The 45697-nt window shown below is 73.7% G+C and carries 43 protein-coding genes; 22 read left to right on the forward strand and 21 right to left on the reverse strand.

From position 1 onward, the window contains the following. Nucleotides 1-68: 68 nt before the first annotated feature. Nucleotides 69-1820 carry a protein kinase gene (locus QC029_RS23600; RefSeq protein ID WP_279557777.1) on the reverse strand — a complete coding sequence of 584 codons (1752 nt, stop codon included), beginning with the start codon at nt 1818-1820 and terminating at the stop codon, nt 69-71. Between the two features lie 425 nt (nt 1821-2245). Between QC029_RS23600 and QC029_RS23605 the strand changes: the two genes are divergently transcribed. The 7 genes from QC029_RS23605 to QC029_RS23635 all read left to right on the forward strand — a co-directional run bounded on the left by QC029_RS23605 (nt 2246) and on the right by QC029_RS23635 (nt 11429). Then, nucleotides 2246-4000, forward strand: a complete 1755-nt coding sequence (locus QC029_RS23605) for a protein kinase (protein ID WP_279557778.1) — start codon at nt 2246-2248, stop codon at nt 3998-4000. A gap of 96 nt (nt 4001-4096) precedes the next feature. After that, nucleotides 4097-5125: a phosphotransferase gene (locus tag QC029_RS23610; protein ID WP_279557779.1), complete on the forward strand. Its 1029-nt coding sequence runs from the start codon at nt 4097-4099 to the stop codon at nt 5123-5125. A gap of 429 nt (nt 5126-5554) precedes the next feature. Next, complete coding sequence (gene pdhA, locus QC029_RS23615) at nt 5555-6724, forward strand: pyruvate dehydrogenase (acetyl-transferring) E1 component subunit alpha (protein WP_279557780.1); 1170 nt, start codon at nt 5555-5557, stop codon at nt 6722-6724. 1 nt (nt 6725) lies between these two features. Continuing rightward, nucleotides 6726-7712: an alpha-ketoacid dehydrogenase subunit beta gene (locus QC029_RS23620; RefSeq protein WP_279557781.1), complete on the forward strand. Its 987-nt coding sequence runs from the start codon at nt 6726-6728 to the stop codon at nt 7710-7712. 26 nt (nt 7713-7738) lie between these two features. After that, nucleotides 7739-9229 (forward strand): dihydrolipoamide acetyltransferase family protein, encoded by a 1491-nt coding sequence (locus QC029_RS23625; RefSeq protein WP_279557815.1) that lies wholly within the window; start codon nt 7739-7741, stop codon nt 9227-9229. A 191-nt stretch (nt 9230-9420) separates the two neighbouring features. After that, the gene (locus tag QC029_RS23630; RefSeq protein ID WP_279557782.1) at nt 9421-10098 is read left to right on the forward strand and encodes a GntR family transcriptional regulator; all 678 of its coding nucleotides are present in this window, start codon (nt 9421-9423) and stop codon (nt 10096-10098) included. A gap of 11 nt (nt 10099-10109) precedes the next feature. Then, entirely contained in the window at nt 10110-11429 is a 1320-nt protein-coding gene (locus tag QC029_RS23635) for a nitrate/nitrite transporter (RefSeq protein ID WP_279557816.1), read from the forward strand. Nucleotides 11430-11496: 67 nt separating this feature from the next. Here the strand turns inward: QC029_RS23635 and QC029_RS23640 are convergent, their stop codons facing one another. Next, a complete protein-coding gene (locus tag QC029_RS23640) occupies nt 11497-12321 on the reverse strand; it encodes a maleylpyruvate isomerase family mycothiol-dependent enzyme (RefSeq protein ID WP_279557783.1) in 825 nt (274 codons plus the stop codon). A 177-nt stretch (nt 12322-12498) separates the two neighbouring features. Here QC029_RS23640 and QC029_RS23645 point away from each other — a divergent pair, with 177 nt between their 5' ends. The 5 genes from QC029_RS23645 (at nt 12499) to QC029_RS23665 (ending at nt 17491) form a co-directional block, all read left to right on the forward strand. Then, complete coding sequence (locus tag QC029_RS23645; RefSeq protein ID WP_279557817.1) at nt 12499-13314, forward strand: carbon-nitrogen family hydrolase; 816 nt, start codon at nt 12499-12501, stop codon at nt 13312-13314. Between the two features lie 97 nt (nt 13315-13411). After that, nucleotides 13412-13702, forward strand: coding sequence for a YiaA/YiaB family inner membrane protein (locus tag QC029_RS23650; protein ID WP_279557784.1), 291 nt, complete (start codon nt 13412-13414; stop codon nt 13700-13702). 117 nt (nt 13703-13819) lie between these two features. Further along, nucleotides 13820-14899 carry an endonuclease/exonuclease/phosphatase family protein gene (locus QC029_RS23655; RefSeq protein ID WP_279557785.1) on the forward strand — a complete coding sequence of 360 codons (1080 nt, stop codon included), beginning with the start codon at nt 13820-13822 and terminating at the stop codon, nt 14897-14899. 217 nt (nt 14900-15116) lie between these two features. Further along, nucleotides 15117-15590, forward strand: a complete 474-nt coding sequence (locus QC029_RS23660) for a DoxX family protein (protein WP_279557786.1) — start codon at nt 15117-15119, stop codon at nt 15588-15590. Continuing rightward, entirely contained in the window at nt 15587-17491 is a 1905-nt protein-coding gene (locus tag QC029_RS23665; protein ID WP_279557787.1) for an NHL domain-containing thioredoxin family protein, read from the forward strand. Before QC029_RS23660 ends, QC029_RS23665 begins: the two co-directional genes overlap by 4 nt. 105 nt (nt 17492-17596) lie before the next feature. Here QC029_RS23665 and QC029_RS23670 read toward each other — a convergent pair whose 3' ends face one another. The 3 genes from QC029_RS23670 to QC029_RS23680 form a co-directional block, all read right to left on the reverse strand. Further along, on the reverse strand, nt 17597-17827 hold the full coding sequence (locus QC029_RS23670) for a DUF6458 family protein (RefSeq protein WP_279557788.1): 231 nt from the start codon (nt 17825-17827) through the stop codon (nt 17597-17599). A 166-nt stretch (nt 17828-17993) separates the two neighbouring features. Further along, nucleotides 17994-19283 (reverse strand): M18 family aminopeptidase, encoded by a 1290-nt coding sequence (locus QC029_RS23675; protein WP_279557789.1) that lies wholly within the window; start codon nt 19281-19283, stop codon nt 17994-17996. Between the two features lie 154 nt (nt 19284-19437). Then, complete coding sequence (locus QC029_RS23680) at nt 19438-21264, reverse strand: acyl-CoA dehydrogenase (RefSeq protein ID WP_279557790.1); 1827 nt, start codon at nt 21262-21264, stop codon at nt 19438-19440. 252 nt (nt 21265-21516) lie between these two features. Here QC029_RS23680 and QC029_RS23685 point away from each other — a divergent pair, with 252 nt between their 5' ends. Beyond that, nucleotides 21517-22041: an SseB family protein gene (locus tag QC029_RS23685; RefSeq protein ID WP_279557791.1), complete on the forward strand. Its 525-nt coding sequence runs from the start codon at nt 21517-21519 to the stop codon at nt 22039-22041. A 127-nt stretch (nt 22042-22168) separates the two neighbouring features. Beyond that, a complete protein-coding gene (locus tag QC029_RS23690; protein ID WP_279557792.1) occupies nt 22169-23125 on the forward strand; it encodes a pirin family protein in 957 nt (318 codons plus the stop codon). A gap of 83 nt (nt 23126-23208) precedes the next feature. On the opposite strand, the gene QC029_RS23695 is transcribed toward QC029_RS23690, so the two are convergent. Further along, nucleotides 23209-25467, reverse strand: coding sequence for a SpoIIE family protein phosphatase (locus tag QC029_RS23695; RefSeq protein ID WP_279557793.1), 2259 nt, complete (start codon nt 25465-25467; stop codon nt 23209-23211). 259 nt (nt 25468-25726) lie between these two features. Between QC029_RS23695 and aspS the strand changes: the two genes are divergently transcribed. Beyond that, nucleotides 25727-27511 carry an aspartate--tRNA ligase gene (aspS, locus tag QC029_RS23700; RefSeq protein ID WP_279557818.1) on the forward strand — a complete coding sequence of 595 codons (1785 nt, stop codon included), beginning with the start codon at nt 25727-25729 and terminating at the stop codon, nt 27509-27511. Between the two features lie 147 nt (nt 27512-27658). On the opposite strand, the gene QC029_RS23705 is transcribed toward aspS, so the two are convergent. Then, complete coding sequence (locus QC029_RS23705) at nt 27659-28837, reverse strand: phosphatidylserine/phosphatidylglycerophosphate/cardiolipin synthase family protein (RefSeq protein ID WP_279557794.1); 1179 nt, start codon at nt 28835-28837, stop codon at nt 27659-27661. Between the two features lie 187 nt (nt 28838-29024). Between QC029_RS23705 and QC029_RS23710 the strand changes: the two genes are divergently transcribed. The 3 genes from QC029_RS23710 to QC029_RS23720 all read left to right on the forward strand — a co-directional run bounded on the left by QC029_RS23710 (nt 29025) and on the right by QC029_RS23720 (nt 30711). Continuing rightward, nucleotides 29025-29267 (forward strand): DUF6411 family protein, encoded by a 243-nt coding sequence (locus QC029_RS23710; RefSeq protein WP_279557795.1) that lies wholly within the window; start codon nt 29025-29027, stop codon nt 29265-29267. A 155-nt stretch (nt 29268-29422) separates the two neighbouring features. Next, the gene (locus QC029_RS23715) at nt 29423-29581 is read left to right on the forward strand and encodes a hypothetical protein (RefSeq protein WP_279557796.1); all 159 of its coding nucleotides are present in this window, start codon (nt 29423-29425) and stop codon (nt 29579-29581) included. A gap of 164 nt (nt 29582-29745) precedes the next feature. Then, nucleotides 29746-30711 (forward strand): ADP-ribosylglycohydrolase family protein, encoded by a 966-nt coding sequence (locus QC029_RS23720; RefSeq protein ID WP_279557819.1) that lies wholly within the window; start codon nt 29746-29748, stop codon nt 30709-30711. Nucleotides 30712-30915: 204 nt separating this feature from the next. On the opposite strand, the gene QC029_RS23725 is transcribed toward QC029_RS23720, so the two are convergent. From QC029_RS23725 to QC029_RS23760, 8 genes are all read right to left on the reverse strand, one after another. Further along, a complete protein-coding gene (locus QC029_RS23725; protein WP_279557797.1) occupies nt 30916-33156 on the reverse strand; it encodes an MMPL family transporter in 2241 nt (746 codons plus the stop codon). Nucleotides 33157-33237: 81 nt separating this feature from the next. Beyond that, nucleotides 33238-33840, reverse strand: a complete 603-nt coding sequence (locus QC029_RS23730) for a TetR/AcrR family transcriptional regulator (protein ID WP_279557798.1) — start codon at nt 33838-33840, stop codon at nt 33238-33240. 157 nt (nt 33841-33997) lie between these two features. Continuing rightward, a complete protein-coding gene (locus tag QC029_RS23735) occupies nt 33998-34225 on the reverse strand; it encodes a hypothetical protein (RefSeq protein ID WP_279557799.1) in 228 nt (75 codons plus the stop codon). Next, nucleotides 34222-34374 carry a hypothetical protein gene (locus QC029_RS23740; RefSeq protein ID WP_279557800.1) on the reverse strand — a complete coding sequence of 51 codons (153 nt, stop codon included), beginning with the start codon at nt 34372-34374 and terminating at the stop codon, nt 34222-34224. Before QC029_RS23740 ends, QC029_RS23735 begins: the two co-directional genes overlap by 4 nt. Nucleotides 34375-34536: 162 nt before the next feature. Further along, nucleotides 34537-35427 carry a TIGR02452 family protein gene (locus QC029_RS23745; protein WP_279557801.1) on the reverse strand — a complete coding sequence of 297 codons (891 nt, stop codon included), beginning with the start codon at nt 35425-35427 and terminating at the stop codon, nt 34537-34539. Between the two features lie 112 nt (nt 35428-35539). After that, the gene (locus QC029_RS23750; protein ID WP_279557802.1) at nt 35540-36181 is read right to left on the reverse strand and encodes a GNAT family N-acetyltransferase; all 642 of its coding nucleotides are present in this window, start codon (nt 36179-36181) and stop codon (nt 35540-35542) included. A 121-nt stretch (nt 36182-36302) separates the two neighbouring features. Continuing rightward, nucleotides 36303-37685, reverse strand: coding sequence for an oxygenase MpaB family protein (locus tag QC029_RS23755; RefSeq protein WP_279557803.1), 1383 nt, complete (start codon nt 37683-37685; stop codon nt 36303-36305). Between the two features lie 433 nt (nt 37686-38118). Then, nucleotides 38119-38316, reverse strand: a complete 198-nt coding sequence (locus tag QC029_RS23760) for a hypothetical protein (protein ID WP_279557804.1) — start codon at nt 38314-38316, stop codon at nt 38119-38121. A 197-nt stretch (nt 38317-38513) separates the two neighbouring features. On the opposite strand from QC029_RS23760, the gene QC029_RS23765 reads away from it, so the two are divergent. Beyond that, a complete protein-coding gene (locus QC029_RS23765) occupies nt 38514-39011 on the forward strand; it encodes an N-acetyltransferase (RefSeq protein WP_279557805.1) in 498 nt (165 codons plus the stop codon). 125 nt (nt 39012-39136) lie between these two features. Beyond that, a complete protein-coding gene (locus tag QC029_RS23770; RefSeq protein WP_279557806.1) occupies nt 39137-39604 on the forward strand; it encodes an NUDIX domain-containing protein in 468 nt (155 codons plus the stop codon). A gap of 110 nt (nt 39605-39714) precedes the next feature. Here QC029_RS23770 and QC029_RS23775 read toward each other — a convergent pair whose 3' ends face one another. Together QC029_RS23775 and QC029_RS23780 are read right to left on the reverse strand one after the other, a co-directional pair. Next, complete coding sequence (locus QC029_RS23775) at nt 39715-40179, reverse strand: macro domain-containing protein (RefSeq protein ID WP_279557807.1); 465 nt, start codon at nt 40177-40179, stop codon at nt 39715-39717. Between the two features lie 106 nt (nt 40180-40285). Next, nucleotides 40286-40693 carry a RidA family protein gene (locus QC029_RS23780; RefSeq protein ID WP_279557808.1) on the reverse strand — a complete coding sequence of 136 codons (408 nt, stop codon included), beginning with the start codon at nt 40691-40693 and terminating at the stop codon, nt 40286-40288. 122 nt (nt 40694-40815) lie between these two features. On the opposite strand from QC029_RS23780, the gene QC029_RS23785 reads away from it, so the two are divergent. Continuing rightward, nucleotides 40816-41196 (forward strand): helix-turn-helix domain-containing protein, encoded by a 381-nt coding sequence (locus QC029_RS23785; RefSeq protein WP_279557809.1) that lies wholly within the window; start codon nt 40816-40818, stop codon nt 41194-41196. A 72-nt stretch (nt 41197-41268) separates the two neighbouring features. Here the strand turns inward: QC029_RS23785 and QC029_RS23790 are convergent, their stop codons facing one another. Continuing rightward, nucleotides 41269-41439 (reverse strand): DUF397 domain-containing protein, encoded by a 171-nt coding sequence (locus QC029_RS23790; protein ID WP_279557810.1) that lies wholly within the window; start codon nt 41437-41439, stop codon nt 41269-41271. 327 nt (nt 41440-41766) lie between these two features. Beyond that, the gene (locus QC029_RS23795; protein WP_279557811.1) at nt 41767-42609 is read right to left on the reverse strand and encodes an alpha/beta fold hydrolase; all 843 of its coding nucleotides are present in this window, start codon (nt 42607-42609) and stop codon (nt 41767-41769) included. Between the two features lie 92 nt (nt 42610-42701). Here QC029_RS23795 and QC029_RS23800 point away from each other — a divergent pair, with 92 nt between their 5' ends. After that, nucleotides 42702-43286, forward strand: a complete 585-nt coding sequence (locus QC029_RS23800) for a TetR/AcrR family transcriptional regulator (RefSeq protein ID WP_279557812.1) — start codon at nt 42702-42704, stop codon at nt 43284-43286. Nucleotides 43287-43358: 72 nt separating this feature from the next. On the opposite strand, the gene QC029_RS23805 is transcribed toward QC029_RS23800, so the two are convergent. Continuing rightward, nucleotides 43359-44255, reverse strand: coding sequence for an MBL fold metallo-hydrolase (locus tag QC029_RS23805; protein ID WP_279557813.1), 897 nt, complete (start codon nt 44253-44255; stop codon nt 43359-43361). Beyond that, entirely contained in the window at nt 44161-45552 is a 1392-nt protein-coding gene (locus QC029_RS23810) for a serine hydrolase (RefSeq protein ID WP_279557814.1), read from the reverse strand. Before QC029_RS23810 ends, QC029_RS23805 begins: the two co-directional genes overlap by 95 nt. Between the last annotated feature and the right edge of the window lie 145 nt (nt 45553-45697).

Consider the following 45697-nt stretch of genomic DNA (forward strand, 5'->3'; position numbering starts at 1 on the left):
CCCGGCACGCGGATCGCGTGCCGGGCCCGCCTCGTGCGTCCCGCCGTGGGCCGTCCGCCCCGGACCGGTCAGGAGTCCGCCGGGTTGCCGGTGGAGACGGTCAGCGTGATCTTGTCCTCCTTGGGGTCGAAGCCCTGGTAGGGGGACGGGGACTGCTTGAGGACGGTGTTCTTCCCGTACAGGTTCTCGTCCTCGTACTCGACGTCGTCCAGGATCCAGCCCGCCGCGCGGACGCACTCCTTCACCGAGTCCAGGTGCTTGAACGTCAGGTCGGGCATGCTCGTCTTGCCCTTGTCGAAGATGCTCTCGGACGCCTCCGTGCACTTGGCCGGGTCGATGGTCTTCGAGGTGTCCTCGTCCTTGAAGCCGCCGGTGTCGGTGTCGGTGTCCGTGTCGGTATCGGTGCCCGTGTCCGTGCCGCTGTCCGTGCCGCCGGTCTGCCGGCTGCCCGTGTCGCCGCCGGTGTCTCCCCCGCCGGTGTCGCCGCCGGTGCCGGCGGGCTGCTCCGTCGTCTGGACGGGCGTCGGCGACTCGCCGGCCTGCGGGTCCCCGCCGCCGCCGTTGTTGAGCGCCACCGCGATGATCACGGCGGAGACGACGATGATCGCCGCGATCGCCGACCCGACGACCACCCCGGTGTTCCTCCTGCCGCCACCGCCCCCGCCGGCGCCCGCGGGCGACATGGTGTACGGCGGCGGGGTCGGCGCACCGCCCTGGTGCCCGTACGGGCCCGGCGCCGGCGTGGCGTACCCCTGCTGCGCCGTCCCCGCGGCCCCGAAGCCGGCCGTGGGCGCGTAGTGCGGCTGGTACGGCTGCTGCACGCCCGGCGGCGGCGGGGTGCCGTGGGCGTCCACCGGCGGGAAGACCGACTGCGAGACCGCCGAGCCGCTGTGCGGGGCCGGTCCGCCGCTGACGATCAGCGGGGTGGTGTTCGAGGAGAGCACCGCGTTGCGGACGCGCTCGCACTCCTGGCGCATCGCCTCGGCGGTCGGGAAGCGCTCGTTGGGGTTCTTCCTCAGCGCCCGCGCGATCAGCGCGTCCACCGCCGGCGGCAGCGACCGGTTGATCGACGACGGTACGGGCGGCTCCTCCTGGACGTGCGCGTACGCGATGGCCAGCGGCGAGTCCGCGTCGAAGGGGAGCCGTCCGGTGAGCAGCTCGAAGAGCATGACGCCCACCGAGTACAGGTCGGAGCGGGCGTCCACGCCGCGCCCCAGCGCCTGCTCGGGGGAGAGGTACTGCGGGGTGCCGACGACCATCCCCGTCTGCGTCATCGACGTGACGCCGGACTGCATGGCGCGGGCGATGCCGAAGTCCATGACCTTGACCACGCCGCGCCGGTTGAGCATGACGTTGCCCGGCTTGATGTCCCGGTGCACCAGGCCCATCTCGTGGCTGGCCTCGAGCGCGGCGAGCACATCGGAGGCGATCTTGAGCGCCTTGTCGCTCGGCATCGCCCCGTCCCGGGCCACGTCCGCGTCCAGGGCCGAGCGCAGCGGCTCGCCCTCGACGTACTCCATGACGATGTACGGCACCAGCGCGCCGTCGATCTCGTCCTCGCCGGAGTCGAAGACCGAGACGATGTTGGTGTGCGTCAGCTTGGCGACCGACTGCGCCTCGCGGCGGAAGCGCTCGCGGAAGGACGGCTCGCGGCCGAGCTCGGTGTGGAGGGTCTTGACCGCGACCTGGCGGTCGAGCACGGTGTCGTAGGCCAGGTGCACCGAGGCCATGCCGCCCTGGCCGAGCAGATCGCGTAGCTGGTAGCGCCCGCCGCCGACCGTACGCCCCTGGTACGCGGCCTGCGCGCCGTCGTCGCTCATCTGACTGCTTCCCCCTCGGCGCCGCAGGACTGCCGTCTCGGGCCTGCGCGTGTACGGTTGCTCTGCTGGTGCTCGTGGTGCCGCCGACCGGTCCCGTCCGGTCGCCCCGCGGTACACCGACCGACCCGGGATTCCCCGGCCAAGTCTGCCCCAGCGGCCGGGCACGTCAAGCCGCTTGCCCGTTCCGTGACCCGATGCGCGCATACGCGTCACAGGCGTCCACGGGGCGCCCGACATCGTAACTTGCCAGTTCGCGGCCCGAGCGGGTTGGATGGTCAGTTGCTACCCCAGCGCTCTCGGTACCACGTCCCGCGCCGCTCTCTTCCCCTTCACCGAGGGGCACGGCCCCCGGACCCTGTTAGCGTGCACAAGGAGCAGAGCGTACGGATCCGCGATCCCGCGGACCTGATCTACGGCGAGGACTGATGGCACAGACACAAGCCGCCGGAGGGCCTTCGGAGCCCGACGAGACTGCTGGTGGGGTGTCCGATTCGCCCGAGTCGTGGGGCAGCGGCGGCGTGGTGGGCGACGGACGGTACCGCCTCACGCGGCGACTCGGCCGCGGCGGCATGGCGGAGGTGTTCGCCGCCGAGGACGTGCGCCTGGGCCGGACCGTCGCCGTCAAGCTGCTGCGCGCGGACCTCGCCGAGGACCCGGTCTCCAAGGCGCGCTTCACCCGTGAGGCGCAGTCCGTCGCCGGCCTCAACCACCACGCGGTGGTGGCCGTCTACGACTCCGGCGAGGACGTGGTCGGCGGCAACACCGTGCCGTACATCGTCATGGAGCTGGTCGAGGGCCGCACCATCCGCGACCTCCTCCTCAACGCCGACGCCCCGCCGCCCGAGCAGGCGCTGATCATCATCTCCGGGGTCCTGGAGGCGCTCGCCTACAGCCACCAGCACGGCATCGTGCACCGGGACATCAAGCCCGCCAACGTCATCATCACGACCGCCGGCGCCGTGAAGGTGATGGACTTCGGCATCGCCCGCGCCCTGCACGGCGCGTCCACCACCATGACCCAGACGGGCATGGTCATGGGCACCCCGCAGTACCTCTCCCCCGAGCAGGCGCTGGGCAAGACGGTGGACGCCCGCTCCGACCTGTACGCCACGGGCTGCATGCTCTACGAACTCCTGGCGCTGCGCCCGCCGTTCACCGGCGAGACCCCGCTGTCGGTGGTCTACCAGCACGTCCAGGACGAGCCGGTCCCGCCGTCGCGGGTGACCGACTCGGTGCCGCCGGAGCTGGACGGCCTGGTGATGCGGGCGCTGGCCAAGGACCCGGACGACCGCTTCCAGACCGCCGAGGAGATGCGCGGGCTGGTGCAGTACGCGCTGCGCATGCTCCAGGAGCAGGGCGGCCACACCGGCGGCCTGTGGAACACCGGCGCGGTGGTCTCCACCGGCGCCACGCCCGCCATGGGCACCCCGGGCGTGTACCCCGGCGGCGACACCCCCGCCACCGGCGGTTTCCCCTCGGACGCCGCCACCCGGGTCGGCCCGCCGCTGCTGATGGGCAGCCCCGGCGGCGGCTCGTACGACAGCGGCGGGTACGACACCGGGGGCGGCGGCGACGGGCGCCGGGGCGGCAGCGGCCTGAAGTACGCGCTGGTCGCCTTCTTCTCCGTCCTCGCCATCGCCGCGGGCATCTTCCTGGCCCTCCAGGGCAACGACGGCGGCCAGCAGCAGAAGAAGCCCGACAACACCACCTCCACGCCGTCCGAGCGGGAGAGCTCGTCGGAGCCCTCTCCCGACGACGAGGAGTCGCGGGAGCCCAGCCAGGACGACAACACCGATCCCGGCGGCACCAGCGGCTGGCAGAACGGCGGCACCGGGGGCAACGACTGGCCCAGCGACCCGCAGACCAGCCAGGCGCCCTCGCCCAGCAACGAGCCCAGCCAGCCCGACGGCGGCACCGACGAGGGCGCCACCGACGGGGCCACCACCGACGGCGGTACGGGCACCGGCGGCGCCGACACCGGTGGCACGGACGCCGGCGGTACGGACGCCGGCGGCACCGACGCCGGTGGCACGGACGCCGGCGGCACGGACGCCGGCGGCGCCACCGACGGCGCCAACGGCGACACCACCGCCGGTGCCACCGAGGGCGGCGGCACCACCGAGGGCGGCGGAGCCACGGCCGGGGGCGGTCCCGCGGGCACCGCGGCGAGCGGCGGCTGACCCCTCCCGGAGGGCGGACCCACCCCCATATCACCTCCCGGCCGTCGACGCACAACGCGACCGGGCGGTAGCCGAGGGTCACCTACGATTCCGGGCGTGCAGTCTCCCCACCTCCCCGGCACCACCCTCGCCACGCTGGTGCGGCGCTACGGCGCCGGGGAGCCGATCTCGTGCGAGCCGGTGGCCCAGGGGCTGCTGAACCGCGGCTACCGGCTCTCCACCACCCGCGGCCGGTTCTTCCTCAAGCACCACCTCGACGGCGACCCGCGCGACCCGGCCCGCATCGAGCACCAGCACCGCGTCACGGCCCGCCTGGGCGACCTCGGCGTCCCGGTCGTGCCGCCCGTCGAGGACGCCTCCGGCCGGACCGTCGCCGTGGTGGAGGACCGCTGCTACGCCCTGCACCCCTGGGTGGACGGCCGGCACCGGGACGGCGGCGAGCTGTCCCGGGCGCAGTCCCGCCGCCTGGGCGCGCTGCTGGGCCTGGTGCACGTACGGCTGGGCCAGGTCGTGCCCGTGCCGGCCGCCGGGCACGCCGCCGAACCCAGCGCCGACCCCGAGGTGACCTTCGGGCTCATCGACGAGCTGCTGGCCCGGGTGCGCAACCGCCGCGGCCGCGACTGCTTCGACGAACTGGCCGAGCACCGGCTGCGCGAGCGCCGCGCCCTGCTGGAGCGCCACGCCCACCGCCGTCCGCCCGCCGGGGCCGAGCCGGTCGCCGGGTGGGTGCACGGGGACTTCCACCCCCTCAACCTGCTCTACCGGGACCGGGAGCCCTGGGAGCCCGTCGCGATCGTGGACTGGGACCGGCTGGCCGTCCGGCCGCGCGCCGAGGAGGCCGTACGGGCCGCCGTCATCTTCTTCCTGCGGCCCGACGGGGCCCTGGACCTGGCCAAGATCCGCGCCTACGCCCGCGCCTACCGCGCCGCCACCGGGGCCGGCGCGGACGAGATGGCCGCGGCCGTCCACCGGGTGTGGTGGGAGCGGCTCAACGACTTCTGGATGCTGCGCTGGCGCTACCAGCTGCGCGACCGCCGCACCGACCCGCAGTTCCCGGCGGCCTCCGCGCTGGTGGTGTGGTGGACCGGGCGGTACGAGGCGGTGTGCGACGCCTTCTGCCGGTAGGCGGCGTGTGCGCGGGTGCGCGGCCCCTGTGCGCCCTCGTCCCCCTTCACCCTCCGTGTCCGCCTCCACCACCGACCGCGTACATCCCCGCGTCACTCCTCCACAACTCTTCCCGTCACTTCGGTACCGGGATAACGTGCGCTTGTCCCAGGCGCTTGCGAGGCTGTGACCAGTGACGTTCCAGGCTTTTGCGATTTACTTGGAAACCCAAGCAAAATTGCAGGTCAGGGACCCTTCGCGCATGTGCGGAGGTACTGGGTAACGTGCTGACAGCGGGCCGTCGAACGGGACACCTGTCACCGCTCGGTTCCGTCCGCGCCCCACCAACCCCGTGGGCCGTACGGAATCGGGCGAGCCTCTCCCTGCCACCGGCGGGGAAACCCCAGGCTTCCCGGCGACCCCGGGGGCCGGACAGACGGAGGAGCACACGTGACCGTGGAGAGCACTGCCGCGCGCAGCAAGCCGCGCCGCAGCAGCGGAAAGCGCACCACGACGAGCGGGACCAGGAAACGCCCGCAGTCGGCCGCGCGCCCGGAGCTCGTACAACTGCTGACGCCGGAGGGCGAGCGGGTCGAGCACCCCGACTACTCGCTGGACCTGACCCCCGACGAGCTGCGCGGTCTGTACCGCGACATGGTCCTCACCCGCCGCTTCGACGCCGAGGCCACCGCGCTGCAGCGTCAGGGCGAGCTGGGCCTGTGGGCGTCGCTGCTGGGGCAGGAGGCCGCCCAGATCGGCTCCGGCCGGGCGCTGCGGGACGACGACTACGTCTTCCCGACCTACCGGGAGCACGGCGTCGCCTGGTGCCGCGGGGTGGACCCGACCAACCTGCTGGGCATGTTCCGCGGCGTGAACAACGGCGGCTGGGACCCCAACAGCAACAACTTCCACCTCTACACCATCGTGATCGGCTCCCAGGCGCTGCACGCCACGGGCTACGCGATGGGCGTGGCCAAGGACGGCGCGGACAGCGCGGTGATCGCCTACTTCGGCGACGGCGCGTCCAGCCAGGGCGACGTCGCCGAGGCGTTCACCTTCTCCGCCGTCTACAACGCGCCGGTCGTCTTCTTCTGCCAGAACAACCAGTGGGCCATCTCCGAGCCCACCGAGCGCCAGTCCCGGGTGCCGATCTACCAGCGCGCCGCCGGCTTCGGCTTCCCCGGCGTCCGCGTGGACGGCAACGACGTGCTGGCCGTGCTGGCCGTGACCCGGGCCGCCCTGGAGCGCGCCCGCGCCGGCGAGGGCCCGACGCTGGTCGAGGCGTTCACGTACCGCATGGGCGCCCACACCACCTCCGACGACCCCACCCGCTACCGCAAGGACGCCGAGCGCGAGGCGTGGGAGGCGAAGGACCCGATCCTGCGCGTGCGCACCTACCTGGAGAAGGAGGGCCTGATCGACGCCGACTGGCTCTCCGGGCTCGACCGGGAGAGCGACGCCCTGGCCCAGCGGGTCCGCGAGGCCATCCGGACCATGCCGGACCCGGACACCATGGCCATCTTCGAGAACGTCTACGCCGACGGGCACGCGCTGGTGGACGAGGAGCGCGTCCAGTTCGCCGAGTACATGGCGTCCTTCGCCGACGAGGAGGGCCGCTGAGATGGCTGCCGTCAAGACCACCATGCCCATGGCCAAGGCCCTCAACGAGTCGCTGCGCAAGGCCCTGGAGACCGACCCCAAGGTCCTGATCATGGGTGAGGACGTCGGCAAGCTCGGCGGCGTCTTCCGCATCACCGACGGCCTGCAGAAGGACTTCGGCGAGGACCGGGTCATCGACACCCCGCTGGCCGAGTCCGGCATCGTCGGCACCGCGATCGGCCTGGCCCTGCGCGGCTACCGGCCGGTCGTGGAGATCCAGTTCGACGGCTTCGTCTTCCCGGCCTACGACCAGATCGTCACCCAGCTCGCCAAGATGCACGCCCGCGCGCTGGGCAAGGTCAAGCTGCCGGTCGTCGTCCGCATCCCCTACGGCGGCGGCATCGGCGCGGTGGAGCACCACAGCGAGTCGCCCGAGGCGCTCTTCGCGCACGTGGCGGGCCTGAAGTGCGTCTCGCCCTCCAACGCCTCCGACGCGTACTGGATGCTCCAGCAGGCCATCGAGTCCGACGACCCGGTGATCTTCTTCGAGCCCAAGCGGCGCTACTGGGACAAGGGCGAGGTGGACACCACCGCCATCCCCGGCCCGCTGCACAGGGCGGTCGTCGCCCGCGAGGGCACCGACCTGACCCTGGCGGCCTACGGACCGATGGTGAAGACCTGCCTGGAGGCTGCCGCGGCGGCCGAGGAGGAGGGCAGGTCGCTGGAGGTCCTGGACCTGCGGTCGATGTCCCCGGTCGACTTCGACGCGATCCAGGCGTCGGTGGAGCGCACCCGCCGCCTGGTGGTGGTGCACGAGGCGCCGGTCTTCCTGGGCACGGGATCGGAGATCGCCGCCCGGATCACCGAGCGCTGCTTCTACCACCTGGAGGCGCCGGTGCTGCGCGTCGGCGGGTTCCACGCGCCGTACCCGCCGGCCCGGCTGGAGGACGAGTACCTGCCCAACCTGGACCGGGTGCTCGAAGCCGTCGACCGCGCGCTCGCGTACTGAGAACGGGGCTGAGGAGAGTCGTGACGATGACTGATACGGCTACTGCCGGGGCCGCGGCCCAGCGCATCCGCGAGTTCAGGATGCCGGACGTGGGCGAGGGCCTCACCGAGGCCGAGATCCTCAAGTGGTACGTCAGGCCCGGGGACTCGGTGACCGACGGGCAGGTGGTGTGCGAGGTCGAGACGGCCAAGGCCGCCGTCGAGCTGCCGATCCCGTACACCGGCGTGGTGCACGAGCTGCGCTTCGACGAGGGCGTCACCGTGGACGTCGGCACGCCGATCATCACGGTGGACACCGATCCCTCCGCGGGACCCGTCGGATCCGCCGGTCCCGCCGAGGCGCCGGCCGCCGCGCCGGCCCCCGCCGAGCCGGAGTCCGGGGCGGAGTCCGGGGCGGGGGAGGGCGCCAAGCGCCAGCCGGTGCTGGTGGGCTACGGCGTCGGCACCGCGTCGACCAAGCGGCGCCCGCGCAAGCAGCCGCAGAACCACGTGCGGGACGCGCAGGTCGCCGTCCAGGCGGAGATGGACGCCACCACCACGCCCCCGGCCGTGGCGCCCGCCACCCCGGAGCAGAGGCCCCCGGCGCAGCGCCCGCTGGCCAAGCCGCCGGTGCGCAAGCTCGCCAAGGACCTGGGCGTGGACCTGGCCGTGGTCGTGCCGACCGGCCCGAACGGGGTCATCACCCGCGAGGACGTCCACGCCGCCGCCGCGCCCGCCCCCTCGCACGAGGCCGCCTCCGTCGCCCCGGAGACCGCCTCCCGGGCGGTCCCGGCCCCCGCCCCGGCGGCAGCGGCTCCGCCGGTGTGGAGCACCGGCGAGCGCGAGCGCCGGGTGCCGATCAAGGGCGTGCGCAAGGCGACCGCCCAGGCGATGGTCTCCAGCGCCTTCACCGCGCCGCACGTCACGGAGTTCGTCACCGTCGACGTCACCCGCACGATGAAGCTGGTGCAGGAGCTCAAGCAGGACCCGGACATGGCCGGTCTGCGGGTGAACCCGCTGCTGCTGGTGGCCAAGGCGTTCCTGGTCGCGATCCGCCGCAACCCGGAGGTCAACGCGGCCTGGGACGAGGCGAACCAGGAGATCGTCCACAAGGAGTACGTGAACCTGGGCATCGCCGCGGCCACCCCGCGCGGTCTGATCGTGCCGAACATCAAGGACGCGCACGCCAAGACCCTGCCGGAACTGGCCCGGTCGCTGGGCGACCTGGTCGCCACCGCCCGCGAGGGGAAGACCTCCCCGGCGGACATGCAGGGCGGCACGGTCACCATCACCAACGTCGGCGTCTTCGGCGTCGACACCGGCACCCCGATCCTCAACCCCGGGGAGTCGGCGATCCTGGCCTTCGGCGCGGTCAGGCTCCAGCCGTGGGTCCACAAGGGCAAGGTCAAGCCGCGCCAGGTCACCACCCTGGCGCTCTCCTTCGACCACCGCCTGGTCGACGGGGAGCTGGGCTCCAAGGTGCTGGCCGACGTCGCGGCCGTCCTGGAGCACCCCAAGCGCCTGATCACCTGGGCCTGATCAACCGGGTCTGATCACCTGGGCCTGATCCGGAGGCCGGACCCGGTGTCCGGCCTCCGGCCCGCGACGGGGCCCGGCGCGCGCACCGTGCGCCGGGCCCCGGCCCGTACCGGCCCGCCCGGGCTCCCCGGCCCGTCCCGCATGGCGGACGCGGGATGAGCACGCATACCTGTTGTATCTATGGTGTGTCCATGACCTCCGTACCATCCACCGCTCCGGCCCCCGCCCCCGTCAAACCGCCGCCCGCCGCCGAGCGCGTCTACGCGCACGTCAAGCAGGCCGTCCTGGAACGGCACTACGAGGGCGGCGTCCTGCTCACCGAGGGCGAGCTGGCCGAGGCGGTCGGGGTCTCCCGCACCCCCGTGCGGGAGGCGCTGCTGCGCCTGGAGGTCGAGGGCCTGATCAGGCTCTACCCGAAGAAGGGCGCGCTCGTCCTGCCCGTCTCCGCGCAGGAGATCGGCGACGTCGTCGAGACCCGGCTGCTGGTCGAGGAGCACGCCGTGCGCAAGGCCGTCCCCGCCCCGCCCGAGCTGCTGGACCGGCTCGCCGAGCTCCTGGAGCAGCAGCGGCGCCAGGCCGAGACCGGCGACCTGGCGGCGGTGGCCGCCACCGACCGCTGTTTCCACGCCACCGTGGTCCGGGCGGCCGGCAACCAGATCCTGGAGCGCCTGTACGACCAGCTCCGCGACCGCCAGCTGCGCATGGGCGTCGCGGTGATGCACTCCCACCCCGACCGGATCGCCAAGAACATCACCGAGCACTCCGAGATCCTGCGGACCCTGCGCACGGGCGACGCCGAGGCCGCCGCCGAGGCGGTGCGCCGCCACGTCGGCTCCGTGCGGCACCTGCTGCGCGGTGAGGTCCGGTGAGCGGCGGACCCCTGCCCGGCGCCCCCGGCCCCGGAGCGCGCCTCGGCGGCCCGCGGGCCGCCTTCGTGTGGGGCCTGGGCGTCGCCGTCTACTTCGCCGCCATCACCTACCGCACCAGCCTGGGCGTCGCGGGCATCGACGCCGCCGACCGCTTCCACATCAACGCCTCGGCGCTGTCGACCTTCTCCATCCTCCAGCTCCTGGTCTACGCCGGGATGCAGATACCCGTCGGCCTGCTGGTGGACCGCTGGGGCACCAAGAAGGTCCTGACCCTGGGCATCGTGCTGTTCACCACCGGCCAGTTCGCCTTCGCGCTCTCCGGCTCGTACGCCATGGCGCTCGCCGCCCGCGGACTGCTGGGCTGCGGCGACGCGATGACGTTCATCAGCGTGCTGCGGCTGGGCTCGAACTGGTTCCCGCCCCGCCGCGGGCCGCTGATAGCGCAGGTCGCGGCGTTGTTCGGGATGGCGGGCAATCTGCTGACCACACTGGTGCTGGCACGTCTGCTGGCCGCCTTCGGCTGGACGCCGACCTTCGCGGGCAGCGCCGGGCTCGGCGTGGTGGTGCTGGTGCTCGTCCTGCTCTTCCTCAAGGACCGGCCCGAGGGCGCCGTACCGGCCTCGTCCCTCCCGCCCCTCGAACCGGGGCCGGAGGCGCGGCACGGGGAGGGCTACGTGCGCCGCCAGCTCGCCGCCGCCTGGCGCGAGCCGGGCACCCGGCTGGGCATGTGGGTGCACTTCACCACCCAGTTCCCGGGCATGGTCTTCCTGCTGCTGTGGGGGATGCCGTTCCTCGTCGAGGCGCAGGGCCGCACCCGGGCCGAGGCCAGCACCCTGCTGACCCTGGTGGTGCTCTCCAACATGGCCATCGGCCTGGTCTACGGCCAGGTCATCGCCCGGCACCACAGCGCCCGGGCGCCGATCGCGCTCGGCACGGTGCTGGCCACCGCCGCCGTCTGGGCGATGGTGCTGTGCTGGCCGGGGCGGGCGCCGATGGGGGCGCTGGTGGTGCTGTGCGTGGTGCTCGGCGCCTGCGGTCCGGGCTCGATGATCGGCTTCGACTTCGCCCGCCCCGCCAACCCGCCCGAGCGGCAGGGCACGGCGTCGGGCATCGTCAACATCGGGGGCTTCACCGCCTCCATGACCACCCTGCTGGCGGTGGGCGTCCTGCTGGACGCGACCGGCGGCGACTACCGGATCGCGTTCGCGTCCGTCTTCGTCCTCCAGGCGGTGGGGACCGTCCAGATCCTCCGGCTGCGCGGCCGTGCGCACCGCCGCGAGCGCGAGAGGGTGGTGGCCAGCCGCGTCGAGGCGGTGCACGTACCGGTCTGAGGCCCGCCCGGGTGCCGGTGCCGGGGCTCGGCTCCCGGTCCCGGTGCCGGGGTGTCGGGAGCGGGGGTCAGGGCGTGACGGCGAAGTGCGCGAGGATCGCGTCCGCGAGGGCCTGGTCGCCCTCGGCCTTGAGGTTCTCGCGCACCGCCGCGGGCCGCACCCGCCCGCAGGCCAGCCGTACGTACGTCTCCCAGTCCATCGCCAGGGTGACCGCCGGCCCCAGGGAGACGCTGGCGTCCACCGTGCCCCGGCCCTCGGCGTCGACGCGCACGGTCCGCATGAACTCCAGGGGCCCGCTCACGTCGAGGACGACCGCCGAGTTCGGCGGCGCGGCGGCGTCCTTGGCGACCACCTTGGGCAGCGCGTCCAGCAGCACGTCCCGCGCGACGTGCGCGCCGGGGGAGTCCAGGTTGCCCGGCTGCCCCAGCGCCCGCCGCAGGTCCTGCTCGTGCACCCACACGTCGAACGCCCGGATCCGCAGCGCCTGCTCCAGGGTCGTCTCCCGGCCGAGGGGATCGACCACCTTCGCCGACGGGTCGCGCTTCTCGTTCCGCAGCTGGCGCGACCGGCGGATGATCGTGTACTCCAGCTCGCTGGTCATCTCCGGCGCCGTGTGGCAGCGCCGCACGTCCACCTGGACCTCGACGCGGCGGCTGACCTCGTCCTTCACGTGGAACAGATCACGCGGCAGCGAGTGGATCGGACGGGGGTCGCCCAGCATCTCGCACTCCGACCCGATGACGTGGGAGACGACGTCGCGGACCGACCAACCCGGGCACTCGGTCGCGCGGTTCCACTCGCCCTCGACCAGCGGGGAGACCAGTTCGGATATCGCCTCGATGGAGTGGGCCCAGGCGTCGGCGTAGGGCTGAAGGCTAGGGTGGTCGGTCAACGGGACCCCTCGGATACGTGCTGAATACGTGTGGATGATGTGGGTTCGCGGACTGGGTGCTCTCAAGTTACGCTGCGGGCGGGCAGCCTGACAGGCCTTTCGGGTGACGATCGTAGGCTGCTTTCGACCGGCGTTCGACCTGCGTTTGATCCCCTCGAATCCATGGACGGTGGTACGGTGCGCGCCTCCCTCATTCAGATCGGTGTGGACCCGGACGAAACGGTTGAGGCGCGCCGTGCGCGGGCCGCCGCGCTCGTGAGGGAGCGGACGGCCTCCGACCTCGTCGTCCTGCCCGAGCTGTGGACGGTCGGGGCCTTCTCCTTCGACTCCTTCGAGGCCGGCGCGGAGCCGGTGGACGGCCCCACCGCGCGGGCCCTGTCCGAGGCGGCGCGCGAGGCGCGCGTCTGGCTGCACGCCGGGTCGATCGTCGAACGCGCCGCCGGTCCCGGCGGCCCCGATGGCCCCGACGGCCCCGATGGCACGGCCCTGTACAACACCTCCCTGGTCTTCTCCCCCGACGGCGAACTCGCCGCCTCCTACCGCAAGATCCACCGCTTCGGCTTCGACCGGGGCGAGGCCACCCTGATGTCCGCGGGCGCCGAGCCGGTCACCGTCGCCCTGCCCGGCACCACCCTGGGCCTGGCCACCTGCTACGACCTGCGCTTCCCCGAACTGTTCCGCGCCCTGACCGACGCGGGCGCCCAGGCGCTGGTGATCCCGGCCGGCTGGCCCGCCCGCCGCGCCTCCCACTGGAGCCTGCTGGCCCGTGCCCGCGCCGTGGAGAACCAGGCGTACGTCCTGGCCTGCGGCACCGCGGGCACCCACGCGGACGTGCCCCAGGCGGGCCGCAGCGTGATCGTCGACCCCTGGGGCGAGACGCTGGCCGAGGCGCCGGACGCCGAGGAGCGGGTCGTCACCGCCGACCTGGACCCGGCGTACGTCGCCAAGGTCCGCGAGGAATTCCCCGTCCTGCGGGACCGGGTGCTGCGCTGACGGGCGGTCTGCGGGCGGTCTGCGGAACGGCCCGCGGGCGCCGCGCTGAGTAGCCGTACTCATGCGCCCGCCGCCGCACCGCGCCACCGTGGTCGCCATGACCACACCCGTGCAGCGGCCCACCACGGCCGCGTTCTTCGTGCAGGCCGTCGTCTCCTTCGGGCTCTCGCTGCTCGCCGTGTCCCTCGGCGTCGCCTACCTGCCGCTGGGGCCGTGGGAGCGCGGGTTCCTGGCGCTCGGCGTCCTCTTCCTGGTCTCCTCCACCTTCACGCTGGCCAAGTGCGTACGGGACCGCCAGGAGATGCGGGAGGTGACCACCCGGGTGGACAAGGCCCGGCTGGACAAGCTGATCACCGAGCACGACCCGTTCGACGCCAAGCACCTCTGACGCTCGTTCCGGTTCCGGTTCCGGCCCGTCCCCCGGGCAACCGCGCCACCGCTCCGGCACGTCATGCCCGGTGGAGCCGGAGGGGGAGCGCGTGGGGCGGACGGCGGTGAAACGGCGGTGAAGCGGCGGTGGCGGGGTGCGGACGCCGGGGGCCGCACCGCCTGGACGCGGGGACGGGTCCTCGCCCCGCTCGCCGCCGCGGCGGCCGGGGCGATGGCGTTCCACTCCCTGGTGCCGGACGCCGGGATCGGTCTGGGCAGCCTGCTGGAGGCCTTCCTGCCGTGGCTCGGCCTGGCCGTCCCGCTGCTGCTCGCGGCCGCCCTGCTGCGCCGCTCGGCCCTCGCCCTGGTGGCGCTGGCGCTGCCCTCGGCGGTCTGGCTCGGTCTCTTCCACGAGGTCCTGACGCCCCGGGAGGCGCACCCGGACGGCACCGCGGTCCTCACGGCCGTCCAGCACAACGCGAGCGACGAGAACCGCGATCCCGCCGCCACCGCCCGGGCCCTGGCCGCCGCCGGACCCGACGTCGTCGCGCTGCAGGAGCTGATCCCCGCCGCCCTGCCCGCCTACGAGGAGGCGCTGGCGCCGGACCACCCCCACCACGCGGTCGTGGGGACCGTCGGCCTGTGGTCCCGGCACCCCCTGACCGACGTCCGTCCGCTGGACATCCGTCCCGCGGGCGTCGGGCCCGGCTGGAACCGGGGACTGCGCGCCACCGTGCGCGCCCCGCACGGCGACGTCGCCGTCCACGTGGTCCATCTGCCCTCGGTCCGCCTCCGGGCCTCCGGCTTCGACGCCGCCCGGCGGAACGAGAGCGCCGCCCTGCTGGGCGAGGAGCTGCGGGCGGAGGAGCTGCCCCGGGTGATCCTGCTGGGCGACCTCAACGGCACCCTGGACGACCGCGGTCTCGCACCCGTCCTGGCGCGGCTGGACTCCACGGGCGAGGGGGCGGCGGACGGCTTCTCCTTCAGCTGGCCCACCGCCTTCCCCGTCGCCCGGATCGACCACGTCATGGCCCGCGGCGCCACCGTCGCCCGTCTGTGGACCCTCCCCGCGACGGACAGCGACCACCTCCCGGTCGCGGCCCGGATCGCGTTCCCGGCCGGACGGGCTCAGGACGCCCCGGCGGACGGGACGCGGCACTCCGCCGCGGGAGCGCTCCGGGCCCGCCCGGCGGCGGTGCGGCAGGCCGCCGGGTAGGCGTCGCGGGCGCGGGCCCACCGGCCCGCGCCCGCCGGAGCACGGAAACGTACGCGCGAGTGGTCTAGACGACTGGTCGGTGCACCGCTACGGTGCGCTAGGTCTAGACCAAAGCTCGCTGCATCTCACTGCATCCCACTGAATCTCGCTGCATCTCATCGCATCTCATCGCATGTCCGGAAAGCTCGCGGACCCCCCACTCCCTCTGGAGCGCATCATGCGAAGGAAGACCACCGTCACCCCGGCCGCCCCGCTCGTCCTCCTGGACGAGGGGAGGGACCACGTCATCGGCCTCTTCCGCGCCGTCGTCGGCTTCCTCTTCGCCTGCCACGGCGCCGCCACCCTCTTCGGCGTGCTCGGCGGCCCGCACGGCGGGAGGGTGCCGGAGTTCGGGCAGTGGCCGGGCTGGTGGGCCGCGGTCATCCAGATCGCCGGCGGCGGGCTGGTGGCCCTGGGCCTGGGCACCCGGATCGCCGCGGTCGTCTGCTCCGGGTCGATGGCCTACGCGTACTTCGTCGTGCACCAGCCCGAGGGCCTGCTCCCCATCGAGAACCACGGCGAGAGCGCCGCGCTGTTCTGCTGGGCGTTCCTGCTGATAGCCGCCCTCGGCCCCGGCCGGTGGGCGCTGGACGCGCTCCGCACGGGCTCCCGCGAGGGATCGCGCGGGGCCTTGACACACTGGGACGCATGAACGTTCCCCCCTCCGCTGCCCCCGCCTCCGCCCGCCGCCGTGCCCGCGTCCGCGCCCCCGAGCTGGTCGGCAAGGGGGGGTGGCTCAACACCGGCGGTACGGAGCTGACCCTCGCGGACCTGCGGGGACGCATCGTCATCCTCGACTTCTGGACCTTCTGCTGCATCAACTGCCTGCACGTCCTGGACGAGCTGCGCGAGCTGGAGGAGGCGCACCGCGACACCGTGGTGGTCGTCGGCGTCCACTCGCCGAAGTTCGTCCACGAGGCCGAGCACCAGGCCGTCGTGGACGCCGTCGAGCGCTACGGGGTGCACCACCCCGTCCTCGACGACCCCGAGCTGGCGACCTGGAAGCAGTACGCGGTGCGCGCCTGGCCCACGCTCGTCGTCATCGACCCCGAGGGGTACGTCGTCGCCCAGCACGCGGGCGAGGGCCACGCCCACGCCATCGGGAGGCTGGTGGAGGAGCTGGAGGCCGAACACGGGGCGAAGGGCACCCTGCGGCGCGGCGACGGGCCGTACGTGCCGCCGGAGCCCGAGCCGACCGATCTGCGCTTCCCCGGCAAGGCGCTCGTCCTGCCCTCGGGCAACCTGCTGGTCACCGACACCACCCGGCACCAGCTGGTGGAGCTGGAGCCGGACGGGGAGACCGTGGTGCGGCGGATCGGCGACGGCGAGCGCGGGCTGGTGGACGGGCCGGCGCAGAAGGCCCGGTTCAGCGAGCCGCAGGGCCTGGCGCCGCTGCCCGGCACGGGCCGGATCGCCGTGGCCGACACCGTCAACCACGCCCTGCGCGCGTACGACCCGGCCACCGGCGAGGTCACCACGCTCGCGGGCACGGGCCGCCAGTGGTGGCAGGGCTCGCCCGCCTCCGGACCGGCGCGCGAGGTGGACCTCTCCTCGCCGTGGGACCTGGCCTGGTGGGCGGACCGGCTGTGGATCGCGATGGCCGGCGTCCACCAGCTGTGGGCGTACGACCCGGAGGCGGGGACGGTGTCCGTCGCGGCGGGCACGACCAACGAGGGCCTGGTGGACGGCCCGGCGGACCAGGCGTGGTTCGCCCAGCCGTCCGGGCTCGCGGCGGCCGGGGACCGGCTGTGGATCGCCGACTCCGAGACCTCCGCGCTGCGCTGGGTCGAGCGCGACGGCGAGGGCTTCGCCGTGCGCACGGCCGTCGGCACCGGGCTGTTCGACTTCGGCCACCGCGACGGCGCGGCCCGGCAGGCGCTGCTCCAGCACCCGCTGGGCGTCACCGCGCTGCCCGACGGCTCGGTCGCGGTGTGCGACACCTACAACCACGCGCTGCGCCGCTACGACCCGGCCACCGGCGAGGTCACCACGCTCGCCACCGACCTGCGCGAGCCGTCCGACGCCGTCCTCGTCGGCGGCGGTGCGGGCGCCGGTGGGGATGCCGGTGTCGAGGACATCCTCGTCGTCGAGTCCGCCCGCCACCGGCTGACCCGGCTGCGGCTGCCCGAGGAGGCCGTGCGCGTGGAGTCCGTGGCCCACCGCACCCGGCGCGAGGCGACCGGGGTGGCGCCGGGGAGGCTCCGGCTGGACGTGGTCTTCCAGGCCCCGCCCGGCCAGAAGCTCGACACCCGCTACGGCCCCTCCACCCGGCTGCTGGTCAGCTCCACGCCGCCGGAGCTGCTGGCGGACGGCGCGGGCCAGGGCACGGACCTGGCGCGGGAGCTGGTGCTCGCCGACGGCGTCACCGAGGGCGTGCTGCACGTCTCGGCGATGGCCGCCTCCTGCGACGACGACCCCTCCACCGAGTACCCGGCCTGCCACGTCCACCAGCAGGACTGGGGCGTGCCCGTGCGCGTCACGGCGGACGGCGCCTCCCGGCTGCCGCTGGTCCTGGCGGGGATGGACGAGGGTGAGGACGGGGGCGGGGCGTAGCGGGTCGGCCTTCCGCGCGTACGGCCCGGTCCGTGGACTTCCCGGACCGGGCCGTAGCGTGTGCCGACTCCTCGCCTCCGCGGGCGGCGCGGTGCCGCCGGCGCGTCAGGCGCGCCACTCGTGGCGGTGCGTCTCCTCGATGACCGGGGCGGCCGGGCTCGGCGGCTGCACACGGCGGCGCTTGAAGATGCTCACGTACGACGCCAGTCCGATGAAGCCGACCGCCATGAGGATCAGGCCGATCACATCGAGGTTGACCCCGGAGATCTCCCAGTTGACCCCGAAGGTCAGGATCGCACCCAATGCGATCAGTACGATGGTCAGTGCCATGCCCATGAATAACCGCCTCCGTCCGGCTGGTTGAGGGCTCGTTCAACCAACCGGGTACCCCCGGGCGGCGCGTGCATTCCGGGCGCCGCGCAACCGCGGGAGCGACCCGGCCCGCCCGGGTGTCCCGGACGGGCCGTCAGAAAACCTCCCGCGCGCCGCGCGTGCCGCCCCGTCAGGCCTCCAGGAAGGCCGTCAGGGCGTTCGCCAGCAGGAACGGGTCGTCGGCGCCGCACAGTTCGCGGGCGGAGTGCATCGACAGGATCGCCACCCCGATGTCCACGGTGGCGATGCCGTGCCGCGCGGCGGTGATGGGGCCGATCGTCGTGCCGCACGGGACGGCGTTGTTGGAGACGAACGACTGCCACGGCACCCCGGCCCGCTCGCAGGCGGCGGCGAAGACGGCGCGGCCGGTGCCGTCGGTGGCGTAGCGCTGGTTGACGTTGACCTTGAGGATCGGTCCGCCGTTGGGCAGCGGGTGGTGGCCCGGCTCGTGGCGCTCGGAGTAGTTGGGGTGCACGGCGTGGCCGGTGTCCGACGACAGGCAGACGGTTCCCGCGTACGCCCGCGCGCGGTCCTCGTGGCCGCCGCCGCGCGCGAGGACCGAGCGCTCCAGCACGCTGCCCAGCAGCGGGCCGTCGGCGCCGGTGTCGGACTGGCTGCCGTTCTCCTCGTGGTCGAAGGCGGCCAGCACCGGGACGTACGGCGGGTTCCCCGCCGAGGCGGCCGCGATCAGGGCGGCGGTGCCGGCGTGGACGGACAGCAGGTTGTCCATGCGCGGCCCGGCGAGCAGCTCGCGGTCGCGGCCGAGGTAGGCGGGCGGCTCGACGCTGTGGACCATCAGGTCCCAGCCGGCGATGTCGCAGGCGTCCAGCCCGGACTCGGCGGCGAGGAAGTCCACCAGGTCGCCCTCGCGCGGCTCGCCCAGGCCCCAGACGGGCGTCATGTGGCGCTGGCGGTCCAGCTTCAGGCCGTCGTTGGCCTGCCGGTCCAGGTGGATGGCGAGCTGGGGGACGCGCAGCAGCGGGCGGTCGACGTTGACCAGGCGGGTGGAGCCGTCGCGCAGGGCCAGCCGGCCGGCCAGGCCCAGGTCGCGGTCGAGCCAGGTGTTGAGCAGGGTGCCGCCGTAGATCTCGACGGCGATCTGCCGCCAGCCGGCCGCGCCGGTGTCCGGCACGGGCTTCACGCGCAGGTTGGGGGAGTCGGTGTGGGCGCCGACGATCCGGAAGGGGGTGGCGGGCGCCGCGCCCTCCGGCACGTACCAGGCGATGATCGCGCCGCCGCGCAGCACGTACTTCCCGCCGCTCGCGCCGTCCCAGGCGTCGGTCTCGGCCACCTGCCGGAAGCCCGCCTTCTCCAGCCGCTCGGCGGCGGTCGCGACCGCGTGGTACGGGGTGGGCGAGGCCGTGAGGAAGGAGGCCAGATCGTCGGTGTGGCCACGGTCGAAGCGGCGGGAAGTGCTCATGCGCCCAGCATACGAACGGCGGGGGCCCCGTTCCCCCCTGACCTGGGAACGAGGCCCCCGCCTGCCGGTGGCCGCCCCGGGCGGGGCGGCCACCGGCGTCATGCGGAACCGGTCGGGCCGATCAGAAGCCGATCGGAAGCCGATCAGAGGCCGATCAGAAAGCGGCCTCGTCCAGCTCCATCACCGACAGGTCGGTGGCCTCGGCGATCTGCCGCTGGACGCCGACGCCCGGCAGGACGTTCGCGGCGAAGAACTTCGCGGCGGCGATCTTGCCCTCGTAGAACGCCCTGTCCTTGGCGGAGGCGCCCGGCAGCTTGTCGGCGGCCACGGCGGCGCCCCTGAGGAGCAGGTAGCCGACGACGACGTCGCCGGAGGCCATCAGCAGGCGGGTGGTGTTCAGGCCGACCTTGTAGATGGACCTGACGTCCTTCTCGGTGGCGGCCAGGTCGGTCAGCATGGTGCCGACGATGGCCTCCAGGTCGCCCGCGGCCCTGGCGAGCAGGTCGCGGGACTCGGCCAGGCCCTCGCCGCCGGCGGCCTCGGCCAGGAACTTCTTGATCTCCTCCGACAGGGCGGTCATCGCCTGGCCCTGGTCGCGGACGATCTTGCGGAAGAAGTAGTCCTGGCCCTGGATCGCCGTGGTGCCCTCGTAGAGGGTGTCGATCTTGGCGTCCCGGATGTACTGCTCGACCGGGTACTCCTGCAGGTAGCCGGAGCCGCCGAAGGTCTGCAGCGACTGGGCGAGCTGCTCGTAGGACTTCTCGGAGCCGTAGCCCTTGACGATCGGCAGCAGCAGGTCGTTCAGGCGCTTGGCGGCGGAGGCGTCCTCACCGGCGGCCTCCTTCGCCAGGACCTCGTCCTGGACGGCCGCGGTGTAGAGCACCAGCGAGCGCATGCCCTCGGCGTACGCCTTCTGCGTCATCAGCGAGCGGCGCACGTCGGGGTGGTGGGTGATGGTGACGCGCGGGGCGGTCTTGTCCGTGAACTGGGCCAGGTCGGCGCCCTGGACGCGCTCCTTGGCGTACTCCAGCGCGTTGAGGTAGCCGGTGGAGAGGGTGGCGATGGCCTTCGTGCCGACCATCATCCGCGCGAACTCGATGATCTTGAACATCTGGCGGATGCCGTCGTGCTTCTCGCCCATCAGCCAGCCCTTGGCGGGGGCGTTGGCGCCGAAGGTCATCTCGCAGGTGTTGGAGGCCTTCAGGCCCATCTTGTGCTCGACGTTGGTGGCGTAGACGCCGTTGCGCTCGCCGAGCTCGCCGGTCTCCCAGTCGAAGTCGTACTTCGGCACGATGAACAGGGACAGGCCCTTGGTGCCCGGGCCGTGGCCCTCGGGGCGGGCGAGGACGAAGTGGACGATGTTCTCGGACATGTCGTGCTCGCCCGAGGTGATGAAGCGCTTGACGCCCTCGATGTGCCAGGTGCCGTCGTCCTGCTTGATCGCCCTGGTGCGGCCCGCGCCCACGTCGGAGCCCGCGTCGGGCTCGGTGAGGACCATGGTGGAGCCCCACTGCCTGTCCGCCATGAGCTTGGCTATCTTCTTCTGCTCCTCGGTGCCCTCCTCGTGGAGGACGCCGGCGAAGGCGGGACCGGACGCGTACATCCACACGGCGGGGTTGGAGCCGAGGATGGTCTCGGCGAAGGCCCACAGCAGGGAGCGCGGGACGGTGGTGCCGCCGATCTCCTCCGGGATGCCCAGCCGCCACCACTCGGCGTCCATGTACGCCTGGTAGCTCTTCTTGAAGGACTCCGGGATCGGCGCGGTGTTGGTCTCCGGGTCGAACACCGGCGGGTTGCGGTCGGCGTCCTCGAAGGAAGCGGCCAGCTCGTTCTCGGACAGGCGGGCGACCTCGGCCAGCACGCTCTTGGCGGTCTCGACGTCCATCTCCGCGAACGGGCCGGTGCCGTACACCGTGTCGCGGCCGAGTACCTCGAAGAGGTTGAACTCGATGTCGCGGAGATTCGACTTGTAGTGCCCCATGGCGACGGCTCCGTAGTGGATAGGGGGAGGAGACTCCTCCCTACGCGTACCAGAAAGTAGCTCTCATCATGCTACCCGCCGGTAATAAGAAGCAACCCGGTCCGCCGGACTGTGACAGAACTCCCCGGAGCGCTCCTCGCCCCCGGGTCGCCGCCGGGTCGCCCCTGGGTCGCCCCTGAGCCGCCGCCGGATCCGGCCGGGAACGGACGGCCGCGGGGCGGGAGAGTCCCCCGAGTCAGTACGCTTCTCCCCATGTACGGCTACGACCAGACCGGAAACGCGGGGCAGCACGCCGGTCACGCCGGCCATCCGGGGCACACCGGGCACCCCGGGCACGGCGCGCACGCCGGACAGCAGCACTACGGGCAGCAGGCGCCGCCCGGCTACGGGCAGCAGCAGCCGCTCTACCCGGAGCCGTCGCCGCCGTCGCTGGCCGAGGCCGTACGGGCCTTCACCACCGGGGTGATGACGCCCGAGGACTTCCAGGCCGTCTTCGCCACGTCGAAGGTCTACTGCCCGCGCGGCGACACCCCGGGCTTCCTGGCGCTGCACAACACCCAGCAGCCGGTGATCCCGATGTTCACCACCCTCAAGGAGCTGCGCGCGTACGCGGGCAAGGAGTCGAAGTACTTCGTGATCACCGGCGCCGAGGTGCTCGACCTGCTGCCGTCGGGCTACGGCTTCGTGCTGGACATGGAGGGCGAGCACCGGATCGTCTTCGACGCCAAGGCGGTCGAGGAGATGGTCGACTTCGCGATGCGCCGGATGTACGGCTGACCCGGCGCGTCGGGGTACGGCGGGGCGCGCGGGGAGGGGAACGTCACACCGGCCGGGCCTCGTGCTCCTGGCTTTATGTTGAACGTTGAAATACTCTGGGACTCCCAGGCTTCCCGAGGAGGTCCAGATGCCCGCCATCACCGCCGAGAACCCGCTCGCGCTGCCGCGTGTCGACGTACCCGCCGCCGAGACCGCGGCACGCCCCGTGCTCGCGGTGACCACCGCCCCCAGCGGCTTCGAGGGGGAGGGCTTCCCCGTGCGCCGCGCGTTCGCGGGGATCGGGTACGAGTACCTCGACCCGTTCATCATGATGGACCAGATGGGCGAGGTGGAGTACGCGCCGGGCGAGCCCAAGGGCACCCCCTGGCACCCGCACCGCGGCTTCGAGACCGTCACGTACCTGCTGGACGGCTCCTTCGTCCACCAGGACTCCGCGGGCGGCGGCGGCGTCATCAACGACGGCGACACCCAGTGGATGACGGCGGGCTCCGGGCTCCTGCACATCGAGGCCCCGCCGGAGGAACTGGTCGTCAGCGGCGGCCTCTTCCACGGACTCCAGCTGTGGGTGAACCTCCCGGCCAGGGACAAGATGGCCGACCCGCGCTACCAGGACATCGGCGGCGGCCGGGTGAAGCTGCTCAGCTCCGCCGACGGCGGCGCGCTGCTGCGGCTGATCGCCGGCGACCTGGCGGGCCACTCCGGCCCGGGCGTCACCCACACCCCGATCACCATGATCCACGCCACCGTCAGCCCGGGCGCCGAGGTCACGCTCCCCTGGCGGCCGGACTTCAACGCCCTGGCCTACGTCCTCGCGGGCCGCGGCACGGTCGGCGCCGAGCGCCGGCCGATCCACCTCGGCCAGACCGCCGTCTTCGGCGCCGGCTCCTCGCTGACCGTCCGCGCCGACGAGAAGCAGGACTCCCACACGCCGGACCTGGAGGTCGTCCTGCTGGGCGGACAGCCCATCCGCGAGCCGATGGCGCACTACGGGCCGTTCGTGATGAACACCCACGCCGAGCTGGCCCAGGCCTTCGACGACTTCCGGGCCGGGCGGCTGGGCCGCGTACCGGCCGTCCGCGCGTAGGGCCCGGCCGGTCCCGGTCGCGCAGGCCCCACCCGCGCGGGGCGGCGGCCGGGACCGGCCGGGGCGGGCGCTCCCCGCGGGGGTCAGGCCCCCGCGGGGAGGGCCGCGTCCTCGCGCAGCTCGAACCAGATGCTCTTGCCCGCGCCCCGGGGCTCCACCCCCCACGCGCCCGCCAGCATCTCCAGCAGCAGCAGACCGCGCCCGCGGGAGGCCAGTTCGCCGGGGTGGCGGCGGTGGGGGAGCTGGTCGCTGGGGTCGGCGACCTCCACGCGCAGCAGCCGCGAGCCGGGCTCGCCGATCAGCTCGGCGACGACCGCGGCGTCCCCCTCGGTGTGGACCAGGGCGTTGGTCAGCAGCTCCGACAGCAGCAGGACGGCGCCCTCCACCTGGTCCTCGGCCGCCCAGTCGTACATCAGCTCGCGCAGCTGGTGGCGGGCGTCGGCGATCCGGATCTGCTCGGGCTGGGGCACCGACATGACGAAGCGGCGCACCCGGGGGCGCGGGCGCTCCTCGGGCACGCCGTCCTCACGGCTCAGCAGCAGCAGCGCGATGTCGTCCTCCCGCCCGCCCACCTGCGGTTCGATGCCGGGCCCGGTGCCGGTCATGTGGCGGGTCGGAGGTCCGTGCATCGTGCGGATCAGCACGTCGGCCAGCCTCTCCAGCGTGCCCCCGCTCTGCTCCCCCAGGGTCTTGCGCAGCCGCTCCCACCCGGCGTCGTAGTCGAGGCCGCCCGCCTCGATGAGCCCGTCGGTGCACATCAGCAGCGTCTCGCCCCGGCCCAGCGGCAGACGGGTGATCGGGTAGTCCGCGTCCTCGACGATCCCCAGCGGCGGTCCGGGCGCCACCGAGCAGGTCAGCACCGTGCCGTCGGCCAGGCGGACCACCGGGTCGGGGTGGCCGGCGCGCGCGATGTCGAGCGTGCCCGCGGCCGGGTCGGCCTCCACGTACAGGCAGGTGGCGAAGCGGTGGTCGTCCACGGGGTCCGGCCGCCCGGCGCTGCCGGGCTCGGGCAGGTCCTCGGTCTCCATCCCGGCCAGGAAGCGGTTGGCGCGGGAGAGCACCGCGTCGGGCCGGTGGCCCTCCGAGGCGTAGGCGCGCAGCGCGATCCGCAGCTGCGTCATGACGCCCGCGGCGCGTACGTCGTGCCCCTGCACGTCGCCGATGACCAGCGCGGTGCGGCCGGACGGCAGCGGTATCACGTCGTACCAGTCGCCCCCGACCTGGAGGCCGCCGCCGACCGGCAGGTACCGGCTGACCACCGCCATCCCGGGGACGGCCGTCCGGCGGGCGGGCCGCATGGTGCGCTGGAGGCTGTCCGCCAGCTCCCGCTTGGACTCCTGCACGTACACCCGCGACAGCGCCTGCGCGAGCATCCGCGCCACCGTCACCAGCAGGTACCGCTCGTCCGGGGTGAAGGCCACCGGCTCCCGGAAGGCGACCATCCAGGAGCCGATCGTCCGCCCTCCCACGATCAGCGGCAGATACGCCCAGGAGCGGCGCCGGAAGTGCTCGATGAGGGGCCAGACGGCGGGGAAGCGGCGGCGGTACTCGTCGGCGGAGGCCAGGTAGACGGCCCGGCCGGTGCGGACCACCGTGCTGCCGGGGTAGTCGCTGTCCAGCGTCATCTCGCCGGAGGGCCGCTCGTCCGGGTCGTGGAGGCCGTAGTAGCCGATCGGCGTCAGCCGGTCCCCCTTCACCCCGTAGACGACGAGGCTGGCGGGCGCGAATCCGGGCAGCGACATCTCCGCCACCACCCGCAGCACCTCCCGCGTGGTCTGCGCCTCGGCCAGCGCCCGCCCCACGTCCAGCAGGAACGCCTCGCGGGAGCGCCGCCACTCGGCGGGGACCGGCGCCTGCGCGGCGGGGGACCGCACCGCGGGGGTCCCGCCGGGCGGCCCGGAGGGGGCGACCTCCACCGGGACCTCCTCCGGGGGGACCTCGGAGAGCTCCCGCGGCGACGTGGCCGGCCGCGCGGGCCATGGGGTCTCGCCGGCCAGGCCGTACAGCACGAAGCTGGTCAGGTCCTCCGCCGCGAGGGGTACGTGGTCGGCCGGGGCCAGCCGGACGCGGATGACCCGCAGGACGCCGCCGTCCGGAGCCACCACCCGCAGCATCGCCTCCGCCACGGTGCCCTCGGTGACGGCCAGCGCGACGATGTTGGTCAGCTCGGCGTAGTCGAAGGTGTGGAAGCGGGTGCGCAGGTCGGCCTCGGTGAGGACCGTCTCCTCGGGGGGCAGGCCCAGCAGCCGGGCGGCGCCGGCGTCCAGCGTGACGACGCCGGCGGTGTTGTCCCAGTGCCACAGGCCGACGCGGGTGGCCGCCAGGATGTCCTCGATGTGCACTTTTCTACTTTATGTGGATATTGCGGGGGGCAACCAGCAGAAGCGGGTCGGGCGGTAGTCTGTGAGGCGTGTGTGCCCCCTCCCCGAGAGCCCGCCGAGAGCTCGTCGGGAGCGACCGGGAGCTACCGGGGACGGCCCGGCGCACACCCCGGCGGAAGCCCGGACGGCACGCCCGGACGGACGTGCCGACGGACACGTCCGGCGGACGCGCCGACAGGCGGCCCGACACCACCCGACACCCTGACGACTTGGACGAATGATGCATCGGTACCGGTCCCACAACTGCGGCGAGCTCCGTGCCGCGGACATCGACACGGATGTCCGCCTCTCCGGCTGGCTGCACAATCGGCGGAACCTGGGCGGCATCCTCTTCATCGATCTCCGCGACCACTACGGGATCGTCCAGCTCGTCGTCCGCCCGGACACCGCCCCCTACGAGGCGCTGAGCTCGATCTCCAAGGAGTCCGTCGTCCGCGTCGACGGCCGGGTCGTCGCCCGGGGCGAGGAGAACGTCAACCCCGAGCTGCCCACCGGCGAGATCGAGGTCGAGGTCGCCGAGGTCGAGGTGCTGGGCGGCGCCGACCCGCTGCCGTTCACGATCAACACCGAGGACGGCGTCAACGAGGAGCGGCGGCTGGAGTACCGCTTCCTCGACCTGCGCAAGGAGCGCATGCACCGCAACATCATGCTGCGCTCGGCGGTCATCTCCACCATCCGCCAGAAGATGACGGCGCTCGGCTTCAACGAGCTGGCCACCCCGATCCTGTCCGCCACCTCCCCCGAGGGCGCGCGCGACTTCCTGGTGCCCTCGCGGCTGCACGCGGGGAAGTTCTACGCGCTGCCGCAGGCCCCCCAGCAGTTCAAGCAGCTGCTGATGATCGCGGGCTTCGACCGCTACTTCCAGATCGCCCCCTGCTTCCGCGACGAGGACGCCCGCGCCGACCGTTCGCCGGGCGAGTTCTACCAGCTCGACATGGAGATGAGCTTCGTCGAGCAGGAGGACGTCTTCGGCGTCATCGAGAAGGTGATGACCGACCTCTTCGAGGAGTACGGCGGCGGACGCCACGTCACCTCGCCCTTCCCGCGGATCCCCTTCCGCGAGGCGATGCTCAAGTACGGCAGCGACAAGCCGGACCTGCGCGTGCGGCTCGAACTCGTCGACGTCTCGGACGTCTTCGCCGGCTCGGACTTCAAGGCGTTCGCCGGCAGGCACGTGCGCGCCCTGGCCGTGCCCGACACCGCCGACCAGCCGCGCAAGTTCTTCGACCAGATGGGCGAGTTCGCCGCCCTGCAGGGCGCCAAGGGCCTGGCCTGGGTGCGCGTGGGCGACGACGGCAAGCTCACCGGCCCGATCGCCAAGTTCCTCACCGGGGAGGACGTCTCCGCGCTGCTGTCCCGCCTGGACGCCAAGCCCGGCACGGCGGTCTTCTTCGGCGCGGGCGAGTTCGACGAGGTCTCCAAGATCATGGGCGCGGTCCGCGTCGAGGCCGCCCGGCGTACCGGCCACTTCGAGGAGAACGTCTTCCGCTTCTGCTGGATCGTCGACTTCCCGATGTTCGAGCGGGACGAGGAGACCGGCCGGATCGAGTTCTCCCACAACCCGTTCTCCATGCCGCAGGGCGGTCTGGAGGCGCTGGAGACCAAGGACCCGCTGGACATCCTGGCCTGGCAGTACGACATCGTCTGCAACGGCGTCGAGCTGTCCTCCGGCGCGATCCGGAACCACGAGCCGGAGGTCATGTACAAGGCCTTCGAGATCGCCGGTTACAGCCGCGAGGAGGTCGAGCGCGAGTTCGGCGGCATGCTGCGCGCCTTCCACTTCGGCGCCCCGCCGCACGGCGGCATCGCCCCGGGCATCGACCGCATCGTGATGCTGCTGGCCGACGAGCCCAACATCCGCGAGACCATCGCCTTCCCGCTCAACGGCAACGCGCAGGACCTGCTGATGGGCGCCCCGAGCGAGGTCGACGAGGCCCGGCTGAAGGAGCTGCACCTCTCGCTGCGCAAGCCGCCGCAGACGAAGCAGGTCAAGAGCGGCGAGTAGGCCGGAGGAGGCCGGACGGGGCGGGTGGTCCGGGCAGGACCGGCGCCCCGGGCGGGCGCGGTGTGCGCGCCGACGGGCCGGAACCGCGGGGCGGTTCCGGCCCGTCGGCCGTCTCCGGGCCCCGTGTCCCGCGCGCCTCCGCGCGTCTCACAGGAAGCGGCGGATCGGCAGGACGGCGAGCTCCCGCGCCCGCTGCGCGACCGGCCGTCTGCGCCACCGGGCGCCCACGATGCGTACGCTCCTCCTCAGGTCCGCGTCGTAGTCCCGGTCCAGCTCCGCGGCGAAGTCCTCGTCCAGGACGACGAGCATGACCTCCTCGTCGTGGTCCATCGAGCGCCGGTTGAGGTTGGTGGACCCCACCAGCGCCGCGATCCCGTCGACCGTCACGGTCTTGGCGTGCATCATCGTCGGCTGGTAGTGCCAGATCCGCACGCCGCACGCCAGCAGCTCCTCGTAGTGGTGCTGCCCGGCGAGCTGGCACACCCGCTGGTCCGTGTGCGGTCCGGGCAGCAGGATCTCCACCTCCACCCCACGGCGCGCGGTGGCGCACAGCAGCTCGATGAAGTACGGGTCGGGCGCGAAGTACGCGGTGGCCAGTCGTACGCGCTCCTGCGCCGTCTCCAGCACCACCCGCAGCAGCGTCTGCATGTCCTGCCAGCCGAAGCTGGCCGAACCGCGCACCACCTGCACCACCGAACCGCCCTGCGACCCGTGCTCGACGAAGCGGTCCCGCTCGTCGAAGAGCACGTCCGCGCACTCCGCCCAGTTCTGGGCGAACGCGGCGGCGATGCCGTCCACGGCCGGGCCGCGCACCCGCACATGGGTGTCGCGCCACTCGGTCTCGTCGCGGGCGTCGCCGCACCATTCCTCGGCTATCCCCACCCCGCCGGTGAAGGCGGTCCGCTCGTCCACCACCAGCACCTTGCGGTGGCAGCGGTGGTTCTGCTTCAGCGGGGAGAGCCACAGCGGCTTGCGGAACCAGGCCACCTGCACCCCGGCCTCGTCCATCAGATCCAGCAGGTCCCTCTCGATCAGCCGGCTGCCGAAGCCGTCCAGCAGCAGCCGCACGCGCACTCCCGCGCGGGCGCGGTCCGCCATGGCGCGGGCGAACTCGCGGGCGATCTCACCGCGCCAGTACACGAACGTCATCATGTCGACGGTGTGCTCGGCGGCGCGGATGCTGTCGAGCATCGCCGGGAAGATCTCGTCGCCGTTGCGCAGCGCCGTCAGTTCGTTCCCCTCGGTCGCGGCTATCCCGATCAGTCGCTCCAGCCGCCGCCGCAACCGCTGTTTGCGGTCCTCGGCCTCGCCGTCTCCGACCTCCATGGCCCCTTCCTCCCGAGCTCCCCCGACTTCCGCCGGAATCGAAAATCCTGTCGGACCGCGTATGCCCAGTAATCCGGCTCCCAGGGATGGAAAGCGCCGCGCAGGGCAGACGGACGGAACGCACGACCCCGTAGTGAAGACGACACGAACCGGGATGACCGGACATGGATCGACATAAGGAGTAAACGTGGTGGTCGCCGGTGTGATAGCCGTGTGCGTGGTCCTGGCCGTCCTGGCCTTCATGGTGCCGCGCCTGTCCCGCCACCCCGAGCGCGGCACGCAGCGCTCCCTGGGGCTGGGCGCCCGTGCGGGCGGCAAGGCCCCCGGTCCCCTGGGGCGCTGGCTGAGCAAGCCCTTCAGCAAGAGCTCCCGCGCGGTGGGCCGCAGCGGTTCCGCGGGCCGCCGCGCCCGCGGGCGGCTGCCGTTCTGACTCCTCCGTTCCCGTGGTGATCCGGCCCGGGCGGCGTGCGCCGCATGCGCCGCCGCCCGGGATGGGAAACGAATCGACGAGGGTGGTCGCGGGGCGCGCCCGCGCCCCGCGGCCACCGCAGTCCCTGATGTGAGTTCTCCAGAAGGGAAACCGCAATGAGTTGGTATGCCGACACCGCGCAGGGCGGCGAACTCACGCTCCTCGCCGAGGGCGCGAGCCTCCCCGGCGGTCTGACCATCGCCCTGGTGTTCCTCGCCATCGCGGTCGCCTGCCTGACCGCCGCCTACCTCGTCAAGCGCAGCGCGCAGCGGTAGCGGGGCACGGACGGCGGACGGACGAGGGACGGACGAGGAACACGTGGGGGCCGCCCGGCCGGGCGGCCCCCACGGCCTTCCCGGGGCGGACGCGTCACCGGCGCCCCGGCCGGTAGCGTGGCCGGGTGAGCGGTGTGAACAGCATGAACGGCGTGAACGGTGTGATGAACGGCGTGAACGGTGTGAACGGCACGGACCGCGCGCGCCGCGCCGCCGGCGCGGTCGTCGGCTCGGCGGTGGGGGACGCGCTGGGCGCGCCCTTCGAGTTCGGCCCCGCGGGGGCCTTCTCCGCCCGCTTCCCCGAACCGGGCGCCGGCGGGGAGATGTGCGGGGGCGGCGGCTGGGAACCCGGCGAGGCCACGGACGACACGCAGATGGCCGTCCTGGTCGCCGAGTCCCTGCTGGAGCGCGGCGGACTGGATCCGGCGGACGTCTTCGCCCGCTTCCGGCGCTGGGCCGCCGCCGAACCCAAGGACATCGGGATCCAGACCGAGACCGTCCTCACCAGTGGCCTGCCCTGGGACCGTGCCGCCGCGGCCCACGCCGAGACGACCCGGTACGCCGCCGGGAACGGCGCGCTGATGCGGGCCGCCACCTCCGCCGTGTACTTCGCCGCCCACGGGCGCGAGGCCACCGTGGAGGCCGCCCGCCGTGTCTCCGCCCTCACCCACGGGGACCCCGCCGCCGGGGAGGGCGCCGCCGTCCTCCACGAGCTGGTGCGCCTGGCGCTGGAGGGCGGCGACCCCCTCGCCGCGCTCCCGGACGTGCCGGCCGTCGTCCACCCGGCCCACCGCGAGCGGTACGCCGCCGTCCTCGCCCCCGGCTGGCATCCCGGCGACGCCACCGAGGCCAACGGCGCCGTCTGGCCCTGCCTGGGCTCCGCGGTCTGGGCCCTGCGCACCACCTCCTCCTACGAGGACGCGGTACGGGCCGCGGTCGACCTCGGCGGCGACACCGACACCGTCGCCGCGGTCACCGGCGCCCTCGCCGGAGCCGTCCACGGCCTCGACGCGGTCCCGGCGCGCTGGACCGCGGCCCTCCACGTCCCCCTGCCGGGCTCCGGCGGGCGCGTGCTGCGGCTGCCGGACCTGCTGGACCTCGCCGAACGCCTGGCGACGAGCCCCCGCTGACGGCCCCTCGTACGCATCCCGCCGGGCACCGGTCGCGGAGCCCGGCGGGATGCGTACGAGGGCCCCGCAGCGGCCTCCCGGAAGGAGGCGCCGCTGCCGGGCCCTCGGTGCCGCGCCGCGCCCCGTCCCCACGGGGCGGCGCGGCCGGGGCCGCCGTGCCGTCCGCTCGCGCGCCGGCGGCCCCGGGTGTGACGGGAGGCGGCCTCAGTCGCGCGCGGCGACGGGCTCGCGCCCGGCGGCCCCCGTACCGGAGCCGTTCAGCTCGCGCTGCAGCTTCTCGCCCTCGACGTCCACGTTGGGCATGATCCTGTCCAGCCAGCGCGGCAGCCACCAGGCGGCCTTGCCCAGCAGGGCGAGGACGGCCGGCACGATGGCCATGCGGACGACGAAGGCGTCGAAGAGGACGGCGACGGCCAGGCCGAAGCCGATCATCTTGATCATCGACTCGGAGGAGCCGATGAACCCGGCGAAGACGCTGATCATGATCAGCGCGGCGGCGGTCACCACGCGACCGCCCAGCTCGAAGCCGGTGACGACCGACTCGTGCGGGGGCTCGCCGTGGACGTGGGCCTCGCGCATCCGCGTGACGAGGAAGACCTCGTAGTCCATGGCCAGGCCGAAGACCAGGCCGACCATGAGGATCGGCATCAGGCTCATGACCGGGCCGGTCTGCTCCACGCCGAAGACGTCGGCCAGCCAGCCCCACTGGAAGACCGCCACCACGGCGCCGAGCGCGGCGACCACCGAGAGCAGGAAGCCGAGCGCGGCCTTGAGCGGGACCAGGATCGAGCGGAAGACGACCGTCAGCAGCAGGAAGGCCAGGCCGACCACGAGGACCAGGTAGGGCACCAGGGCGTCGCTCATCTTCTGCGAGACGTCGATGGCCATGGCGGTCTGCCCGGTGACCAGGACGGTCGCGCCCGTGGCGTCGGCGATGCCGTCGGCCTGACCGCGGATGTCCTCCACCAGTTCCTCGGTGGCGGCGCTGCTCGGCGCGGACTTCGGGATGACGGTGATCATCGCGGTGTCCCCGGCCTTGTTGAACGTGGCGGGGGTGACGGCGGCGACGTCGTCCAGGCCCTGGAGCCGCTGGGCGGTGCGCTGGGCGGCGGCCCGGGGGTCGTCGCTGTTCCGCGCGTCGACGGTCACGATCAGCGGGCCGTTGGTGCCGGGGCCGAAGCCCTCGGCGATCAGGTCGTAGGCCCGGCGCTGGGTGGTGCTGGTGGGCTGGGAGCCGTCGTCGGGCAGGTTGAGCTGGAGGTCCTTGGCGGGCACGGCCATCAGGCCGAGTCCGACGACGCTCACGAGCAGCACCGCGACCGGGCGGCGCAGGACGAAGCGGGCCCAGCGGACGCCCGCGCCGCCCCTGGCGGCGGCCTTCCCCGTCCCGTCCCGGTTCTCGCCGTCTTCGCCGTTCTCGCCGTTCCTGCGGTGCCTGCGCGGCAGGACCCTCTTCCCGGCGAAGCCCAGCAGCGCGGGTATCAGGGTCAGGGCGACCAGTACGGCCAGGACGACCGCGCCGCCGGCGGCCAGGCCCATCTTGGTCAGGATCGGGATGTCGACCACCGACAGGCCGACCAGGGCGATGACCACGGTCAGACCGGCGAAGACCACCGCCGAGCCCGCGGTGCCCGTGGCACGGCCGACCGCCTCCAGCGGCTCGCGGCCCTCGGCGAGTTCGGCGCGGTAGCGGGAGACGATGAACAGCGCGTAGTCGATGCCGACGGCCAGGCCGATCATCGTGGCCAGGATCGGGGTGGTGGTGTTGAGGTCGAGGGGGACGGTCACGGCGGTGATGACCGCGACGGTGACGCCGACGCCGACCAGGGCGGTGATCAGCGGCAGCCCGGCGGCGACCAGGGAGCCGAAGGTGATCAGCAGCACGATCGCGGCGATGGCCACGCCGATCACCTCGGCGGCGCCGGTGTGCGGGACCGCCGCCATCGCGTCACCGCCGGTCTCCACCGTCAGCCCGGCCTCCCGGCCGTTCTCGGCGGCGTCCTTCAGCGCGTCGCGGGACGCGTCGGTCAGCTCGAAGCCGGACACCTCGTAGCTGACCTGGGAGTAGGCGATGGTCTGGTCGGGGCTGACGGCCTGGGCCCGGAAGGGGTCGACGGCCTGCTGGACCTGCTCGCCCTTCGCCAGCTCCGCGACGACCTCGCCGACGGCGGCCTTGTTCTCCGGGTCGGTTATCTTCTCGCCGTCGGGCGCCCTGAAGACGACGCGTGCGGTGGCGCCGTCGGGACTGCTGCCGGGGAAACGTTCCTCCAGCAGCTCGAACGCCTTCTGCGCCTCGGTGCCGGGGATGGTGATGTTGCTGGAGGCGGCCGACGAGGCGGAGGCGGCGAAGCCGCCCGTGACCGCCAGCACCACCACCCACAGCAGGGCGACCAGCCCGCGCCGCCGGAAGGCGAAGCGGCCGAGCCGGTACAGGAACGTGGCCATGAGACAAGGACTCCTGAGTCGGAGGAAAGGGGATCGGGGGAGGGAAGGGGGAGGTCCCGGGGGTTCCGGGGGCCGGTCCGGTCAGGAGACGCCGAGCGCGGGGAAGACGACCGCCCGCAGGTAGCGCTCCATGTACTCGGCGTCCGAGTCCCGGTTCTCGATCAGCTTGCGGGTGCTCAGCGCTCCGATGACCAGGTGGGGGACGAACTCGATCGCCGGGTTGTCCGGATCCAGCTCCCCGCGGTCGGCCGCTCTGCGCACCACGGCGTCGAGCGCCTCCAGGCCGGGCCTGATGTGCAGCTCGTGGAGCGCCTCCCACAGCTCGGGGTCCTTCGAGACGGCGTGCGCCAGGCCGTTCAGCAGGGCGGTGTCCTCGGAGGCGTGGGAGATGAAGTCGCTCACCATCTGCCGCAGGTCCCCGGCCAGGGAGCCGGTGTCGATGTCCTCGGGGTGGCTCTTGCCCAGGTGGCGCAGGGCGGTGGCGACCAGCTTCGGCTTGCTCTCCCACTGGCGGTAGAGGGTCGCCTTGCTGGACTTGGTGCGCGCGGCGACCGCGTCCATCGTCAGCGCCTCGTAGCCCTGCTCGCGCACCAGGTCGACCACGGCCGTGAACAGCTCCAGCTCCCGCTCCGGGGTCAGCCGGGTGCGGCGGGCGGCCGGAGCGGAGGTCGACTGGTCGGTCATCGTGGCGCTCCACTACGAACGAAACGGTTTCGTACACATGGAGTGTAGGGTCCGGGCGAGCGAAACGCAAAAGTATCGAAACGGCTCTGTTCTCCGGTGCGCCTCCGTGCCGCCCACCCGAGCGGGCGAGCGGGCGAGCGGCACGGGTCCGGGCGGGCTACTCGACGTGGCCGGCGAAGACGGCCGTGTCCGACTCGAAGTCGGGCGCCACCTCGATCTGCGCGTACGTCTCCCCCTCCGGCAGCTCGCACCCGGCCGCCACACCGGCCGACCGCCCCGGCCGCGGGTGCGTCGTCGGGAGGTCGAGGCCCTCGTCGAAGATCTGCTCGCCCTCGCACCCGGACTCCCCGTACACGCAGCCGATGGTCATCTCGCCCAGGTTCATCGTCCCCGGCTCCCGTTGACGACGACCACCGTGAACCCGAGGTACGGGGTGTCCGACGGCGAGGCGACGTCGCTCGACACGGTCCGGACGAAGCTGGCCAGGCGCACCTCCACGCCGCTCTCGTACCCGACGGTTTCGGTGAGCCCCACGGCCTCGTCCTGCGGGACCTCTCCGCCCGCGCCCTCGTCCGGCGCCGGGGTCTCGTTCCCGGCGGTGACGGCCTCGTCGGCGGAGGGGGTCCCGGTCCCGCCGTCCCCACAGGCCGTCAGCAGCAGTGCCGCGGCGGCCCGGCGGCCCGCCCCCGCGGTCGCTCAGGGGCGCCCGGGTCCGGCGGGGGCGCGGTGGAGGGCCTGCCGGGAGGCCGGTTGGAAGGCCGGCTGGAAGACCCGCTGGAAGGCGGCTCGCACCGGGGAGTCGGGACGGCGGTCGAGGACGGCGAAGACGACGTGCGCGAAGCGCCCGGCGAACCGGCCGCCGTCCGTCAGGTGGGTGCGGAACGCGCCCGCGACGACCGCCGGGTCGTTGCGGAACACCCCGCAGCCCCACGCCCCCAGGACGAGCCGCCGGTAGCCGTGCGCCGCGGCCACCTCCAGCACCCGCTCGGCGCGTACGAGCAGCGCGCCGGGGACGCGGTGGGCCTCCTCGGGGGTGCGCCGCGCGATGACGCCGGCGTTGGGCGCGGGCGAGGTGAGGAAGCCGGCCTCGAACGGCTCGGCGAGCAGCGCCCCGCGGTCGTCGCGGAACACCGGCACGCCGGGCGAGTGGATGACGCGGTCGCTGTAGAAGGCGCTGCGCTCGGCCCGGTGGTGCTCGTAGTACCCGGGGGCGCGCAGCAGGCAGGCGTACAGCGCGGAGGCGCGGCACAGCGCCTCCTCCTGCGCCTGGGCCCCGTTGAGGTAGCCGCCGCCCGGATTGCGGGCGGAGGCGAAGTTCAGGACGGCGACTGGGTCGCCGGGACCGCCGTCGGCGACCAGGCGGCGGGCGGCCTCCAGGCTGCTCTCCCCCGTCACCTCGACGACGGTGGGGAACCGCTCCGCGGGCTCCGGCACCGGCACCGGACCGGGCCCGAACAGTCCGGTCCCCTCCACCGCGGCGGCGACGGCCCCGGCGATGGACACCTCCCGGCCGCCCGGCGCCGTGTACCGGCCCCGCCGGACGATCTCCTCGGTCTGCTTCGCGATGCCGCGCAGCCGCGCGCTCATGCCCGCTCCCCCGTGTCGTACATGAGGGGATCGTCGGCGGTCGGGGCCCCGGTGCGCAAAGGGTTTCCCGGCGCCCTCGCCGTCCCGCCCGCCGTCCTGCCGTCCCGCCCCCTCACACCCCGAAGAGTTCCCGGCACGGTTCCAGCCCCTCGACCTCGACCGGGACCGTGCGGTGCGCCTCCCAGCCCTCCCGGTCCAGGCGCAGCCGCCGCAGGGTGCGGGCCTCGCCGCGCACGGCCGCCACGGCCACGCCGTCCGGCCGGTAGCCGAGCTTGCGCGACACCCCGAACGAGGCCGGGTTGTCCGTCATCGCGGCGGACGTCACCCAGCGCGCGCCGAGCCCCTCGAAGGCCAGGTGCAGCACCGCCGCCCGCATCTCCGTGCCGATCCCCCGCCCGTGGTGGGCCAGTCCCAGCCACGAACCGGTCTCCGCCTCGCGGGTCACGGCGAAGTCGGACGCCGTCAGGTCCTGCCGTCCGACGACCTCCGCGCCGTGCAGCACCGCCAGGCTCAGCGTCCACGCCCGCGGGCTCCAGTCCGCCACCGTCCCCAGCACGTGCCGGAACGTCGCCCGCCCCCGCTCCCGGGGGCTCGCGTCGGTCCACGGCACGGTGAACGGCATGCGCGCCGCGTCGTGGACGCCGGCCGCGGCGACGCCGGCCAGCCCGGCCAGGGTCTCCAGGTCCGGAAGGCGCAGTTCGAGGCGCGGCGTCGTGATGCGGAGGCCGTACAGGGGCCATACGTGGGCTGCCATGACGGGAGCCTGCCGCACGGGCCCGCGGCGCGTCGAGCGGAATCGGACGGACGGGCCGCCCGCGCCGGTGCGACGGGCCCGGCCCCTCACGCGTCCCGGGCGCCCGGCCGCCCGCCGCCGTTCACGGCCGGCCGAGGAGCCTGCCGCCCGCGACGGTCGAGGTGCGGGCGGTGAAGAACTCCGTGAAGCCGCGCACGAACTCCTCCTCGGTGATCCGCCCGTCGCCGTCCGCGTCGAGCTGCCGGAAGCCGTCGTTCAGCTCGGCCGGGTGCACCCGGGAGCCGCCGAAGAGCGCGCGGTACTCGTCGGGGCCGATCTCCCCGCTCCCGTCGGTGTCCCCCGCGCGGAAGAGGGCGCGCACGGCGATGTGGAGGCCGTCCTCCAGATAGCGCGGATCGCGGTCGCAGCCCGCGAGGGTGGCGGCCACGAACTCCGCCCGGCTGACCCGGCCGTCCCCGTCGGTGTCCATGGTGGCGCCGATGTGCCGCCACCAGGCGTCGAAGGCGGCGTAGACCTCGTCCTCCCGCTCGGCGGTGAGCTCCAGTTGCCAGCAGGCGTTGTGGGCCATGGCCCGCAGGTCGGCGGCGCCGACGTACCCGTCCCCGGTCTGGTCCATGACCTGCCGGAAGAAGGCGTCCAGCCGGGGCGGGCGCGGGTCGTGCTGCGGGGGACGCGGCACCCGGGGGCGCGGTACGGCTCCGGTGGGCGGCACGCGGTAGCGCAGGCGGTCCGGCAGCCGGGTCAGCAGGTGCCGCGCGCCGTGGTGCAGGACGCGCGACAGCAGTGCCGCCGCGCGGGGGCGCGGCAGCCCGAACCGCTCCCGGAAGACGGGCGGCAGATCGGCGATGGTCAGCGCCGCCAGGGTGCGCGCGATCACCGGACGCAGCAGCGGCCACAGGGGCCGCAGACGCCGCAGCCGGCTCGGGCAGGGCGCCTCGCGGAGGATGCCGAACAGCAGGTACCTCACCTCGTCGCCGTACTCCAGACGCTCGCGGACCATGCGGTCGACGTACGCGGGCACGTCGGCGGCGGTCGGCGGCAGGACGTGGCCGGGCAGCCCGAACTCGGCGCAGACGGCGAGGAAGTCCCGGTACAGCTCGTCGAGCTGCCCGGGGGTGAGCGGATCGCCGGACAGCTCCCGCATCGCCGTCATCGACTCGTAGAGGGTGACCAGCACCCAGGCGCGCACCTCGGGGTCCTCGGCCGTGTACGCCCCGCCCCGCCGGTCGGCGCCCCGGATGCGGCGGTGGGTGCGCTCCAGCCGGGCGACCTCCCGGCGCAGGCTGTCGGGGCCGGAGAAGAACAGGCGCTTGCCGCTGTCCATGGTGTGCTGCACGCGGCGCCAGGGGTGCGCCCGGTAGGTGGAGTGCTCGGCCATCCCGGCGGCGACGACCGGGTGCGCGGTCTGGAGCACCAGCAGCCGCCAGGCGACCAGGGCGATGCGCCGCTCGCCGAGGGTGCGGCGCAGGAGGGAGCCGGGCTCGGGCAGGTCGGTGCCGGTCATGGGGACGCTCCGGGGCTCGCGGGGTGTGGGGTCCGCCTCAGCGTGGCCGCGGCGGGGGGCGGACGGGGCCCGGAGGGCCGCCACATCACCTGAAGGTGTGATTTACAGGCTCGCCGCGCATGGAAACGGATCCGGTGCGGTGGGCCGGGCCCCGCGCCTTCGCGGGTGCGGCCGAGCCGTGGCCGGCCACCGCGGCGAACACGCCCGTGAGCAGGGGCGTACGCGGGCGCGGCGAGCCACGCAGCGGCGTGCGGCGTCGCGCCGGTGTCGAGCACGGCGGGGACGGCGGGGGCGCGAGGGGGTGGAGCGCGCACGGGGCGAGCGGGAAGGCGGCGGCGATGCCGCGGTGGACGGCGCACGCGCGCCGCGTCAGGGGCGACCACCCCGCCGGGCGGGCCGGCGGGGCGTCAGGACCCGGTCGGCGGACGGAGGGTCAGGACCCGTCGGCGGAGACGATGCTCCACCGGCCGACCTCGCGGTGGCCGGAGTCGTGGACGGCCGAGCCGTCGCCGGGTTCCAGGGCGTAGTGGTGGAGGTTCCCGCCCCAGTACCGCAGGATCCGGCCCAGCTCGCGGGCGGAGTCCTCGGCGGACGCCGTGTCGTCCAGATCGACCTCGAGACGGAACTTCATTGCGGAGCCTCCCTCTTCCCGTTGCCTGGATTCGATTGTTTCATTGAAGTTCCCTGTGAGACTTCTCGGACCAGTCACCCTGCTGTACCTGGGCCATTGCCTGAGAAGCCTCAAAGCGGCATGAGGGCGGAAGACCGGTGTCGGCGTGCGGAAAATACCGGGCCGTCCGGCGCCGGCCGGCTGTAGCCTCGGCCCTCATGAGCTGGCTCCCCGACGACTTCGTCCACCCCGTCCACGTGCCCGTGCCCGGCACCGCGCTCCACCTGCGGCCGATCCGCGAGGCGGACGCCCCGATCGACTACCCCGCCGTGATGGGCTCCCGGGAACGCCTGTGGGAGATCTTCGGCCCGGCCTGGGGCTGGCCCGCCGAGACGATGACCTACGAGGAGGACCGCGTCGACCTGCTGCGGCACGAGAAGGAGATCGCCGCGCACCAGTCGTTCAACTACGCGCTGCTGGACGAGGGGGAGACGGCGCTCCTCGGCTGCGTCTACATCGACCCGCCCGAGCGCACCGGCTCCGACGCGGACGTCTCCTGGTGGGTGGTGGACGACCTCGTCGGCGGCGAGGCGGAGCGCGCGCTCGACGCGCTGGTGCCGCGGTGGATCGCCGCCGACTGGCCCTTCCGGCAGCCCCGTCACCTGGGCCGCGACATCACCTGGCAGGAGTGGCTCGCGCTGCCGCCCGTCCCGTGACGCGCCCACGGCGCGGCACGGCGCGGCACGGTGCCGCCTGGCGGCGTTCACGTTCTTCCGGTTCCGCCTCGCCCGGCGAGGCGCGGACCCCGGATGCCGGACGAGGTCCGGCGGGAGGTGCGGGAATGAGTTTCCGGCTGGCGGCGTACGCCGTGTGCATCGAGGACGGACGGGTGCTGCTCGCCCGTCACCTACTGCCGGACGGCGGGAGCAACTGGACTCTTCCGGGCGGCGGGGTCGAGCACGGGGAGGACCCGTTCGACGCGGTGATCCGGGAGGTCGCCGAGGAGACCGGCTGCTCGGCGGTGGTGGACCGCCTGCTGGGAGTGGACTCACGGGTGATCGCCGCTGCCTCCGCGCATGCGGGAGGCGCGCACCAGAACGTCGGTGTCTTCTACCGGGTCCGCATCACCGGCGGCCGGCTCCGGCCCGAGCCGGACGGCGACATCGTCGAGTCGGTCTGGACTCCGGTCTCCGACGTCACCGGCCTGCACCGGTCATCGCTGGTCGACGTCGGCCTCGCGCTGGCGCGGGACCTTCCGCCGACCGGCCACGTCGCCCCCGTCCCGGTCGGCGGCCTGATCCAGCACTGAGGCGGTGCCGGCCTCCGCGTGTCCCGCATGCCCGGCGGCTGTGACCGGAGCTTTTCGGCGGGGCGCCGAGGTCGCCGAGGTCGCGGGACAGTCCTCGTTCGTGAGGGCTTTCATGCGGTCGCACCCTCTGCGGTGCTCCGCGGGACGTACAGCCTCACCTCGGCGGGGAGGCCGCCCGGCTTCTCGGTGATCAGCGAACACACCTGCGCCCGGGGGAGCCCTCCGTGACCGCAGCCCGGCGGGGGGACGGCGATGCTCGTCAACTCCAGTTCCCCGGCCAGGCGTACGAGGTCGTCGAGGCCGGTCTCGATGTCCTGGAGCCGTGACTTCCCTCGCCAGTGCCGCTTGGTGGGGAAGTTCAGCACCCACCGGCCGTCGCCCAGGGCGACCGGGAACACCCTGCCCGGCCTTACCTCCCCCGCCGCGCACGCCTTCGCGTAGGCGTCGAACACCTCGGGGAAGGCGCGCTTGAACTGCAGGGCCGGACCCTTGCCCAGGACTCCGACCGTGTTGACCGGGTTGACCAGGGCCTGAGCGTCGTCGTTCAGCAGGTCGCCGCCGGATTCGATGATCACTGTCCTGGGTCCCCCGCTGGTGCCGACGATGCCGTGCCCGGCCGTGCCCGTCCAGAAGTACCGGTCGGGTCCGACACGGCCGTCCGGCCCCGGCCGGGGCGGGCGCTCAGTCCAGGACGGCGGTGGCCTCGACCTCGACCAGATGCTCGGGGATGTCCAGCGCCGCCACGCCCAGCAGCGTGGCGGGCGGGACCGGGGTGGCCCCCAGCTTCGCGGCGGCCCGGGAGATCCCCTCCAGGAGCAGGGGCATCTTGTCGGGGGTCCAGTCGACGACGTGGACGTTCAGCTTGGCCACGTCGTCGAAGGAGGCGCCGACCCCGGCCAGGGCGGCGGCGACGTTGAGGTAGCACTGCTCGACCTGGGCGGCGAGATCGCCCGCGCCGACCGTGTTGCCCTCGGCGTCCCAGGCGACCTGCCCGGCGACGAAGACCAGCTTCGAGCCCGACGCGACCGACACCTGCCGGTAGACGTCGATGGCGGGCAGTCCGTCGGGGTTGACCAGAGTGATGGCCATGTCCGTCCCGTTCTCTTGCACGGGCGCCCGTGGGCGCCCGTGGTCTCTTGCGGTTACCCGGAAACCGTAGGAGAGTCTGCGCTGACCTGGAAGAACGCACTTTTAAGTGACTGGGGAACCTCATGGTGACCAAGCAGTTCGGGGACTCGCCCGAGGAAGCGGACCTGCGGCGCGCGGACTCCCTGGCGCGGGAGATCTTCTCGGACATCGCCAACAAGTGGGCGCTGCTGATCGTCGAAGCCCTCGGTGAACGCACCCTGCGGTTCAGCGAGCTGCGGGACGAGGTCGAGGGCGTCAGCCACAAGATGCTCACCCAGAACCTGCGCATGCTGGAGCGCAACGGCATGGTCGAGCGGACGGTGCACCCCACCGTGCCGCCGCGGGTCGAGTACACCCTCACCGAGCCGGGCCGGGACCTGCGCAGGGCGGTCGACGTGATGTGCGACTGGACCCACCGCTACCTCGGCCACATCGAGGCGGCCCGGAGCCGCTTCGATTCCTGACGGCGCGGTACGGGCGCCGCTGGGAGCGGCGGGGCCGACGCGGGTGAGTCCCGCGTCAGCCCGTTTCGGTGCTCAGTCGACGAAGTGGTCGAACTCGCCGGCCTTGGCGCTGAGTATCAGAGCCCGCAGCGCAGTGGGCGTGGTGGTGATGGTCTGCCCGGGCCGCTCGCTCTCGCGGAGCCGGATCGCCCCGGCGTCGGAGCGCTGGACACGCGCCCGGGCCCCGCGCCTGGCCGACCGCATCGACCCGCCCCCGGACGCGCCCTGGGCCGCTCCCGGCACGGTCCGCCCGTACGAGCCCGGCAGGCCCGGCAGGCACGGCGGTCCCGGTGCTCCCGACCCCGCCGCCGTCCTGCGCCACCGCCCCCTGGAGAGGATCGCGCACCGGGACGCGCTGCGGGTCCTGGAGGACGGCGGGCTCCACGTCCTCACCGTGCCCGACGGGGACGGCCTGCGCTACCGCCTCTCCGCCCGTGCCCTGCGCCGACGCCCCGCGCCGACGTCCCGCACCGAAACCCGGAGGCCGGGTCCGCCACGCGGCGGCAGACCCGGCCCCCGGGCCACCCGGTGTCACCTGCCGACGAAGGCCAGCAGGGCCTCGTTGACCTCGGCGGCGTGCGTCCACAGCAGGCCGTGCGGCGCGCCCTCCACCTCGACGTACTCCGCCTCCGGGAACGCCTGGTGGAAGGGGCGTCCGGTGGAGTCGACCGGCAGGATGTTGTCGCCGGTGCCGTGCAGGATCAGCGAGGGCTTGCCGGCGGCGCGGACGGCGGCCACGTCCTCGCGGAAGTCCTCGATCCAGGCGGGCACCACCGCGTACGCGGCGACGGGCGCGGAGGAGGTGGCGGTGTTCCAGTTGGCGGTGACGACCTCCTGGCTGATCCGGGTGCCGAGGTTCTCGTCCAGGTTGTAGAAGTCCTTGAAGAACTGGGTGTACCAGGCGTAGCGGTCGGACCGGGCCGCCTCCTCGATGCCCTCGAACACCGAGCGCGGCACTCCGCCGGGGTTGTCGTCGGTCTGCACCAGGAACGGTTCCAGCGAGGCCAGGAAGGCCAGCTTGGCGACCCGCTCGTGGCCGTACGCCTTCACGTAGCGGGCCAGTTCGCCGGTGCCCATGGAGAACCCGACCAGGATGACGTCGCGCAGGTCCAGGGTCTCCAGGAGCGTGTTCAGGTCGGCGGCGAAGGTGTCGTAGTCGTAGCCCGTGCCGACCTTGCTCGACTGCCCGAAGCCGCGGCGGTCGTAGGTGATGACCCGGTATCCGGCCGCGAGCAGCTCCCGGGTCTGGAGCTCCCAGCTGTGGCCGTCCAGCGGGTAGCCGTGGATGAGGACGACGGGCTGACCCGATCCCTGGTCCTCGTAGTACAGCTCGATGTCGGTGGTGTTCTCGGTGCCGACCTTGACGTAGCCCATGGGAGCACTCCTCTCCGCTGCGGAGAACGGTCGTTCTCCGGCTGTGTCGACTACAGTAGAGAACGTTGGTTCTCTGTGCAAGGGGAGTTCTCGTGATCGATGAGGAGACAGCGCGCGAACGGGTGGTGTCCGCCGCCGACCGGCTGTTCTACGCGCGGGGGGTGCAGGCCGTCGGCATGGACGCCGTCCGGGGCGAGTCCGGCGTCTCGCTGAAGCGCATCTACGCGCTGTTCCCCTCCAAGGAGGATCTGATCATCGCCGTGCTGCGGCACCGGACGGAGCGGTGGAACACCGGCATCGCCGGTGCCGTCGACGGCGCCGGGACGCCGCGCGAGAGGCTGCTGGCCGTCTTCGACTTCCTGGCCGGCTGGTTCCGCGAGGACGACTTCCGCGGCTGCGCCTTCATCAACGTGTTCGGCGAGCTGGGGGGCGGCAGCGACCGGGTCGCCGAGGCCGTGCGCGAGCAGAAGGAGTCCTTCCGGCGCCACGTGGCCGAACTGGTCCGCGCCGCGGGCGGGCCCGACCACCTCGCCCCCCAGCTCGTCCTCCTCGCCGAGGGCGCCCAGACCACGGCCGCCATATCGGGGGACCCCGGCACGGCGGAACACGCCCGCGCCGCCGCCGACACCCTCATCCGGTGCGCGCTGGGCGGCGACGGGGAGCCGGCCGCGGCGTGAGCGCCGCGTGCGCCGTACGCGCCCCGGCGCGCGTACGCCACCGGCCGCCGGTGCCGTACGCGCGCCGGGACCTCACCAGCGGATCGCCCTGAAGTCCACCGGGCGCTGCCTCAGCTCCCGCGTGCGGACCGCCAGCCGCCGCAGCCGCGCGGTCATCTCGCCGGGGGGCAGGCGCCGCCGGTCGCCGTGGCCGGGCAGCAGCCACTCGAAGCGCAGCCGGCCCGCCGTGCGCTCCAGGGAGGCGGCCAGCTCCTCGACGGAGTGCCAGGTGACGGTGTCGAACACCTCGACGTCGCCCGTGGTGCGCGACCAGTGGAAGCTGTCGCCGGTGAAGCAGTGGCGGTCGTCCGCCAGGTACAGCACGCTGCCCTCGGTGTGCCCGGGCAGGGGGTGGGCGACCACGCCGTCGGCGATCTCCACCGGTTCCGTGCCGCGCAGCACGCGGTCGGCGTCCGGGGCGGCGTCGAGGTCGCCCTCGTGGATCCACAGCCGCGCACCGAAGCCGTCGGCGTACTGGCGGCCGTGCGCGGCGTGGTCGCGGTGGGTGAGCAGCACGTCGGTGACGGGGCCCAGCTTCTCGTACCGCGCGGCCAGCGACGGGCTCCAGCGCGGGGTGTCCACCATCATCACGGTGCCGCCGGGGCGGCGCAGCAGGTAGGAGTTGGCGCCGGCCGTCTGCCGGGAGTTGTGCCCGCACAGGTACACGGCGCCGTCCGGGCCGTCCAGCGCCATCGGGAAGGGGTCGGGCACCTCCTCCAGCCGGTCGTCCGGGGGGTGGAGGGACCGGGTGTGGCAGGCGTGCGCGGCGGCGTGGAGCCGCTCGGCCTCGCCCCGGTCGCGCGGCTCGCGCAGGACGGCCGACCGCCCGCCCACCTCACCGATCAGACCCGGCGCGAGCTGCCGCGCCACGTCGCAGTTCGTGCACCGGTCGTCCACCCACCAGCCGTCCGCTAACCGTTCCCCGCTCATGTCCCGGCTCCTCTCCGCAGTGCGCCCGCCGACCGGCCGCTCGCCTCCAGGGGTATCCCACGCCGTACGGCCGGGGGAAGGGGGTGACCGGTGCGCGGGCGGCCGGCGGGCGGCCGCCGCACAGGGCGCGGTCGACCAGATCGGTGACGCCCCGCAACTGCCGCACGGCGGTGCCGTGGTCCCCCGGGCGGCTGTGCGCGGAGACGGTGACGGCCGCCCGTCCGCCGGCGGTGGCGGCGGGCTGCACGACGTAGCCGAAACCGGTGCCGGCGTGCCCCCAGTACCCGCCGCCGCAGGACAGGGGCGTCCAGCTCAGACCGAGGCCGTAGCGGGTGCCCGGAGGGCTGCCGTGGTCGTCGGGCACGGGGACGGTGCGCCGCATCTCGGCGAGCTGGGCGGGGGCCAGCAGCTCCCCGCGCAGCAGCGCGGTGAGGAACCTGTTGACGTCCCCGGCCGTGCTGATCATCCCCCCGTCGGCGTCCCCGTCGAAGGGCAGGTAGGCGGCGGTGGTGTCGGTCATCGGGCCGCCCGGCTCGAACTGCTGGTGGTTGCGGGCGTGGGGGCGCGGCAGCAGCGGATCGTCGCCGGGGGCGGAGGTGCGCGTGAGCCGCAGCGGGCGCAGGATCCTGTCCCGCACCTCCTCCTCCCAGGAGCGGCCGGTGACCGCCTCGATCACCATGCCCGCCAGGACGTAGTTGGTGTTGGAGTACCGCACGGCCCCGCCGGGCCCGGGCACCGGCGGGTACGCCATGGCGACGGCGACGCGCTCCCGGGAGGTGCGGGTGGTCCGGCGGTGCTCGCGGTACCCGGCGGCACTGGGATCGGGGACGATCTCCTCGGTCGCGGCGTAGTCCGGGATGCCGCTGGTGTGCTGGAGGAGCCGGCGCAGGGTGATCCGGCGGCCGTCGCCGCCCCGTCCCCGGACCACACCCGGCAGCCACCGCTCCACCGTGTCGTCGAGCGACAGCCTCCCCTCCCCGGCGAGCTGGAGCACCACGGTGGCGGTGAACGCCTTGGTGGTGCTGCCGATCCTCAGGTACCCGTTCGCGGGCACGGGCCGCCCGGTGCGGGGATCGCCGGTCCCGCTGCGGGCGGTGCGGACGCCGCCGGGGGAGTCCAGCCGTACGGACACCCCGGTGACCCCGGCGTCGCGCAACGCGTCGGCGCCCCGCTGGAGGGGGCCGGGCCGGTGGCCGGGCGCCGCTCCGGCCGGTGCGGGGACGAGCGCCGCGAGGAGTGCGGCGAGCAGGGCCGCCGATGCCCGGCGGCGGGCTCCGTGCCGTGTGGTCGTCGTCATGGGACCCGACCGTAGGAACTCCCCCGCCGCCCGGCCATCCGGCGCGCTCCCGGCCCGTCCGGGGGTTCCCCGCAGCCCCGGGCCTCGGGCGTCCGGTACCCGTCCGCCGCCGTCCCGCGCGGAACGGCGGCGGACGGGTACCGGA

It is taken from the genome of Streptomyces sp. DH37 (genome assembly GCF_029813835.1).
Lineage (GTDB): Bacteria > Actinomycetota > Actinomycetes > Streptomycetales > Streptomycetaceae > Streptomyces.

Coding starts and splice junctions, on each gene's coding strand:
- QC029_RS23765 (WP_279557805.1), top strand. CDS start 38,514: ATGAGCTGGCTCCCCGACGACTTCGTCCACCCCGTCCACGTGCCCGTG.
- QC029_RS23805 (WP_279557813.1), bottom strand. CDS start 44,255: ATGAGCGGGGAACGGTTAGCGGACGGCTGGTGGGTGGACGACCGGTGC.
- QC029_RS23690 (WP_279557792.1), top strand. CDS start 22,169: ATGCCCGCCATCACCGCCGAGAACCCGCTCGCGCTGCCGCGTGTCGAC.
- QC029_RS23650 (WP_279557784.1), top strand. CDS start 13,412: ATGACCACACCCGTGCAGCGGCCCACCACGGCCGCGTTCTTCGTGCAG.
- QC029_RS23745 (WP_279557801.1), bottom strand. CDS start 35,427: ATGAGCGCGCGGCTGCGCGGCATCGCGAAGCAGACCGAGGAGATCGTC.
- QC029_RS23675 (WP_279557789.1), bottom strand. CDS start 19,283: ATGAGCACTTCCCGCCGCTTCGACCGTGGCCACACCGACGATCTGGCC.
- QC029_RS23725 (WP_279557797.1), bottom strand. CDS start 33,156: ATGGCCACGTTCCTGTACCGGCTCGGCCGCTTCGCCTTCCGGCGGCGC.
- QC029_RS23665 (WP_279557787.1), top strand. CDS start 15,587: ATGAACGTTCCCCCCTCCGCTGCCCCCGCCTCCGCCCGCCGCCGTGCC.
- QC029_RS23600 (WP_279557777.1), bottom strand. CDS start 1,820: ATGAGCGACGACGGCGCGCAGGCCGCGTACCAGGGGCGTACGGTCGGC.
- QC029_RS23660 (WP_279557786.1), top strand. CDS start 15,117: ATGCGAAGGAAGACCACCGTCACCCCGGCCGCCCCGCTCGTCCTCCTG.
- QC029_RS23730 (WP_279557798.1), bottom strand. CDS start 33,840: ATGACCGACCAGTCGACCTCCGCTCCGGCCGCCCGCCGCACCCGGCTG.
- aspS (WP_279557818.1), top strand. CDS start 25,727: ATGCATCGGTACCGGTCCCACAACTGCGGCGAGCTCCGTGCCGCGGAC.
- QC029_RS23705 (WP_279557794.1), bottom strand. CDS start 28,837: ATGGAGGTCGGAGACGGCGAGGCCGAGGACCGCAAACAGCGGTTGCGG.
- QC029_RS23735 (WP_279557799.1), bottom strand. CDS start 34,225: ATGAACCTGGGCGAGATGACCATCGGCTGCGTGTACGGGGAGTCCGGG.
- QC029_RS23720 (WP_279557819.1), top strand. CDS start 29,746: ATGAACGGCGTGAACGGTGTGAACGGCACGGACCGCGCGCGCCGCGCC.
- QC029_RS23770 (WP_279557806.1), top strand. CDS start 39,137: ATGAGTTTCCGGCTGGCGGCGTACGCCGTGTGCATCGAGGACGGACGG.
- QC029_RS23605 (WP_279557778.1), top strand. CDS start 2,246: ATGGCACAGACACAAGCCGCCGGAGGGCCTTCGGAGCCCGACGAGACT.
- QC029_RS23750 (WP_279557802.1), bottom strand. CDS start 36,181: ATGGCAGCCCACGTATGGCCCCTGTACGGCCTCCGCATCACGACGCCG.
- QC029_RS23680 (WP_279557790.1), bottom strand. CDS start 21,264: ATGGGGCACTACAAGTCGAATCTCCGCGACATCGAGTTCAACCTCTTC.
- QC029_RS23810 (WP_279557814.1), bottom strand. CDS start 45,552: ATGACGACGACCACACGGCACGGAGCCCGCCGCCGGGCATCGGCGGCC.
- QC029_RS23625 (WP_279557815.1), top strand. CDS start 7,739: ATGACTGATACGGCTACTGCCGGGGCCGCGGCCCAGCGCATCCGCGAG.
- QC029_RS23755 (WP_279557803.1), bottom strand. CDS start 37,685: ATGACCGGCACCGACCTGCCCGAGCCCGGCTCCCTCCTGCGCCGCACC.
- QC029_RS23795 (WP_279557811.1), bottom strand. CDS start 42,609: ATGGGCTACGTCAAGGTCGGCACCGAGAACACCACCGACATCGAGCTG.
- QC029_RS23685 (WP_279557791.1), top strand. CDS start 21,517: ATGTACGGCTACGACCAGACCGGAAACGCGGGGCAGCACGCCGGTCAC.
- QC029_RS23630 (WP_279557782.1), top strand. CDS start 9,421: ATGACCTCCGTACCATCCACCGCTCCGGCCCCCGCCCCCGTCAAACCG.
- QC029_RS23620 (WP_279557781.1), top strand. CDS start 6,726: ATGGCTGCCGTCAAGACCACCATGCCCATGGCCAAGGCCCTCAACGAG.
- QC029_RS23780 (WP_279557808.1), bottom strand. CDS start 40,693: ATGGCCATCACTCTGGTCAACCCCGACGGACTGCCCGCCATCGACGTC.
- QC029_RS23715 (WP_279557796.1), top strand. CDS start 29,423: ATGAGTTGGTATGCCGACACCGCGCAGGGCGGCGAACTCACGCTCCTC.
- QC029_RS23670 (WP_279557788.1), bottom strand. CDS start 17,827: ATGGGCATGGCACTGACCATCGTACTGATCGCATTGGGTGCGATCCTG.
- QC029_RS23760 (WP_279557804.1), bottom strand. CDS start 38,316: ATGAAGTTCCGTCTCGAGGTCGATCTGGACGACACGGCGTCCGCCGAG.
- QC029_RS23790 (WP_279557810.1), bottom strand. CDS start 41,439: ATGCGGTCGGCCAGGCGCGGGGCCCGGGCGCGTGTCCAGCGCTCCGAC.
- QC029_RS23785 (WP_279557809.1), top strand. CDS start 40,816: ATGGTGACCAAGCAGTTCGGGGACTCGCCCGAGGAAGCGGACCTGCGG.